This is a genomic window from Streptosporangium sp. NPDC023615, assembly GCF_040640155.1.
Taxonomy (GTDB): Bacteria; Actinomycetota; Actinomycetes; order Streptosporangiales; family Streptosporangiaceae; genus Streptosporangium.
In genome coordinates, this window is record NZ_JBFABE010000027.1 from 1 (window position 1) to 57671 (window position 57671).

Genomic DNA, 57671 nt, shown 5'->3' on the forward strand with positions numbered 1-57671 from the left:
CGCCGCCCTGGTCGAGGGTGGAGGCGAAGACGAAGTCCGACCAGGCCCACAGGAAGGCGAACAGCGACACGGTGATGAGCGAGTTGCGCGAGACCGGTAGCACGACGGACCAGAAGGTACGCAGGTGGCCGGCACCGTCCACCCTGGCGGCCTGGAGCAGTTCGCCGGGGATGCCTGACATGAACGCGGTCAGCACGAGCACCGCGAACGGCACCGCGAGGGTGGAGTCGGCCACGATCAGTCCCGGCACGGTGTTGAGCACCCCGGCGGACAGGAAGATGGCGTAGAAGCCCATCGCCATGATGATGGAGGGGATCATCTGCGCGACCAGCAGCACGAAGCTCAGCGCCGTCCCGCCCCGGGGGCGGAGCCGGGACAGTGAGAACGCGGCCGGGGCGGCCAGCAGGAGGGTCAGCGCCACCGTGCCCAGTCCGACGACCAGGCTGACCCCCAGGTAGGGAAGCTGTCGCTCCAGGACCGCCCGGTAGCCGTCCAGCGTGCCGTCGAGAGGGAAGAAGGCGGGCGGGCTCTTCCGCATGTCGCCGTCCCGGGTGAACGAGACGTTGATCATCCAGTAGACCGGGAACAGCATGATCGCGGTCAGTGCCACCCCGATGACGGTCTTCCACCAGGGCCGCCTCATGAGTCCGCCTGCCTGCGCTGCACGCGGATGTAGACCAGCCCGAAGACCAGGGCCATGACGATGAGCAGGTTGCCCACCGCGGCGCCCGGGCCGAACGAGGGCACCAGGTTGCCGAACCCCAGCCGGTAGGACCAGGTGGCGAAGGTGGTGGAGGCGCCGCTCGGCCCTCCCTTGGTCATGATCCAGATGATGTCGAACACCTTCAGTGTGTAGACCAGCCCGAGCAGCAGCGTGATCGCCGACACCGGGCGCAGCAGCGGGAAGGTCACGCGCCGGAAGCGCTGCCAGCCGGTCGCCCCGTCCAGCGCGGCCGCCTCGTGGATCTGCGTCGGGATCGCCTGCAGCCCGCTGTAGAGCACGACCAGGTTGAACGGGATGCCGATCCAGATGTTGGCGATCGTCACCGACCACAGCGACCAGTCCGGCGAGGTCAGCCAGTTCACCGGCCCCACCCCGGCCCAGGACAGCGCCGCGTTGACCACGCCGGAGTCGCTGTTGAGCATCCACGACCAGGTCGAGGCCGACACGATCAGCGGCAGCAGCCACGGCACCAGGAACAGCGCCCGCAACGTGGCCGACAGCCGGAAGTTCTTCGCGAAGAACAGCGCCAGCGCCAGCCCGATCGTGAACTGGAAGACCAGCGACACCACGGTGAAGACGACCGTGTGCCACAGCGCGGGCCCGAAGGCCGGATCGCCCAGCACCTCGGCGTAGTTGGCGAACCCGATGAAGGGCGCGTCCCCCCGCACGAACGAGCGCACCGTGTAGTCGCGCAGGCTCAGCTCGACGTTGCGGAACAGCGGGTAGGCGTAGAAGAGCAGCAGATACACCACGACCGGCGCGAGGAACGCCCACGCCGCCCACTGCCCCGACCGGGCCTGTGCCGCCTTCACGCCCCCCGTCCTCCCCGTCGGCCGCGCCGCGCGCGCCCGCGGGCCCCGCACCGGGGGCGGAGCGTCGGCCGCTCGTTCCCCGGTACGGGCGCCGTGCCGCGCCTGGGTGAGGCGATTCATCGTCCCCCGCCTACTGCGTGGCGCTCGCGGCCGCGGCCTGTGCCGCGGCGAGTGCCTCCTGCGGCGTTGTCGACCCGCTCAGCGCTGCCTGCACCGCACCCCACATCCGCTCGGAGATCTTGGGGTACTTGGTGCCGAGGTCGTCGCTGGTACGGCCCTTGGCCGCCTTGACCGCGTCCACCCAGACGGTCAGCTCCCCGTCGGCGGCGACCTGCTTGGCCTGCACCGCCTCGGTGGCGGCGATGTAGGACAGCGTGGTGTCGGTGGCCAGGGCGTTGTCGGTGCTGGTGAGGCAGGCCACCAGTTTCTGGGACGCGGTGTAGCGGGCGGTGTCGGACTGCACCGGCATGGTGACGAACTCACCGCCGGTCGGTGCGGGCGCGGTGCCGCCGTCCTTGCCCGGGATGGCGATGATGCCGTACTCGAAGCCGGCCTTCTCGGCGTTGGCGAGCTGCCAGGTGCCGTTCTCGGAGAAGGCGAAGTCGCCGGTGGCGAACTCCTGCCAGCTCGTCGTCTGGGTGTTGTTGATCACCGAGTTGGGGGCGTAGCCCTTCTTCACCCAGTCGGTCCACAGACTCAGCGCGGCCACGCCCTCGGCGGAGTCGAGCGTGGTGAGCCGCGCGCCCGAGCCCCAGAACCAGGGCAGGAACTGGAAGCTGCCCTCCTCGGTGCCGATCGCCGAGAAGGTGATGCCCTTCTTGCCGGAGGCCTTCACCTTCTCCAGCGCCGCCGTCAGCGACGCCCAGTCCTTCACCTCGGCCACGTCCACCCCGGCCTTGTCCAGCACCTCCTTGTTGTAGTACAGGGCCAGGGTGTTGGCGCCGATCGGGATGCCGTAGGTCTTGCCGCCGGTCTGCCCGGCCGCCAGCAGGTTGGGCGCCACCGCCGAGGTGTCGGCCCCGGTCTCCTCGGTCGTGGTGAGCACCCCGGCGTCGGCCAGCGTCGAGACCACCGGGTTGTCCACGATCAGCACGTCCGGGGAGTTGCCCTGCTGGGCCGCCAGCAGGGCCTTGTTGGTCAGGTCGGTGGTGTCGTATCCGGTCCGCTCGACCTTCACCCCGGCCTGGGTGCCGCACGTGCCCAGCAACTTCACCCAGTCGGAACCGTTGTCGAACTGCGGGTAGGGGTCCCATACGGTGTAGGTGGCGTTCCCGGCGGAGGACGGCCTGGCGCCGGTGTCACCGCCGGACGACGAGCACGAGGCCGCGCCGGTCGCGACGACGGCGACGGCCAGGGTGACGCGTACGCCCCGCCGCCGGTGGATGGAAGTTGCCATGTCGGTCATTTCCTCTCGAAGATCAGGTGAGCTCGATGTAGTCCAGCTCGGCGTAACCGGTACCGCCCGCGAAGTACGGCGAGCCCTTGGCCAGGCGGATCACGTTGTGGCCCGCACGCAGGGAGACGGTCGTGGAGACCGTGGCCCCGAACTGCCCCCACCCCGCGGTCGGCGGGTAGCTGACCGTGCTCCAGGCGCCGCCGTTGCAGGCCAGGCCCTGGGTCGCGGTGGCGCCGGTGCCGTTGGCGTAACCGATGGTCATCGTGTACGGGCGGGCCGCCGGCACGTCGACCACGAAGTCGACGTAGCTGTCCGTGCGCGGCGTGCCGGAGTTGTCGATGCGGCCGACGTAGGCACCGGCCGACGCGCCCGCGCCGGCCAGCCGCTCGGCGCGGAACACCGAGGCGTTCTCGGCCTCGTACCGTTGCTGGTAGGACGGTACCCCGCCGACCGGCTCGACGGTCAGCTGGTAGGCGCTGGTGGCCGACATGTTCGGCACCGGCACGCCGATCCGGCCGCCGCTGACCGTCTGGGTGGTGGTGGAGATCGTGGTCGGCGCCGTCACCGCGGTGAACCTGCCGCTGGACGGGGTCGAGCGCAGCGTGACCCGGACGCTGGAACCGAGCGCGGCCAGCCCGGTGACGTTGACGGTGTTGGTGCCCGACTCGTTGCCGAACACCACGTTGACGATCTTCCGGGTGGGGTCGTAGGAGGCGAAGCCGTCCAGTCCGGTCTGGGTGCCCGGGGTGGTCGTGACCATGTTGCCGGCCATGTCGCCGTACCACTTGTACAGCCACCACGTGCCGGTCGGCCGGTCGTTGCCGACGACCAGGCCGTTCATGGTGCCGTACTCGTACCAGAAGGCGCGGTGCGCCGACTCGACCCCGGCCCGCTCGAACTTGGCCACGTAGCTGGCGACCCGGCCGGGCACGTCCACCTCGGCCGGGGCGGCGTACTCGTTGATGGAGACGCGGCGCGGGCTGATGCCCAGCGACGCCTCCAGCGCCCGGTAGTCGGCGATGTGCGCGGCGATGCCGGCCGGGTCCTGCAGCTCGTGCCAGCAGACGATGTCGGGCAGCGTACCGGTGTTCTTGGCGTTGGTCAGGAACGACTGCATCCAGGAGCGGTTGTAGACGGCGGTGCTCGGGCCGACGATCGGGGTGAGCGGGTCCAGGGCGCGGACCGCCCGGTGGGTACGCGTCCAGCCGTCGTTGAAGTTGCCCGCGGCCGCGGTGTTCCAGGTGTAGTCGGGCTCGTTCCACAGCTCCCAGCCGATCACGTTGGTGACCGTGGTCGCCGACAGGCGGGCGTTGACCATGGTGGTGACCTTGGCCAGCCAGTCGTTCCAGCCCACCCACCGGTAGGGGAAGTCGGGGTAGATGTCGGGCATGCGGATGAACTCGCCCGCGCCGACCCGGGTGGCCTGCGGCGCGACCAGCAGCGAGTCGCCGCCCGGGGGCTGGCCGTTGGGCCGGTGGACCGAGCCGGGAGCGGGCTGGGTCAGCGAGTTGACCTTGATCGGCAGCAGCGTGGAGTCGGCCGGCCTGCCGTTCTCCGCCAGGCCGTACAGCCCGCCGGAGGCGACGTGCGTGACCGGGCGGAACGGCCGGGCGACGTCGACGGTCAGGGTGGCGCCCGCGGCCTGGGCCGGCGCCGTCAGCCCGCCGGTGAACAGTGAGACGGTCAGCAGGAGGGCGGAGGTCCGCTTCGTTCGGGGGGTGAACACGTCCTTACCTCACTCTGTGTGGAGGGGGTGGGGGGTGGGACTCGGTCATCGCGTGTCGGCCACCGGGATCCAGACCCGCATCGGGCCCTCGCTCCGGTTGCCCCACAGGAAGTACGGCACGGCGGTGAGCGTCAGCGGGGACGCCGGCGGCTCCGCCCCGCGCCGGTCTGCGTACAGCGGCGCGTCCGTGACGGCCGGCGCCGACCCGGACGCGGTGATCACGATCGGTACGCCGGCGGTCTCGGGGTTCCCGGTGCTCTCGACGGCCCGGAGCGTGCCGTCCCGGTGCAGGCGCACGTCCTCCAGGACGACGTCCGGCGGCAGGTCGTGCTGCTCCAGGCAGTAGACCAGCGGCCCGCGGGCCAGGGCGACGCAGCCGCGCACCGCGTCCACGCGCGGGTGGGCGCGCACCTGCCTGACCGGCATGTCCAGGTCGAGGACGACGCTCGTGCCGTCCCCCCACGCCCTGGTCAGGCGCAGGTAGCCGTCCTCGGCGGGGACCCGCACCGGCTCGCCGTCGACCAGCACGTCGTAGGAGGCGCACCAGGACGGGACGCGCAGCGCGAGCGTCCACGGCTCGGCCGTCCCCGCGGCCCCGGCGTTCACGGTGAGCTCGACGCGGCCCCGCCAGGGGTAGGCGGTGCGCATCGTCACCCTGGCCGCGCCGGTGTCGATCGTCGCCGCGGTGTACAGGTGGATCTGCAGCCCGCGCGCGTCGCCGGTGGCCAGGTAACCGGGCAGGGAGGCCATCAGGCGGGCGATGTTGGGCGGGCAGCAGGCGCAGGAGTACCACGGCAGGCGGTGCCCGGCCGCCTCCTCGCCCGCGTTCACGTGACCGGTGCGCACCTGCAGCGGGTTGGAGTAGAAGAAGTGCCTGCCGTCCTGCGAGACGGACGCGGCGATCCCGTTGTACAGGACGCGTTCCATCTCGTCGGCGTAGTGGACGTGGCCGGTGGCGAGCAGCAGGCGCCAGTTGAGGTGGAAGCTCGCGATCGAGGCGCAGGTCTCGGCGTAGGCGCGGTCCGGCGGCAGCTCGTACGGATCCCCGTAGGCCTCGTCGCGATGGCGCGACCCGTGCGCGCCCGTGACGTAGGTGCGGGTGTGGAAGGCGTCCTCCCACAGCCGCTCGGCCGCCTCCAGCAGCTCCCGCTCGTCGGTCTCGACCGCCACGTCCACCATGCCCGCCAGCAGGTACAGCTGCCGTACGGCGTGCCCGGACACCTCCCGTGCCTCGCGCAGCGGTACGTGGTCCTGGTGGTAACGGGGACCGAACCGGCCGTGCTCGAGCAGGCCGCGCCCGCGCAGGTCCAAGAAGCGCCCGGCCAGCTCCAGGTAGGGGCGGTGCCCGGTGAAGCGGTAGAGCTCGGCCAGCGCGGTCTCGACCTCCGGATGCCCGCACACCTCCTGCACGCCGCCCTCCCCGAACCGCTCCACCAGCAGGTCGGCGAGGCGGCGGGCGACCTCGACCAGCCCGGGACCGGCTCCGGCCCGGCCGGCGGCCACGGCGGCCTGGATCAGATGACCCGCGCAGTACAGCTCGTGGCTCCAGACCGGCTTGAGCCACCGCTGGTCCGGCTCGGCGACCGTGAAGTAGGAGTCGAGGTAGCCGTCGGCCTGCTGCGCGCGGGCCAGCAACGCGGCCGTGTCCTCGACGAAGGCCCGCAGCCGGGGGACGACGGTCGCGTCGTGGGCGTCGTGGGCGTCGCGGATGTCGGCGGGGCCGCCGGCGACGGTCGTTCCGACGGCCTCGGCGGCGTTCGCGGTGGTTGCGGTGGCCGTGATGGCGTTCGCGGCGGCCAGCTCCCAGGCCGCCGCCTCGAGGGTCTTGTGGACGTCGGAGTCCGCGAACCACATCCCGGCGAACCGGCCCTCGGCCTCGCCGGCCGCGATGCGCAGGTTGTTCAGGTTGCCGCTGCTCTCCAGCCGCTCGATGCAGTGCGGCAGCGTGTGCTCGGCGTTGCGCCGCCGCCATCGCCCCAGCAGCCCCGTTCCGTCCAGGACGACCTGGACGGTCCTGAGCGGGGAGAGAGCGGCGATCGCGCTGGGGCTGGGGACGGCCGGGCCCGCGAACGACGGGGGAGCGGCCGCGACCAGGGGCTCACGGGAGGGTCCCGGCAAAGTCATATGGGTCTTCCCTCGGAAGATTAGGAAAGTTAGGAAAACGATTGCCTTCACCGTACCAACGGCACATCTCCTACGTCAACGAACGCTAGACTGGAGGGGGAAGGATGCAAGGAAAGTGGGGGAAAGCATGGGGAAAACGGAGCGTCACGCCACCATCGCCGACGTCGCGGCGCTGTCCGGCGTGTCGGTGGGCACGGCCTCCAAAGCCCTCAACGACCGGGGGTCGCTGCGCGAGGAGACCCGCATGCGGGTCAAGGAGGCCGCCCGGCAGCTGAACTTCGAGATCAACGCCGGTGCCCGCAGCCTCCACTCCGGCCGCACGTACACGGTCGGCATGATCACGACCGACACGATCGGCCGGTTCAGCATCCCGGTGCTGATGGGTGCCGAGGACGCGCTCGGCGCCGGCCAGATGTCGGTCTTCCTGTGCGACGGCCGCGACGACCCGATCCGGGAGCAGTACCACGTCAAGACACTGCTCAGCCGTCGCGTGGACGGCATCATCGTCACCGGCAGGCGTACCCAGGCCCGTGCCCCGATCGGATCCGCGCTGCCCGTGCCCGTGGTGTACGCCTTCATCAGCTCGACCGACCCCGACGACTGCTCGGTCGTCCCCGACGAGGCGGGCGGCGCTCACAAGGCCCTCGACCACCTGCTGGCCATCGGCCGTACCCGCATCGCCCACGTCACCGGGCCCGAACACCACCACTCGGCCCAGGTACGGGCCGCGGCCGTCGGCGAGCGGCTGGCCGAGGCGGGGCTGACCCCGGCCGCGCCGCCACTGTTCGGAGCCTGGAGCGAGGCATGGGGGCGGCAGGCGGTCGGCATCCTGCTGGCGGGCGGGACGGAGTTCGACGCGGTGTTCTGCGGCAGCGACCAGATCGCCCGCGGCGTCGCCGAGGCGCTGCGCGCCATCGGCCGGCGTGTCCCCGGCGACGTGGCGCTGGTCGGCTTCGACAACTGGGACGTGATGACCGAGGGCTGTCAGCCGTCGCTGACCAGCGTCGACATGAACCTCGAGGGGCTGGGCCGGGCGGCCGCGGAGATGCTGCTGGCCGCCATCAACGGCTCACCCTCGCCCGGCCGCCACGCGCGCCCCTGCCACCTGGTGGTCCGCGAGTCCACCTCCGTCCCGCTGGTGCCGTCCGCCTCGGCCTGACCGCGCCGCCTGACCGCGCCGCCGGGGCGCGGGCGGTCAGGGCCGGGTGGCGGGCAGACGCGGGCGCATCCCTTCGATCCCGACCCCGTACAGGCCCCTAGTAGGACACCTGCGTCTGCGCGTTCAGCTCCTTGAGCGTGACCTTGGCCGCCGGGTCGGTCAGCGGGTCGTCGATGCGGAGCACGTCCAGGCCGCGGGTGATGTCACTGGAGTAGATGTGGCCGTTGTAGTAGTACGCCGACCAGGAGCCGCCGACCCCCGCCATCGGTCCCCGCTCGAAGAAGCCGATCTCCTTCGGCGCGGTCGCGTCGGTGAAGTCCCAGACGGACACCCCGCCCTGGTACCAGGCCTGCACCATGATGTCCTTGCCCGGCACGGGCAGCAGCGAGCCGTTGTGCGCGACGCAGTTCTCGTCGGACGCCTGCTCCCTGGGGATCTTGAAGTAGCCGCGGAGTTCGAGCCTGCGCTCGGGGCCGAGGTCGTAGATGGCGTTGGCGCCCTTGGTCTTCGGGGTGCCGGAGTCGCACGTCGCGGCCACGCCGCCGCCCAGCTCGTCCCCGAAGACGACCTTGGTGGCGTCGTTGTTGAACGTCGCCGAGTGCCAGATGGCGAAGTTCTCCTCGTCGCTCACGCGCTGGAGCACCTTGGGGGCGGCCCGGTCGGCGATGTCCAGCAGAAACCCGTCGCCGAAGCAGGCGGCGGCGGCCAGGTCCTTCTCCGGGTAGGCCGTGATGTCGTGGCAGCCGCCCAGACCGTCCTCCCCGGGACTGTCGGAGAGCGCCGGCTTGGAGACCACCTTGGCCTTCTCCGGGGTCTCGACCGGCACCTCGACCACGGAGATCTTGTTGTGCGGGGCCGGGCAGGTCGAGGACATGGGCTCGGGGCCGGGGGAGGAGATGTAGAGGTAGACCCGGTCGGCCTTCTCGCCGGGGACGAGGGTGTGGGTGTGCGAGCCGCAGTCGGTGCGGACCGCCGAGACGAACTTCGGGTGGGACTTGTCCTTGATGTTGAAGATCCGGATGCCCTCCCAGCCGTCGGAGTCGGGCTCGCCGCGCTGGGCGTCGCACTCGGGGCCGCCCCGGGCCGAGTCGATCGACAGGAACAGCAGGTCCCCGCTCACCGAGATGTCGTTCTGCTCGCCGGGGCAGAGCACCTGGCTGGCCACCGAGGGACTGGCCGGGTCGGAGATGTCGAAGACGCTGAAACCGTCGAAGTTGCCGACGAACGCGTACTTCCCCTGGAAGGCCAGGTCGGTACCCCAGGCCTGCGGGCCGTTGAGCGGCGCGCTGAGCGGGACATTGGCCAGGTGGGTGACGTTGGCGCTGTGGGTGCCGTCACCGGAGACGCCCGGGGAGGGGGCGCCGGAGTCCTGCCCGGCGGGGCTCGGGCTGCCCACGGAGCCGGCCGCGGTGGACGAGCCGGTCGTGGCAGGTGGAGCCGAGGGGGCCGGATCCGCCCCGCATCCGGCCACCAGAAGTAGCGCTGCCAGTCCCAATGCCGCGGTCGGTCGCACGATGCCCCCATTACGTCGGTCCACTTGCCCCATTATTGAAGCTATGCGGAGGATGCGTGTGCCGAGTCAGGTTATCGCGGTGATCATGCTGGTAGCGGCACTCGCCGGATGCGCGGGGGAGGGGGAGAAGGGCCCGGTCCCGCTCGTCGCCGAGGGCGGTGCCCCCGTGATCGTCCCGGGCGGGCCCGGCGAGGCCGGGCGTACGGCCGGCCCCGGCGAGAGCCTCGGCGCGTCCGAGGCGCGGGTCACCGCGGCCGACGTGAGGTTCGCCGAGGGCATGATCCCCCATCATCGGCAGGCGCTGGAGATGGCCGGGCTGGTGCCGTCCCGGGCCTCCTCGCCCGCCGTGCGCGGGATCGGCGAACGGATCGTCGCGGCCCAGCGCCCCGAGATCGCCGCCATGACCTCGTGGCTCAGGGCGGCCGGACGCCCGCCCGGCGGCCAGGCGGGCGGGGACGGGCACTCCGGGCAGGGAGGTCACGGCGACGTCGTCACGCTGGAGCAGATGAACCGGTTGCGGACGGCCAGGGGGAAGGCCTTCGACACGCTCTTCCTGAACCTCATGATCACCCATCACGAGGCGGCGGTCACGATGGCGGGGCTCCAGCTCCGCGAGGGAACCGACCGGGCCATGCTGGCCACGGCCAAGGACGTCGTCTCCGGTCAGGGCATCGAGATCACCAGGATGCGGCGGCTGCTCGCCTCCCCGTCCTGAGGTCGCGGCACGAGGCGGCGCCGGGTCGGCGCGCGGCCGAGGCCCGGGACCGGCGTACGACCGGCGGCACGCGGGCCTACGGGCGGCAGCGGGCGTACACGGGGCCGGGAGCGGGCACGCCTCGAAGCCGCGGCGAGGCGGTTCAGGAGCTCCAGAGCATGTTGCTCAGCTCGGCGTCGAGATCCATGAAGTCGGTCTCGCGCCCCGCGGGGACCAGTTCGTACGTCCGGTGCAGGAACTCCGTGAGCGGGGCCAGCGGCACCTCGAACAGGGCCTGGCCGAACGGCGACGTGAGGCTGATGTGCAGGGTGCGCTCGCCCTCGGCGCGGGCCGGCCACACCTGCACGTCCCCGTCACCCACCCGCCGCACGATGCCGACCGTCAGCAGTTCGCGAGCGAAGATCCACTCGACCGGCTCGTCGTTCCCCACGTGAAAGGCCATACGGATCGCGTACGGGTCGCCGGCCGTGTAGCCCAGGCCGGCGAGGAGGGGGACGGTGGTACGGTCGGGGACCACAAGCCGAAGGCCTAGCTCGGCAGAGACGGTGGCGCTGTTCATCGTCAGCCAAACCTTTTCGTCGTCGGTCCCCTCTTCGGGGCTTTCACTGCTCTGAACGGCATCGTTCCGCATGAGTCATCACGCGGAACGAAGGAACCTGTAGGAAAGATTCCGCCTCCACGCCCTTCTGTAACACAGATCACAGCGAGACATTTGGGCATCTACCTGGCTAAACATCACCAACAGGGCCGTATTTGCAAGGGTTTTGCGTATCGTTTTGGTCACCGTCGACGCCCTGGCGGGGCGTCTCGGGTGATTCGGGTCGAGCCTGGGTCGTTCGGTGCTTCTGCGGATCAGGACGATGCTATGACACCGTAGCCCTCCGCCGGATGCATCCTCGGACCTTTGCCCCCCGGCCGTGTCGTTTTCAAGATCCTTCTTCTGGTGAACACCGCTTCGCGAGCACTCCCGGATTGCTGTATGGTTTTTCACGTCGGCACCGTGAGGCGCCGCACAGGGCGGGCGATTAGCTCAGCGGGAGAGCGCTTCGTTCACACCGAAGAGGTCACTGGTTCGATCCCAGTATCGCCCACACTAGCAAGGCCCAGGTCAAGACCCCCCGGCGGACGTCCGCCGGGGGGTCTTGCGTTCCCGGGGGCCGCCGTCCGTCCCCGCCCCGGTGTCGCGGTGACCGTCGCCGGGGCGGGCGGGCGACCCTCTGATCCACATCCTGATCCACGTCGTGAGGGACGATGCCGGGACACCGCGAATGTCGGTGGGGGCTGCCATCCTGGAAGCGTGAGAGCCCACGCGGTAAGCCCCCTGTTCATCGGGCGCACGACCGAGCTCGCCGTCCTGGAGCGCGCTCTCGGCAGGGCCCGTGCCGGATCGGCCTCGACGGTGTTCGTGGGCGGTGAGGCCGGGGTGGGCAAGACCCGGCTCGTCCGCGAGTTCGCCCGGCGCTCGGGCGAGGCGATGGTCCTCATCGGCGGCTGCCTGGAGCTCGGCACCGAGGGCCTGCCCTTCGCGCCCTTCACCGCGGTGCTCCGCTCGCTCGCCCGCGACCTGGGGCACGACGGGGTCGCCGCGCTGCTGCCGGGCGGGACGGCCCGGGGGCTGGCCAGGCTGCTGCCGGAGTTCGGCGAGCCGGAGAGGGAGGGCGCCGAGGCGCGCGCCCGGCTCTTCGAGCACGTCCTGGGACTGCTGGAGGGGCTCGCCGAGCTCCGGCCCACGGTGCTGGTCATCGAGGACGCCCACTGGGCCGACCGCTCCACCCGCGACCTGCTGTCGTTCCTGGTCCGCTACCAGCGGGCCGACGCCCGGCTGCTGACCCTGGTCACCTACCGGATCGACGAGATCCACCGCACGCATCCGCTGCGCCCGCTGCTGGCCGAGCTGGGCCGGGTCGACTGGGTCACCCGCCTGGAGCTGGGCAGGTTGAGCCGCCGGGAGGTGGACGAGCAGGCCGCGAGCATCCTGGGAGCCGAGCAGGGGGCCGTCCCCGAGACCGACATGGACCTGGTCTACGCGCGCAGCGAGGGCAATCCCCTCTTCGTCGAGGCGCTGCTCAGCGGGGACGGGAGCGAGGCCCTGCCGGAGTCGCTGCGCGACCTGCTGCTGGCCAGCGTCGAGCGCCTGCCCGAGGAGACCCGGGAACTGCTGCGGCTGGCCTCCGCCGGAGGGGCGAGGGTCGAGCACGCGATGCTCGCGGCGGTCGCCGGCACGGGCGAGGCCGAGCTCTCCCGCCTGCTGAGACCGGCCGTGGCGGGCAACGTCCTGGTGGTGGAGGGCGAGGCGTACGCGTTCAGGCACGCGCTGATCCACGAGGCCGTCCACCACGACCTGCTGCCCGGTGAGCGCATCCGCCTGCACACCCGTTTCGCCGAGGCGCTGGAGAACGACCCCGGTCTCCTGCCGGCTCCGCGCGGGGCCATCGCGCTGGCCCACCACTGGCACGCCGCGCGCGACCACCGGTGGGCGCTGATGAGCGCCTGGCGCGCGGCCGCGGCGTCCAGGAGGGCCGCCGCCTACGACGAGCAGCTGAGGATGCTGGAGAGGGTGCTGGAGCTGTGGGAGACGGTGCCCGACGCCGCCGAGCGGATCGGGGCCGACCACCTCGAGGTGCTCCGGCGGGCCGTCACCGTGGCCCACCTGGCCGGGGAGTTCGAGCGGGGCCTCTCGCTGGCCAAGGCGGCGCTGGGCGAGATCGACACCGAGGCCGACCCGATCCGCGCGGCCCGGCTGCTGCGGCAGCGAGGGCTGGTCAGGTACGACCTCGGGCGGACCGGTTCCCGCGACGATCTGCGCGCCGCCGTCGCGCTGGTCCCGGCGGAGCCGCCGACGCCCCTGCGCGCCCAGGTCGTGGAGAACCTGGCGCGGGTGCTCAGCTACTCGAAGCACTGGGCCGAGAAGGAGGCCCTGGCCGAGGAGGCGATGCGCATCGCCCGCCAGGTGGGCGACATCGACACCGAGGCCCACGCGCTCGTCACCCTCACCTGGGGCAGGTGCCGCTACTCGCGGATGGAGAGCCAGGCCGAGGCCTTCGCGCGGGCGCGGGAGCTCGCCGGGCGGGCCAGCACCTACGCGGCGCTGATGCGCGTGGTCATCTCCGAGTCGGACGCCTTCGAGGGCGCCGGCTGGCACGAGCGGGCCGCCGAGGTCGCCCGCCAGGGCATGGCGGACGCCGAGGCGTACGGCCTGGCGCGCACCTCGGGCGCCTTTCTGGCGATCAACCTGGCCGAGCCGCTGGTCTCCCTGGGGCGCTGGGACGAGGCGCTGGAGGTGGTCGAGCACGCCCTGGAGGTGGCCCCGCCCGCGCCGTTCCGCGCGGCCCTGCAGGGGATGGTCACCGACATCGCCCTGGCCCGCGGTGACCTGGACCGGGCCGGTGCGCTCATCGCGGCCGCTCGGGCGGTATTCCGCCACGGGGCGCACAAGGATCAGGCGGTCCTGCCCAACCTGCGCAGGGAGATCGAGCTGCTGGCCGCCCGCGGCCGGGGCGACGAGGCGGCGGCGCTCGTCGAGCGGACCCTGGACCGGCACGACCTGACCGCCTCGCCCCGCTACGCGTGGCCCCTTCTGCTGACCTCCCTCCGGGTGACCGGGGCGGCAGGGGTGGTCGGAGCGGCGGGGGTGACCGGGGTGGCGGGGGTGGCCGGGGCGCACGAGGGGGTCGGGTCCCGGTTGCGGAGGCTGGCGGAGAAGCTCGCCGTGGAGGGCGACCTCCAGCGGGCCTGCGCCCTGCACTTCGCCGCCGAGGCGGCCCGTCTCGACGGTGTACGGGATCTGGAGGCGTGGCACGCGGTGGCCTCGGCGTGGGCCGCGCTGCGCCAGCCCCATTCCGAGGCCGGTGCCCTGCTCGGTGCCGCCGAGATCGCCGCGGCGGTGGGCGAGCGCGGCGCGGCGGCCCGGAGCCTGTCCAGGGCGGCCGGGCTCGCGGCCGGGCTGGGCGCGACGCCGCTGCTCACGGCGATCGACGCGCTGGCCAGGCGGGCACGGATCGCGATCCCCGAGGAGCCGGGGGCGGCGGGGGCGGTCCCGGTCGCCCACGGGGCGGGGTTCGGGCTCACCGCGCGCGAGCAGGAGGTGCTGGGCCTGGTGGCGGCCGGCCGTAGCAACCGGGAGATAGCGAGCGAGCTGTTCATCTCGGCGAAGACCGTCAGCGTGCACGTCTCCAACATCCTCGCCAAGCTGGGTGCCGCCTCCCGTGGCGAGGCGGCGGCCACGGCGCACCGGCTGGGCCTGGTCGAGCGGTAGGCGCCGCCGCTCCCGGCTCGTCGTCCCCGGTTCCCGGGGTGTCCCTGCTTCCCGTGGTGTCCCTGCTTCCCGTGGTGGCCCGGGCTCCTGAGGCGGCCCCGGCTCGCGGAGTCGTCCCCGGTTCTCGGAGCCGGCCCCGAATCCCGCGAAGGCCCCCGGTTCCCGGGGGCCTTCGCCGTATGCCCGATCACCTGGCGTGCCGTTCCGCCACGGGGCCGCGGGCCCGGGGACGGGCGGGTCGGCGAGGTCGCGCACGCCACCCCGTAACCCGGTAAGCGGCCCGTCCCGGACCGTTGACGCGCCCGTAGCACGTATGTAACATTTGGCCAGCGCAATGCAAAAATATTGCAAACTGATGTTAAATCTTCTCCATCGCTCGCAACTTTTGTCAGCGTTGCGCTGCGCACCGCTCGTCCCGCCGACCGTCCCCCGCAGGCACCCCCGGCGTACACGGCGACCAGCACCCCCCGGCGACGAACGAGGCAAGGCTCGCGGAAGGCTCGCGGATCGATCCCACGGCTCGCGCGGCCGACCCGCCCGCCGGATCCCGCATCCCCGGGGATCCGCGCCTCGTGAACGGCACCCCGACCGGTGCCCGCCCCGTCGCGTGACGGAGGCCACGGCCTCCCGTCGTCCCGTCGTTCCAGACGAGAGATAGAGGAACGCAATGAGAAAGCAGTACCTGGCGCTGAGGCTGGTGGCGGCGATGGCCGCGACCAGCCTGCTCGCCCTGGCCGGTGCGGTCACACCGGCCACGGCGGCCGCCGCCCCCAACCTGGCGGCGGGCAAGGCGGCCTCGGCCGGCGGCTCCAACGCCCCGTACGTGGCCGGCAACGTCAACGACGGAAACGCCTCCACCTACTGGGAGAGCCCCAACAACGCCTTCCCGCAGTGGGTCCAGGTGGACCTCGGGGCGGCGGCCACCGTGAACAGGGTCGTGCTGAAGCTGCCGCCGGCGACGGACTGGGCCACCAGGACCCAGACCCTGTCGGTGCAGGGCAGCACGAACGGCTCGTCCTTCTCCACCCTCGCCGCCTCCGCGGGCCGTACCTTCAACCCGGCGACCGGCAACACGGTGACGATCGACTTCGCCGCGGCCGGCACCCGGTACGTGCGGCTGAACATCACCGCCAACACCGGATGGCCGGCCGGGCAGCTCTCCGAGCTCGAGATCTACGGGCCGGAGGGCGGCGGCGGTGACACCACGGCGCCGACCGCGCCGGGGAACCTGGCCTACACCCAGCCCGCCGCCGGGCAGATCAGGCTGACCTGGAACGCCTCCACCGACGCCGTCGGCGTGACCGGCTACGAGGTGTACGCGGGCAACGCCCTGCGCGCCAGCGTGGCGGGCAACGTGCTGACCTACACCGACAGCCAGCCGGCCGGCGCGACCGTGTCCTACCACGTCAGGGCCAGGGACGCCGCGGGCAACCTGTCGGCAAACAGCAACACGGTGACCCGTACCGGCTCCACCCCGGGCGGCACCAACCTGGCCCTGGGCAAGCCGATCAGCGCCTCCTCCTCGACCTTCACGTTCGTGGCCGCCAACGCCAACGACAACAACACCGCCACCTACTGGGAGGGCGGCGGGTACCCGGCCACCCTCACGGTGAACCTGGGCTCGAACGCCACCCTCGGCTCGGTCGTGGTGAAGCTCAACCCCGACAGCGCCTGGGCCACCCGCACCCAGACCGTCGAGGTCCTCGGCCGCGGCCAGGGCGCGAGCGGGTACACCACCCTGTCACCGGCGGCGCAGTACACCTTCAACCCGGCCACGGCCAACACCGTGACGATCCCCGTCTCCGGCACCGCCGCCGACGTCCAGCTGAAGATCACCTCCAACTCCGGCGCCCCGTCCGGGCAGGTCGCGGAGTTCCAGGTCCTCGGCACCCCGGCGCCGAACCCGGACCTGACGATCACCGGCCTGACCGCGTCCCCGGCGAGCCCGGTCGAGACCGACTCCGTCACGCTCTCGGCGACGGTCAGGAACGGCGGCACCGCCGCCTCCGGCGCGACCAACGTCAACTTCTACCTCGGCACCGTCAAGGTCGGCACCGCCGCGGTCGGCGCGCTGGCCGCGGGGGCCTCCGTCACGGTCTCGGCGAGCGCCGGCCCCCGCGACGCGGGCAGCTACCCGCTGAGCGCCAAGGTCGACGAGGGCGGGAGCGTCAACGAGCAGAACGAGTCCAACAACACCTTCTCGGCCTCCTCCCCGCTCGTCGTCAGGCCCGTCGACACCGCCGACCTGGTCGCGACGACGAGCTGGACCCCGGGCAACCCGTCGGCGGGCAACGTCGTCACCTTCTCCGTGGCGATCAAGAACCAGGGCACCGCGGCCTCGGCGGGCGGCGCCCACGGCATCACGCTGACCGTGCTCAACGAGTCCGGCACGGTCGTGCGGACGCTGACCGGCTCCCACACCGGCGTGATCGCCGCGGGCGCCACCGCGGGCACGGTCACCCTCGGCACCTGGACGGCCGGCAACGGCAGGTACACCGTCAGGACGGTCCTGGCCGACGACGCCAACGAGCTCCCGGTCAAGCGCGCCAACAACACCTCCACCCGGCCGTTCTTCGTCGGCCGGGGCGCCGACATGCCCTACGACATGCTGGAGGCCGAGGACGCCGTGGTCGGCGGCGGGGCGGCCGTGGTCGGCCCGAACCGCACCATCGGCGACGTGGCCGGCGAGGCGTCGGGCCGCAGGGCGGTGACGCTGAACACCACCGGCAGCTACGTCGAGTTCACCACCAAGGCCAGCACCAACACCCTGGTCACCCGCTTCTCCATCCCCGACGCCCCGGGCGGCGGCGGCATCGACTCCACGCTGAACGTCTACGTCAACAACACCTTCCTCAAGGCGATCAACCTGACGTCCAGGTACGCCTGGCTGTACGGCGCCGAGGCCTCCCCCGGCAACTCGCCCGGCGCGGGCCCGGCGCGTCACATCTACGACGAGGCCAATCTCATGCTCGGGACGACCGTCCCGGCGGGCAGCAGGATCAGGCTGCAGAAGGACCCGGCCAACACCACCACGTACGCGATCGACTTCATCAACACCGAGCAGGTCGCGCCGGTCGCCAACCCCGACCCCGCCCGCTACGCCGTCCCGGCCGGGTTCACCCACCAGGACGTGCAGAACGCGCTGGACAGGGTCCGGATGGACACCACCGGCACCCTGGTCGGCGTCTACCTGCCGGCGGGCACCTACCAGACCGCCAGCAAGTTCCAGGTCTACGGCAAGCCGGTCAAGGTGGTCGGCGCGGGCCCCTGGTACACCCAGTTCCGCGCTCCCTCGAACCAGGACAACACCGACATCGGGTTCCGTGCCGAGGGCAGCGCGAACGGCTCGTCGTTCGCGAACTTCGCCTACTTCGGCAACTACACCTCGCGCATCGACGGCCCCGGCAAGGTGTTCGACTTCGCAGGCGTCGCTGACGTGGTGATCGACAACATCTGGAACGAGCACATGGTCTGCCTCTACTGGGGCGCCAACACCGACCGGGTGACGATCAAGAACTCGCGGATCCGCAACATGTTCGCCGACGGCATCAACATGACCAACGGCAGCACCGACAACCTGGTCAGCAACAACGAGGCCCGGGCGACCGGCGACGACAGCTTCGCGCTGTTCTCGGCCATCGACGCCGGCGGGGCCGACATGAAGGGCAACGTCTACGAGAACCTGACCTCCATCCTGACCTGGCGGGCCGCGGGCGTCGCGGTCTACGGCGGGTACGACAACGTCTTCCGCAACATCTACATCGCCGACACGCTGGTCTACTCGGGCATCACGATCAGCTCGCTGGACTTCGGCTACCCGATGAACGGTTTCGGCGCCAGCCCGCCGACCCGGTTCGAGAACATCTCGATCGTCCGCGCCGGCGGTCACTTCTGGGGCCAGCAGGTCTTCCCGGCGATCTGGGTGTTCTCCGCCTCCAAGGTCTTCCAGGGCATCCGCGTCAGCAACGTGGACATCGTGGACCCGACCTACGGCGGCATCATGTTCCAGACGAACTACGTCGGCAACCAGCCGCAGAACCCGATCAAGGACACGATCTTCACGAACGTCTCGATCACCGGGGCCCGCAAGAGCGGCGACGCCTTCGACGCCAAGTCCGGCTGGGCCATCTGGGCCAACGAGCTGCCCGAGCCCAACCAGGGGCCGGCGGTCGGCTCGGTGACCTTCAACAACCTCCAGATGAGCAACAACTTCCAGAACATCAGGAACACCACGTCCACCTTCACGATCAACGTCAACCCGTGACGGCCGCGGACCGGTGACCCGCGGGCGACCGCGGGACCGGTGACGACCCGGCGCCGCCGGGAGGCCACGCCTCCCGGCGGCGCCGCGCGTCCCCGCCCCCGCGCCGATCCCGCCCGGCGTCGCACGTCCTCGCCCGGCCGCGCGGCACGTCCCGCGATCTCCGCCCGGCGGCGTCCGATCCCGGCCTCCGCGGCCTGTCGACCTCGGGTTCCCCGTCGCCCGGGGGAGGATCCCTCGTACACTGATCCGATGATCTCCCCCGAGAACGGCCCCGAGGTGAGCGACGCCTCCAGGGTCCTGCAGCGCGTCTTCGGCTACGACTCGTTCCGGGCCGGGCAGCAGGAGATCATCGACCACGTGGTGGCCGGTGGCGACGCATTGGTGCTCATGCCGACCGGCGGCGGCAAGTCGCTGTGCTACCAGATCCCGGCGCTGGTCAGGAAGGGCGTCGGGGTGGTGATCTCACCGCTCATCGCGCTCATGCAGGACCAGGTGGACGCCCTCACCGCGCTCGGCGTACGGGCCGGCTTCCTCAACTCCACCCAGGACCTCGACGAGCGCCGCCGGGTGGAGTCGGCCTTCCTCGCGGGCGAGCTGGACCTGCTCTACCTGGCCCCGGAGCGACTGAGGGTCGACGCGACGCTGCGGCTGCTGGACAGCGGGGTGATCTCGCTGTTCGCCATCGACGAGGCGCACTGCGTGGCCCAGTGGGGGCACGACTTCAGGCCGGACTACCTGGCGCTGTCGGCGCTGCACGAGCGCTGGCCCGACGTGCCGCGCATCGCGCTGACCGCGACCGCCACCAGGGCCACCCACGCCGAGATCGCCTCCCGGCTCGACCTGGAGCGGGCCCGTCACTTCGTGGCGAGCTTCGACCGCCCCAACATCCAGTACCGCATCGTGCCCAAGAACGAGCCCAAGCGGCAGCTCCTGCAGCTGCTGCGGGCCGAGCACCCCGGGGACGCGGGCATCGTCTACTGCCTGTCCCGCAACTCGGTCGAGAAGATCGCCGAGTTCCTGGTGGCGAACGGCATCCCGGCGCTGCCGTACCACGCCGGGCTCGACGCCCGCGTCCGGGCCGCCAACCAGGCGCGGTTCCTGCGCGAGGACGGCCTCGTGATGGTCGCCACGATCGCGTTCGGCATGGGCATCGACAAGCCCGACGTGCGGTTCGTCGCCCACCTGGACCTGCCCAAGTCCATCGAGGGCTACTACCAGGAGACCGGCCGGGCCGGACGCGACGGCCTGCCCTCGACCGCCTGGCTCGCCTACGGCCTGCAGGACGTCGTCCAGCAGCGCAAGATGATCGACACCTCCGAGGGCGACGACGTCCACCGCCGCCGCCTGGGCACCCACCTGGACGCCATGCTCGCGCTCTGCGAGGCGGTCGAGTGCCGCCGCTCGCGACTGCTGGCCTACTTCGGCCAGGAGGGCACGGCCTGCGGCAACTGCGACACCTGCCTGTCGCCGCCCGAGGCGTGGGACGGCACGATCGCCGCGCAGAAGGTCCTGTCGGCGGTGTTCCGCCTCATGCGCGAGCGCCGCCAGAAGTTCGGTGCGGGCCAGATCATCGACATCCTGCTCGGAAAGAAGACGGCCAAGGTCATCCAGCACGACCACGACGGCCTGACGGTGTTCGGCATCGGCACGGAGCTGAGCGAGGCCGAATGGCGCGGCGTGGTGCGCCAGTTGCTGGCCCAGGGACTGCTGGCCGTCGAGGGCGACTACGGCACGCTGGTGCTGACCGAGGCGAGCGCCGAGGTGCTGGGCCGCCGCCGCCAGGTCCCGCTCCGGCGCGAGCCCGAGCGGCCGGCGCGGGCCGCGAAGGCCGCGAAGGCGGCCAGGACCGTCACCGGACGCCAGGCCGAGGCGGTCGAGCTGTCCGAGGAGGCGGCCGGCGTGTTCGAGCTGCTCCGCGCCTGGCGCGGCGCCACCGCCAAGGAGCAGGGCGTGCCCGCGTACGTGATCTTCCACGACGCGACCCTGCGTGAGATCGCCACTCGGATGCCCACGTCCCTGGAGGAGCTCGGCGAGATCAGCGGGATCGGGGAGAACAAGCTCGCCAAGTACGGCGACCAGGTGCTGGAGACCCTCGCCGGCGCCGGAGGGGGAGCAGGCGACGCCGGTCCCGGCCAGGACGCCTGGGAGGGCGGGTTCGGCCGGGAGCCTCAGGAGGACGACGACGATCCGGAGACGTTCGCCTGAGGTAGAATCAGGGCAATCCGGGTCTCGCGGCCCGAGCGGTGCGCAGTTGGGAGCCTGGAAGCGGACGTCCGCCTCCGGGCTTCTCGCGTTGACGGACGGATTCCCGCGGCTGGGGACTCCCGGAAGAGGACGGTCGTTGGCTGACAGAAGGAACGATCCGGTGGTGGTCGTCGGGCTCGGCCGTTTCGGCGGCTCCCTGGCGATGGAGCTGTGCCGCAGGGGAACCGAGGTGCTCGCCATCGACAACCGTCCCAAGGTGGTGCAGAGCATGGCGACCAAGCTCACCCACGTGGTCGTGGCCGACTCCACCGACATCGAGGCGCTGCGGCAGATCGGGGTGCCCGACTTCTACCGGGCGGTCGTCGCCATCGGCACCGACCTGGAGGCCAGCATCCTGACCACGTCCCTGCTCGTCGAGCTGGAGATCGAGGACGTCTGGGCCAAGGCGACCAGCCGCGATCACGGCCGCATCCTGGAGCGGGTCGGGGCCCACCACGTGATCCTGCCCGAGCACGACATGGGGGAGCGGCTGGCCCACCTGCTCAACGGGCGGATGCTCGACTACATGGAGATCGACGGCGACTACGCGCTGGTCAAGACCCGCCCTCCCCGCGAGTACATCGGCGTTCCCCTGGGCGAGTCCAACCTTCGCCGCAAGTACGGGGTGACCGTGGTCTGCGTGAAGGGCGAGCACGAGGAGTTCACCTACGCCGACGCCGGGACCGTGCTGGGCTACGGGGACGTGATCGTGATCGCGGGCCGGATCGAGAAGGTCGAGCGGTTCACCGAGCTCCCCTGACGCCTCCGGCGCCGTCCGCGCTCCCCGCCGTCCCCGGGCCGCGCGTCACCCCGGCGTCGTGTGGCCGGGTGGTGTGTGATCGCCGCGCCCGATCTACACTGGGCGGACCCAACTAGAATGGAGTTCGGTAGCGATGCGATTCGGACTGATGCTCAGCGAGCCCAAGGGTCCCGACGTCTTCGGAGGACTGCGGGAGCGCATCGCCCGCGCGGCGGGTGACGGATTCTCCTCCATGTGGATGTCGCACATCTTCGGCCTCGACGCCCTGACCGCGCTGGCCGTGGCCGGAAGCCAGGTGCCCGGCATCGAGCTGGGGACCGCCGTCGTCCCGACCTACCCGCGCCATCCCGCGGCCCTCGCCCAGCAGGCCCTCTCCGCCAACGCCGCCCTCGACGGCCGGCTCGCGCTCGGCATCGGGCTCTCGCACCAGATCGTGATCGAGGGCCTGTACGGCTACAGCTTCGACAAGCCCGCCCGTCACATGCGCGAGTACCTGTCCATCCTGATGCCGCTCGTCCGGGGCGAGAGCGCCGACTTCGAGGGCGAGACCCTGACCGGCAAGCTCGCGCTGAGCACGCCCGGCCCGAACGACATGCCCGTGCTCATCGCCGCGCTGGCCCCCAGGATGCTGAAGCTGGCCGGTGAGGTGGCCGACGGCACCGTGCTGTGGATGACCGGGCCCAAGACCGTGGCCGAGCACGTGGCGCCCGCCGTCACCGAGGCGGCCCGGGCGGCGGGACGGCCGGCGCCGAGGATCGTGTGCGCGCTGCCCGTCTGCGTCACCGACGACGTCGACGCGGCCAGGGCGCTGGCCGCCGAGCGGTTCGAGGTCTACGGCCAGTTGCCGTCGTACCGGGCGGTGCTCGACCGGGAGGGCGCGGCCGGACCCGCCGACGTGGCGATCGTCGGCGACGAGGACGCGGTGTCGGCGCAGATCGAGACGCTCGCCAAGGCCGGGGTCACCGACTTCGTGGCCGCCGAGTACTCCTCCGGCGACCGCAGGACACGGGACTTCCTCAAGGGCCTGCTGTGACGCGCGGGTTCCCGGCGGTCCCGTCCTGACACGGCGACCCGCCGGGAACCCGCCGTGACGTGACGGTCCCGTTCGGAGACCGGTCTCACCCAAGGGCCTGTCCGTTCGGAGGCCGGTCTCGCTCAAGGGCCTGTCCGTTCAGAGGCCGAAGGCGCTCAGGGCGGCCCAGGCCGTCCCGGCGCCGACGACCGCCCCCGCGACCACCTGCGCGGGCGTGTGATGGGTCAGCCGGACCCGCGCCCAGCAGATCGCCGCCACCACCAGCGCGCCCACGACCAGGGTGGGCACGGCGGGCAGCACCCGGGCGAGCACCACCACGGTGCCCGCCGACACGGCCGCGTGGAAGGAGATCTTCCACCTGAGGGTGATCGGGACCGCCACCGCGAGCGCGGCCAGCATCGCCGTCACCGTCGCCACCAGGAGCCGGGGCGCGCCCAGCAGGACCAGCAGCACCAGCGCGACGACCACCGCGGCGACCGCCACCAGCAGCGGCCCGGTCCGGCTCGCCCGGTCGACCAGGTGGTGGGAGTCGAGCCGCCCGGAGCGGACCCCGGCCAGGATCACCGCGGCCGGGACGCCGCCGCACAGGACCGAGGCCAGCAGTCCCCAGGCCGCGCCGGCCGGGCCGTCGGCCATCAGCCCCACCAGCGGGGGCAGTGCGATCACCAGCACCTGCGGCGCGAACAGCCCGGTCATCACCCGGGCCGCCGTGTCCACGCTCCCGCCACCCCCGGCGTTCCCGGCGTTCCCGGCGGCCTGCCGACCGGTCATCCGCGCCCTCCCGGCGTTCCGTGCGACGTCGCGATGATCAGTCGTTGGCGTGCAGGACGCTGTTGAGCTCCACGCCCGTGCCCTGGCGGGGGACGGCCTCGACCGCGCCCGAGGTGGAGTTGCGCCGGAACAGCAGCCCCGAGGCGCCGGAGAGCTCGGCGGCCTTGACCGCCCGCCCCTCGGGCAGGGTCACCTTGGTCCCGGCGGTCACGTACAGGCCCGCCTCCACGACGCAGTCGTCGCCCAGGGAGATGCCGACGCCGCTGTTGGCGCCCAGCAGGCAGCGCCGCCCGATGGAGATGACCTGCTTGCCGCCACCGGACAGGGTGCCCATGATCGAGGCACCGCCGCCCACGTCCGAGCCGTCGCCCACGACGACGCCCGCCGAGATGCGGCCCTCGACCATGGAACCGCCGAGCGTCCCGGCGTTGTAGTTGACGAACCCCTCGTGCATCACGGTCGTGCCGCTCGCCAGGTGCGCGCCGAGACGGACCCGGTCGGCCTCGGCGATCCGGACGCCGCCGGGCACCACGTAGTCGACCATGCGGGGGAACTTGTCCACGCCGTAGACGGTCACCTGGCCCCGGGCGCGCAGCCGGAGCCGCACCTCCTCGAAGCCCTCCACCGCGCACGGGCCGTGGTTGGTCCACACGACGTTGCTCAGCAGGCCGAAGAGCCCGTCCAGGTTCTGGCCGTGCGGCCGGACGAGGCGGGCCGAGAGCAGGTGCAGGCGCAGGTAGACGTCGTGCGCGTCGGCGGGGGCCTCCGACAGGTCGGCGATGCCGGTCCGTACCGCGACCACCTCCACGCCGCGGTCCTCGTCGGGGCCCAGCAGGGCGGCGACCCCCGAGCCGAGCTCCCGGGCGGCCTCCTGCCCGGTCAGCCGCGCGGTGCCGGGGGAGGGGGGCTCACCCAGTTGCGGGGACGGGAACCACGTGTCGAGCACGGTCCCGCCGGAGGTGATGGTCGCGATGCCGGCCGCGTGCGCGCCGGAGGTCTGGGCTGCTGCGTTCACACCGGCCAAGCCTAGCCAGAGCGGCCACGCCGGCGGTACGCCGGAGGGCCACCGGGGATCGCGGGGGCGGCGCGGCCCGGGGAGCACCGGCGCGGCACCCGGGGGGCCGGCGCGGTACCGGGGGGACGCGAGGGCGAGGCGTGTCGCGAAGCCCGGGGAGGAGCACGCAAAGGCGTCCCCGGCACCGGTAGCATCGACTCCCTACAGCTTTCGTCACATCCGACGACGTCTTCCCGGGAGTAACCGTGTCCGCCGTGCCAGAACTTCAGATCACCCTCGCCGGAACCGCGCGTGTGGTGGCGGAGGGCACGACGTACGGCGAGGCGCTGGAGGCGGACGGGCGCACCGTGGTCGCCGCCCGCGCCAACGGCGAGCTCAAGGATCTCGCCGCCCGGGTGGCCGGCGGCGACGTGATCGAGCCGGTCGAGGCGGGAAGTCCCGACGGGCGCGCCATCGTCCGCCACTCCACCGCGCACGTCATGGCCCAGGCCGTCCAGGAGATCTTCCCCGAGGCCAGGCTGGGCATCGGCCCGCCGGTGGAGAACGGCTTCTACTACGACTTCGACGTCAAGGACCCGTTCACCCCCGAGGACCTCAAGCGCATCGAGAAGCGCATGCGCGAGATCGTCAAGCAGGGGCAGCTCTTCTCCCGCAGGCCCGTCTCCGACGAGGAGGCCGCCGCCGAGCTCGCCGCCGAGCCGTACAAGCTGGAGCTGATCGGCCTCAAGGGCGGCGCGGCCGACGAGGAGAGCGTCGAGGTGGGCGGCGCGGAGCTGACCATCTACGACAACCTCGACGCGAAGAGCGGCGAGCTGCGCTGGAAGGACCTGTGCCGCGGCCCGCACGTGCCGACCACCCGTTCCATCCCGGCGTTCAAGCTCATGCGCTCCGGCGGAGCCTACTGGCGCGGCAGCGAGAAGAACCCGCAGCTCCAGCGGATCTACGGCACCGCCTGGGAGTCGCGCGAGAAGCAGGACGAGTACCTCCACCTCCTGGAGGAGGCCGAGAAGCGCGACCACCGCAAGCTGGGCGCCGAGCTCGACCTGTTCTCCTTCCCCGACGAGCTGGGCTCGGGCCTGCCGGTCTTCCACCCCAAGGGCGGCGTGATCCGCCGCGCCATGGAGGACTACTCGCGCGCCCGCCACGAGGAGGCCGGGTACTCCTTCGTCAACACCCCGCACATCACCAAGCAGAAGCTGTACGAGACCTCCGGCCACCTGGAGTGGTACGCCGACGGCATGTTCCCTCCCATGGAGCTGGAGGGTGCCAAGTACTACCTCAAGCCGATGAACTGCCCGATGCACAACCTGATCTTCAAGGCGCGCGGGCGTTCCTACCGTGAGCTGCCGCTGCGGCTGTTCGAGTTCGGCACGGTCTACCGCTACGAGAAGTCCGGCGTGGTGCACGGCCTGACCCGGGTGCGCGGCCTCACCCAGGACGACGCGCACATCTACTGCACCCGCGAGCAGATGCGCGACGAGCTGACGTCGCTGCTGCGCTTCGTGCTCGACCTGCTCCGCGACTACGGCCTGGACGACTTCTACCTGGAGCTGTCGACCAAGGACCCGGTCAAGTTCGTCGGGAGCGACGAGGACTGGGAGGAGGCGACCGCGACCCTGCGCGAGGTCGCCGAGGCCGAGAGGCTGGAGCTGGTCCTCGACGAGGGCGGCGCGGCCTTCTACGGCCCCAAGATCTCCGTCCAGGCCCGGGACGCGATCGGCAGGACCTGGCAGATGTCGACGATCCAGCTCGACTTCAACCTGCCGCAGCGCTTCGACCTGGAGTTCCAGGCGGCCGACGGCTCCCGGCAGCAGCCCGTGATGATCCACCGGGCGCTGTTCGGCTCCATCGAGCGCTTCTTCGGCGTCCTGGTCGAGCACTACGCGGGCGCGTTCCCCCCCTGGCTGGCACCGGTCCAGGTGGTCGGCATCCCGATCGCCGAGGCCCACGTGTCCTATCTCCAGGAGCTCGCGGAGAAGGCGCGGGCCCTGGGCGTCAGGATCGAGGTGGACGCCTCCGACGACCGGATGCAGAAGAAGATCCGCAACGCGCAGAAGTCCAAGGTCCCCTTCATGCTGCTGGCCGGCGACGAGGACATCGCGGCCGGCGCGGTCTCCTTCCGCTTCCGCAACGGCGAGCAGAAGAACGGGGTGCCGGTCGACGAGGCGCTCGCGGAGATCGTCGACGCGATCGAGCGCCGCGCCCAGGTCTGACACCCCCACTGCCGAGGCGTGGGGGACCCGGCCGGACCCGGTGGCACACCTCCGGGTCCGGTGGAGGTCCGCGGGGGTCCGGTGAAGCATCACCGGGTCCGGTGAGAGCCCGCCGGGGCCCGGTGAAACACCCGGCCCGCCGAACACCCGGGCCAACCACTTCCGGGCCCCTTACGGCTCGCCGGGAAGGCGGTCCCGTGTCCGGCTAGTCGCCCTGGGCGGGGCCGGCCGGTGCGGTGCGGCCGGTCTCACCGGGCAGGCGGACGTCGTCCACGTTGACGTTGACCTCGACGACCCGCATGCCCAGCATCCGGCTGATGGTCCGGGCCACGTTGGTCTTGACCTCGTTGGCCACGTCCATCACCACGTGCCCGTACTCGGTCACGATCGTCACGTCCACCGCGGCCGTCCGGTCCTGGACGTGCGCGCTGACGCCTCGCGGACCGCGCCCGGCCCCGGCGGAGCCCGCCCGGAGACGTGCCGGCTCGGCCGCCCGGGCGGCGTCGTCGCGGAGTTCGGCCACGCCCGCCACCTCGAGCGCGGCGAGGGCCGCCACCTTCTCCACCACCTCGTCGGCAACCTTGATCCGGCCCTTCACCACGGCTCCGGCCGAGGGGGAGGGCGAGTGAGAGGGCGCCGGCGGGGTCGCGGAGACCGCCGGGACCGGCTGCGGCGTGGGCTCCGGCTCGCCGAGCGCGTCCCCGGCCCGGGCGGCGGAGAGCGGGCCGTCCGGCCGGTCCGCCGAGGACGGGTACGGGGACGGCGCCGAGGACGAGGACGGCACCGGGAGGGACCCCGGCGGGGAGACCGGGGAGGAGCCCTCCTCGACCACGGTCAGCAGGGGCTGGGCCGCGAAGGGCTCGGACTCCTTCCGGGAGGACCCCGGCCCGTCCGGGGAGAAGCCGTCCGGGGAGGACCCGTCCGGGGAGGACCCGTCCGAGGAAGGCTCCTCCCGGGAGGGCGCGGGCTCGCCCGGGGAGGGGACGGGCTCGCTCAGGGACGGCAGCGGCGGCTCCACGGCGGACAGGGACAGGCTCAGGGAGAACGGGCGGGCGGGTCTGCCGCTCGCCTCGGAGGGAGACGCGGTCTCCTCGGTCGGTCCCTCGACGGAGACGTCGGTCATGGGGGCTCCTTGGCTGTCGTTGGTCGTGCAGGGGGATTCTGCCGGAAATCCGCCGTATTCGTCCGGCGATACGAGTGACATGCGCGGAGCGGTCCCCGGTGGGACGGGACGGGACGGCGGGCGGGGCGGTGGCCGGTATCGCCGGGGACGTCGGGGCGGGGAGGCGCGAGCCGGGCGGGATCGGCGTGGCAATATGCTGACGGCCATGAGCAACGAGCCGGAGGCGCAGCACGGGGCGGGGACACCGGACGCGTTCCAGAGACTCTGGACTCCTCACCGGATGGCCTACATCAAGGGAGCCAGCAAACCGACCGGCTCCGGCCCCGAGGACGGCTGCCCGTTCTGCGAGATCCCCCGGATGAGCGACGAGGACGGGCTGATCGTGGCCCGGGGCGAGTCGGTCTTCGCGCTGCTCAACCTCTACCCGTACAACTCCGGCCACCTGATGGTCTGCCCCTACCGGCACGTCCCGGACTACACGGACCTGGACGGGCCCGAGACCGCCGAGCTGGCCGACTTCACCCGGCGGGCCCTGGTCGCCCTGCGCAAGGCCAGCGGCGCGCAGGGCTTCAACGTGGGCATGAACCTGGGCGGCGTGGCGGGCGCCGGCATCGCCGCCCACCTGCACCAGCACGTGGTGCCCCGGTGGGGCGGGGACACCAACTTCATGCCCGTGGTCGGCCAGACCAAGGTCCTTCCTCAGTTGCTGCGCGACACCAGGGAACTGCTCGCCGACTCCTGGCCCGCCTCCGCGTAGGGGCGGACGCCGTTCTGCAGGGCCCTGATGCCCACCGCGAGCGTCAACGGCACCGCGAGCGCCAGCGCCATGGACAGCACCGCGGCGCCCGAGTCGTTGACCAGCATGCCGACCACCCCGCTGACCAGCGTGCCGACCAGCCCGGCCCGCAGCGCCGCCGAGTGCGTGAACGCCGCGGGCAGCACCCCGGCGGTCGCCTGCTCGGGCCGCAGCAGCGCGTACACCAGGAAGGCCACCGCGGCGATCACGACCGGCATCAGGTTGGGGCTGAGCAGCGTGCCGATCATGGCGCCGAACTTGCGGCCGACGACCTCCAGGGCCTCGCCGGTGAAGATCTGGCCGACGAAGCGTCCCAGGTGGGTGCGCGAGCCAGGCGGGCGCAGGTAGTCCAGGTAGGCGATGGCCATCACGGTGACGCCGCCCGCAACGCAGAACGCGCCCAGCTTGACGATCGAGATCCGGCTGCCCGCGATCAGCAGCGCGGTCACCGCGATGCCCGGCACGAACGCGATCACGCCGCCGAAGTCGCTGCCCACCCCGGGCCAGCCGCCCAGGATCATCGCGAAGCCGCCCAGGCCCGCCACCACGGCGACCGCCGCGCGCGTGCGGCCCCGGCGCGTCAGCCGGTGCGCGATCGTGGCCGCCAGCAGCAGCACCGAGGTGGCGAAGAGCGCGAAGGGGATGTTGCCCAGCCCGTAGTAGCGGGCCCCGACCACCGCGCTGTAGCCCATCACGCTGTTGAGCTGCAAGGTCGTCCCGGTCAGCAGGTCGCCCGCGAGCACCGCCGCGGTCGTCCCCGTCACCACCGCCAGGGGGCCGAGCGGGACGCGCCGCCAGGGGCCGGCCAGCGCCAGCGCGGTCAGCAGCAGCGCCGAGACGGCGATCCCTCCGGCCAGCGCCGCGAGCGGGGTCCCCGCCCGATGCCAGCCCACGAGGTTGACCAGGTACGTCGAGACCGGCAGCGAGGCCAGCGCCACCGCGGCCGTCCGGATGCCGGTCAGGCCGCGCCCGCGGCGCAGCAGCAGGAAGGCGGTCAGGTAGAACGCGACCTGGAGCACGGCGACCGTGGTGAAGAACACCCCGCCCGCCTGCCGGATCGTCTGCCCGGCCACGTCGGCCCGCTCCAGCTCCCACCGCGCCGCCTCGACGCCGCCCGTGCGCCGCTCGCTCGCCTGCCAGGGCACCCCGACGACCTCCTGCGGGGTCGCCACACCGGCCAGGGAGAGCACGGTCGCGGTGATGTCCGGCAGGATCGTGGTGTCGTCGCGGTGGGTGGAGGCCGCTCCCAGGAAGCGGCCGGACGCCTGCCCGCCGCTCATCATGGCGACCCGCAGGTGCGGGTCGCCGGCGTGGTCGGACAGGCCCGCCAGCAGCACGCTCGTGTCCTGGGGCAGCGCGTCCAGCACCGCCCCGGCCCTGGTGTCGGCCAGCCGCAGCCCCGCCGTCCGCTGCTCGGCCGTGAGCGGCTCGGCGTCCGCGGACAGCCGTCCGCCGGTCACGTACGGCCTGATCAGGTCGTCGATGTCGACGGCGGTCACCCGGCACCTGCTCAGCATCGCGGAATCGGCCCGCTCGGGGGAGGGGGCGTACACGTCGACCCGGCCCGACCGGTCGGCCAGGGCCAGCGCGGCGCCGGGGCCGATCGCCAGCGCGCACTGCCCGGCGGCGCGCAGGGCCTCGCCGAGGACGCCCGCGTTGCGCTGCCGGGCGACGTCGTGCAGGTAGGAGTAGTCGGGGATGACCGCGCCCGCGCCGGCGGGCTCGGGCACCGGCGGCAGCCCGCAGCCGTAGCCGACCGCCGACCTCACCCCGGCCGAGACCGTCAGCCACCCGTCGTAGGGGCAGGCGGTCCGGCCCACCGTGCGCACCGACAGCGAGCCGACGGCGCTGCGGCCGGCCAGCCGCCACAGGTTCGGGGTGGCGGTGGGGCTGAGATCGCTCCACCGCAGGCCGGGAATGCCGATCAGCACCACCCGTCCGTCCGCCTGCGTGGTGGTGGCATGCGCGGCACCCGGCCACAGCAAACCCAATACCACCGCAAACGCGACAAGCGTCCGCTTCACGAACGACCTCCCCTTCAGCTTCGGCCAAGGCTGGCACCGTAGGGGAAGATCGCGCCTGGGTCCAGCCGGGCTCAGGTCCCGCTCGGCGCGCTCTCGTTCTGCAGCCGGTCCAGCGCGGTGACGAGGTAGGTGCCCCCACCCGGGGCGGTGAAGGTCTGGCGGTCCCCGGCCGCCGCCGGGACGATCGCGACCAGGTTGCGGGCGTCGGCGGTGGCGCACTCGCCGGGCCTGCCGGAGGCGATCCGGTAGACCGCGTAGGAACGCGCGTCCGCCTGCCCCCTCCAGGTGAGCGAGGTGCCCTGGAGGCGTACGTCGGAGGGCTTGGCCGGTGTCTGCCCGCCACGGTCCTTCATCAGCGGCAGCAGGGCCGGGCGCGCGTAGTGGTTCTTCACGAGGCGGTCCAGCACCCCCAGCGGGTTGGTGGAGAGCTGCTTGGCGCTGAAGTAGACGTCGCCGGAGACCTGCGGGTACTCGCGGTTGCGGAGCAGGTGGGAGGGCAGCTCGCCGGGCCTGGTCCAGGCAGGGGTGTCGGTGGTGCCGACGCGGTACAGGGCCTGGCCGATGTAGAGCTGCACGCCGGTGCCCTTGACCTCGTTCGCCCACCAGGGCATCAGCACGTCGTAGTCGGCGACCGCGAAGGCCCGGGGCCAGTACAGCTGCGGTATGACGTAGTCGACCGTGCCCTTGCGGATCCAGTGCCTGGCGTCGGCGTAGATCGCGTCGTAGGCGGACATGCCGCCGGTGGCCGAACCGGTCGGGTCCTGGGCCTTGTTGCGCCAGATCCCGAACGGGCTGACGCCGAACTTCACGCTGTTCCTGGTCGCGTGCACGGCCTTGTCGACCTGCGCGATCAGCGTGTTGACGTTGGAGCGGCGCCAGGCGGCCAGCTTCTTGCCCTTGCCGTACTTGGCGAAGGCGGCGCGGTCGTCGAACGTGGCGCCCGCGACGGGGTAGGGGTAGAAGTAGTCGTCGAAGTGGACCCCGTCGACGTCGTAGCGGCTCACCACGTCCGTGACGACCTTGGTGACGTGCTCGCGGACCGAGGGCAGGCCGGGGTTGTAGTAGGCCAGGCCGTTGTACTTGACGATCCAGCCCGGGTGCCGCCGGGCGGGGTGGCCGGCGGGCAGCGCGCCCAGGTTCCCGTCGGAGGAGGCCCGGTAGGGGTTGAACCAGGCGTGGAACTCCATGCCGCGCCGGTGGGCCTCGGCGACGAGGAAGGGGAGCGGGTCCCAGCCCGGGTCCTTGCCCGCGACGCCGCTCAGGTACTGCGACCACGGCTCCAGCGACGATCGGTACAGCGCGTCGGAGGCGGGGCGGATCTGGACGAACACCGCGTTGAACCGCCGTTTGGCCGCGTTGTCGAGGATCTTGACGTACTCGGCCTGCTGGCGGGCGACCGACAGGCCGGTCCGCGAGGGCCAGTCGATGTTCTTGACCGTGGCGATCCAGATTCCGCGCAACTGGCGCTTGGGGTATCTGGGGTCCACGTCGCAGCGCGCCGAGGCGGCGGTCGTCGCGCCGTCCGTGCCGCCCGCGCCCGTGGTGTCCTTCGCACCGGCGGTGCCGTCGGCGCCGTCGGCGCCGGTGCGGGCCGGCGCGCGCTCGGCGGCCTTGGGCCGGCCGGGCGGGGTGTCGGGGCCGAAGGTGTAGGCGGCGCCGGTGGTCAGAACGGCGAGTGCGGTAGCGGCCAGCAGAGGGCGTCCGTTTCGCATGATTCCTCAGTCTGGCATCCGGGCCGGTGTGCTCCGGCCAGAAAAAAGAAATCGTTTCGTGATGTCTCCGTTACGGAAGTTCCCGGTGTGAGGCGTGTGCCCGGCGGGGCGCGTTCCCGGCCGCCCTCCGGTCGCCTCGCGGCCGTCCTCGACCCTCTCCTGACCGGCCGCCTACCTCCTCCCGGCCCCGCCTTGACCGACTCCTTACCCGCCTCCGGGCGGGTCCGGCGGGTGCGGCGGGTTACGGGCGGGTCCCCGGCCGGGCCTCGGCGACTCCCGGCCGGTCCCCGTCGTTCGTCGTGGCCTCCCGTCGGCCCTCACCGGTCGCCGGTCCTCGCCGGTCCTCGGCGGTCGTAGCCGGTCGCGGCCGGCAGCGGCGGGGCACACGCCTCGCCGCCGCCTCAGCCGGTGACCTTCTCCACCAGGTGCGACGGGAGCGGCTCGTAGCGCAGGAAGACCCGGCGGAACGTGCCCGTACCGTGTGACATCGACCTCAGGTCGATCGAGTAGCGGGTGATCTCCAGTTCGGGCACCTCGGCCCTGACCAGGGTGCGGCCCACGCCCACCGGCTCGGTGCCGAGCACCCGGCCCCGGCGCGAGGACAGGTCGGACATCACCGCGCCCACGTGCTCGTCGGCGACCAGCACGGAGACCTCGTCGACCGGTTCCAGCAGCAGGGTGGGCACCTTGGCCGCGGCCTCCTTGAGCGCGAGCGCCCCGGCGATCTGGAAGGCCATGTCGGAGGAGTCGACCGAGTGGGCCTTGCCGTCGTAGAGGGTCACCCGCACGTCCACCATGGGATAGCCCGCGACCACCCCGCGCTGCATCTGGGTGCGCACGCCCTTCTCCACCGAGGGGATGAACTGGCGCGGCACCACCCCGCCGACGATCTTGTCCACGAACTCGAAACCCCCGCCGGACGGCAGGGGCTCGACCTCCAGGTGACAGACGGCGAACTGGCCGTGGCCGCCGGTCTGCTTGACGTTGCGGCCCAGGGCCTGGCAACTGCCGCCGAAGGTCTCCCGCAGCGGCACCCGCAGCTCGATCTTCTCCACCTCGACGCCGTGGCGCCTGCTCAGCCGGTCCAGCAGCACGTCGGCGTGGGCCTCGCCCATGCACCACAGGACGAGCTGGCGGGTCTCGGGGTTGTTCTCCAGCCGCAGCGTCGGATCCTCGGCGACCAGCCGCTGCAGCGCCTGGCCCAGCTTGTCGTCGTCGGCCTTGGAGCGGGGCTGGATCGCCACCGGCAGCAGGGGCTCCGGCATCGTCCAGGCCGTCATCAGCAGCGGGTTCTCCTTGTCGGAGAGGGTGTCGCCGGTCTCGGCGCGCGAGAGCTTGGCGACCGCGGCGATGTCCCCGGCCACGCACCTGCCGGTGGTGCGCTGGAGCTTGCCCAGCGGCGAGGACAGGGCGCCGATGCGCTCGTCCACGTCGTGGTCCTCGTGCCCGCGGTCGGCCAGGCCGTGCCCGGAGACGTGCACGGTCATGTCGGGGCGGAGCGTGCCGGAGAAGACCCGGACCAGGCTGATCCGGCCCACGTACGGGTCGCTGGTGGTCTTGACGATCTCGGCGACCAGCGGGCCCTCGGGATCGCAGGCCAGGCCGGTGACGGGTGCGCCGTCGATCGTGCGGACCTCGGGCAGCGGGTGTTCGAGCGGTGAGGGGAACCCCTGGGTGACGAGCTCCAGGATCTCCGCCGCGCCCACCCCCGCCCCGGCGACCAGCACCGGGTGGAAACCGCCGCGCGCGACCGCCTTCTCCAGGTCCTCGATGAGGGCCTTGGTCTCGATCTCCTCGCCGGACAGGTAGCGGTCCATCAGGGACTCGTCCTCGCTCTCCTGGATGACGCCCTCGATCAGGGCGCCCCGGTAGAGCTCGATCTGGTCGGCGTAGGCGGGGCCCGGCGCGTTCTCGGTGCGGGTGCCGGTGGCGTAGTTGTAGAACTTCTGGGTCAGCAGCCCGATCAGGCCGTTCAGCCGGCCGTTGGTCACCACCGGCAGGTAGAGCGGGGAGACGCCCTCGCCGAACGCCTCCTGGCAGGCCGCCAGGGCCGCCTCGAAGTCGGCCCGCTGGTGGTCCATCTTGGTGATCACCACCGCACGCGGCATCCCGACCGCGGCGCACTCCTCCCAGAGCATCCTGGTCAGGCCGTCCACGCCGTCGGTGGCCGGGACGACGAACAGCGCCGCGTCGGCCGCGCGCAGCCCGGCGCGCAGGTCGCCGACGAAGTCGGCGTAGCCGGGCGTGTCCAGAAGGTTGATCTTGATGCTGTCGTGCACCACCGGGGACAGGGTGAGGTTCACCGAGCGCTGCTGGCGCACCTCGACCTCGTCGAAGTCGCTCACGGTGGTGCCGTCCTCGACCCGGCCGGGGCGCGAGACGGTCCGCGTCGCCTCCAGCAGGGTCTCGACCAGCGTGGTCTTCCCGGCGCCGGAATGGCCGACCAGTACGACATTTCTAATCATGTCCGGCTGATCGGCCGCGGGTGCCCTCCCCGCGGCTCCCGCTGCTCCGCCGGTCGTTCTCTCCGCCACATCGCCTCCCGCGTCGTTGCCGAGGAGCACGGCCCGATGGGACCACACCCCGGGGGTCCGCCGCCGTGCCCGTACGCCGGCGTACGTCGACGGACACGGTCTGTTCACCAAATACCCATGTGGCGAATATCACAAGAGGGGTAAGGCGATCCTCTTGCGAGATGAAGATCGAATCGCTAAAAGAACCCCCGAAAAGGTGGGCGCGCACGGCGCGCCACCCGATCGCCGCCCGCCCGTCACCTCGTGGTCGTCGCGCGCCCGCAGGCCGGTTGGCCTACGATCGGAGCGCGATGTTGAAACTTCTGCGCCCCGCCGTCACCCGAGTCCTGACCCCGCTGGGCCGGACGCTCGTCCGCCATGGGGTCAGCCCCAACGCGGTCACCGCCGCGGGCACGCTGGGAACGGTCGCCGCGGCCCTGTTCTTCTACCCCAGGGGCCAGCTGTTCGCCGGCACGCTGGTGATCACCTTCTTCGTGTTCGCCGACCTCCTGGACGGCGTGATGGCCAGGATGACGGGCCCCGGGAGCGTCTGGGGCGCCTTCCTCGACTCCACCCTCGACCGGATCGGCGACGCCGGCATCTTCTCCGCGCTCGCCTGCTGGTTCGTCGTGAGCGACCAGCCCGTGCTGGCCGGGGTGGCGCTGTTCTGCCTCGTGGCGGGCGCGGTGGTCTCCTACATCAAGGCCAGGGCCGAGGCGCTGGGCATGACGTGCGACGTCGGTCTCGCCGAGCGGCCGGAACGCCTGGTGGTGGGCCTGGTCTCGGCAGGCCTCGGCGGCCTCGGCGTGCCGTACGTGCTGCCCGCGGGGCTCTGGCTGCTCGCCGTGGCCAGTGCGGTCACCGTGGTCCAGCGCCTGCTGAACGTGCGCCGCCAGGCCGTCTCAGCCTCGCCCCGCACCCTTCGCTGATCGGAAAGATGGATGACCGACACGCCCTCCCCCCAGGATCGTCTCGTCGCGGCCGCGTTCGGCGCCGGCTGGACGGTCGTCCCCCGCCTGCCGGAGCGGCTCACCGCCGCGGCCTTCCGCGCCGCGGCCGACCTGCTCTGGAGGCGCCGCGGCAAGTCCGTGCTCAGGCTGGAGGCCAACCTCGCCAGGGTCAAGGGCACCTCGCCCGGCGACCCGGCGGTCCGCGAGCTCAGCCGCGCCGGCATGCGCTCCTACTTCCGCTACTTCCACGAGGTGTTCCGGCTGCCGTCGATGTCCATCGAGGAGATCGTCTCCCGGATGAGCGTGGCCGGGGCCGAGCCGGTCTACGAGCACCTCGCCGCGGGCCGGGGGGTGGTCCTGGCCCTGCCGCACACGGGCAACTGGGACCAGGCCGGCGCCTGGTTCGCCGGGACGGGCCACCCGTTCACCACGGTCGCCGAGCGGCTCAGGCCCGAGTCGCTGTTCCACCGCTACACGGCCTTCCGGGAGGGCCTGGGCATGGAGGTGCTCCCGCTCACCGGCGGTGACGGCCACACCTTCGGCACCCTGGCGCAGCGCCTGCGCGCCGGCCTGCCGGTGGCGCTGCCCGCCGAACGGGACCTGACCGCCAAGGGGGTCCAGGTGCAGTTCTTCGGCTCGGCCACCCGGATGCCCGCCGGTCCCGGCCTGCTGGCCGTGCACACCGGGGTGCCGCTCATCCCGGCCCTGCCCTACTTCACCGAGTCCGGCTGGGGGCTGCAGTTCTACGACGAGATCGCGATCCCGGCCGAGGGCGACAGGAAGGAGAGGGTGGCCGTGGCGATGCAGAGCCTGGCCACCGTCTTCGAGAAGGGCATCGCCGAGCACCCCGAGGACTGGCACATGCTGCAGCGCCTCTGGCTCGAGGACCTGGAGCCCAGGGCATGAGGATCGGTATCGTCTGCCCCTACACCTGGGACGTGCCCGGCGGCGTGCAGGTGCACATCCGCGACCTGGCCGAGGCGCTCATGGCCGACGGCCACCACGTCTCGGTGATCTCCCCGGCGGCGGACAACGCGCCGCTGCCCCCGTACGTCACCTCGGCCGGCCGCGCGATCCCGGTGCCCTTCAACGGGTCGGTGGCCAGGATGTCGTTCGGGTTCCTGTCGGCGAACCGGGTGCGGCGCTGGGTGCGCGAGGGCCGGTTCGACGTGCTGCACGTGCACGAGCCGGCCATCCCCTCGCTGGGGCTGCTCGCCTGCTGGGTGGCCAGGGGGCCGATCGTGGCGACCTTCCACGCCTCGTACGGCAACTCCCGCTCCTTCGCGGCCGGGGTGCCGCTCATCATGAGCGCGCTGGAGAAGATCACCGGCAGGATCGCGGTCTCCGACGCGGCCAGGAAGACCCTGGTCGAGTTCATGGGCGGCGACGCCGTGCTCATCCCCAACGGGGTGGCGGTCGGCCGCTACGCCGAGGGCGAGCCGCTGCCCGGCTGGGACGAGGGCGAGGTGATCGGCTTCCTGGGCCGGATGGACGAGCCGCGCAAGGGCCTGCCGGTGCTGCTGGAGGCGTTCGCCCTGCTGGCCGCCGAACGGCCGGCGCTGCGCCTGCTGCTGGCCGGGCCCGGCGACGCCGCCGAGGTGCTGGAGCGGGTCCCGGCCGCCTTCCACGACCGGATCGGCCTGCTCGGCATGGTCAGCGAGGAGGACAAGGTCCGCGCCTACCACACGGTGGACGTCTTCTGCGCGCCCAACCTGGGCGGGGAGAGCTTCGGCATCGTGCTGACCGAGGCCATGTCGGCGGGGGCGGCGATCCTGGCGAGCGACATCCCGGCCTTCGCCAAGGTGCTCGACGGGGGCCGGGCCGGGGCGCTGTTCACCACGGGCGACGCGGCGTCGCTGGCCCGCGAGGCCGCGGCCCTGCTGGACGACCCCGCGCGGCGGGCCACGCTCTCGGGGGAGGCCCGGCGGGCGGTGCGCAAGTACGACTGGTCGACGGTCGCCCGCGACGTGCTGCGGGTCTACGAGACCGTCGCGAGCACGGCGAGCACGGCCGGGGTCGAGGAGGACGACGAAGGCGACCAGGGCGACCAGGGTGACCGGGCCGACCGGGCCGACCGGGTCGCGGCGGCCGGCGGGGCGGACGGGTCCGAGGCGGCGGACGGGATCGGCGGGATCGTCGGGGGCGGGAGCACCGGGAGCACCGGGAGCACCGGGAGCACCGGGAGCGCCGCCCTGGTCGGCACGGCGGCCGAAGGGGACGGCCGGGTGTGACGACGACGATCCTGGTGGTGGGCGCGCTCGTCGTGCTCCTCGCCGTCTACGTCTCCTGGCGGGCCGGCCGGCTGGACCGGCTGCACATCCGGCTGGAGCTGGCCCGCGAGTCGCTGGACGCCGCGCTGGTGCGGCGCACGGCCGTCAGCCTGGAGCTGGCGGCCTCCCGGATGCTGGACCCGGCGACCAGCCTGGTGCTGGCCGCCGCCGCCCACGAGGCCCGCACCGCCGGTCCCGAGGAGCGCGAGCACGCCGAGAGCGACCTGTCGCGCACCCTGCGGGCCGTCGTGGACCAGGAGCGCTTCCGGGACCGGCTGGCCGGCACCCGGGCCGGGTCCGACTTGCTGGAGGAGCTGGGCGCCGCGGTGGCGAAGGTGCTCTACGCCCGCCGGTTCTACAACAACGCGGTGGGCGTGACCCGTACGGCGCAGCGCCGCTGGCTGGCCCGCACGCTGCGGCTGGCCGGGCACACCGCCTATCCGGAATTCTTCGAGATCGACGACGCGCCCCCCACCGCCCTCGCCGCCGAATAGCCCATATATGCCGATTAAGGAGCGCATGAACCGGAGTATCTGACAAGTCGGACACCGGTAGGCTCTTGGCGTTCGTGCCGAGTGGCCTAGCTGGAGGAGACGCGTCGTGCGGGTGCCCCGGATGATCACCGCCGTGGTGGCGGGAGTCGCGCTGCTGGCGCCGGCCGCCGCCTGCTCGTCCGACGATCCGGCCCCGGCGGGCAACGCCCAGGGCGCGACCGGTGAACCCAGCGCGACCCCGACCCCCGAGCCCGGGCCGACGCACCCCTTCACCGGCATGCCGGGCGCGGCCCGCAGGCCGGTGGTCGCGGTGAAGATCGAGAACACCGCGGCGGGCAAGCCGCAGCTCGGCCTGAAGAGCGCGGACATCGTCTACGTCGAGCAGGTCGAGGCGGGCCTGACCCGGCTGATGGCGATCTTCTCCTCGAAGCTCCCGGCCAAGGTCGGCCCGGTCCGCAGCGCCCGGATCTCCGACCTGCACATCGTCCCGCAGTTCGGCAGGCCCGCCTTCGCCTACTCGGGCGCGCAGACCAAGATGCTCCCCTTCATCGCCGAGGCGCCGCTGTTCGACGTCTCCGACAGCAGCCAGCCGGGCGCCTACTTCCGCCAGCCCGGGCGCTTCGCCCCCTACAACCTCTTCGCCGAGACCAAGCGGCTGCTGGCCGGGGCGCCCAAGGCGACCAAGGCCAAGGACATCGGGTTCACCTTCGGGGACGCCCCGGAAGGGGGCACGCCGCGCAAGGCCTACACCGTGCGCTACCCGGCGGCGCGCTTCGGGTTCGTCTGGTCCCAGGCCGCGGGCAGATGGCTGATCTGGCAGGACGGCAAGAAGAACGTCGCCGCCGAGGGCGGCCAGCTCGGCGCCCCCACGATCGTCGTCCAGTACACCAGGACCGAGCGCTCGCAGTTCCACGACAAGAACCAGAGCTACACCCCGCTGGTGCACACCACCGGCAAGGGCAGGGCCGTCGTGCTCCGCGACGGCCGGGCGTTCAAGGCCCGCTGGTCACGGCCCTCGGAGAAGGACGGCACGGTCTTCACCACCGAGGCCGGGGATCCGATGAACTTCGCCCCCGGTCAGGTGTGGGTCGTGCTGGCCTCCGCCAAGCCCGTCATCCCCTGACCCGCGCCCCTTACATGGTGTCCAACGGGACGCGTCGAGAGTGACAAGGTGGCGTGTGAGGGGAGAGCCCGCCCTGCGCCTACGATGGAGACGACAGCGGCCGTCCCCCGGGACGGCCCGTGACCCGCAGCCAGACGTCGTGAGGTAGAGCCCGTGTCCAGCAGCACGCCCGAAGTCAGCGAGACCACCGTCACCGGAACCGCCCGGGTCAAGCGCGGCATGGCAGAGATGCTCAAGGGCGGCGTCATCATGGACGTCGTGAACGCCGAGCAGGCCAAGATCGCCGAGGACGCCGGCGCCGTCGCCGTCATGGCCCTCGAGCGGGTGCCCGCCGACATCCGTGCCCAGGGCGGCGTCTCCCGGATGAGCGACCCCGACATGATCGACGGCATCATCGCCGCCGTCTCGATCCCGGTCATGGCCAAGGCGCGCATCGGCCACTTCGTCGAGGCCCAGGTCCTGCAGTCGCTCGGCGTCGACTACATCGACGAGTCCGAGGTGCTCACCCCGGCCGACTACGCCAACCACATCGACAAGTGGCGGTTCACCGTGCCCTTCGTCTGCGGCGCGACCAACCTGGGCGAGGCGCTGCGCCGCATCACCGAGGGCGCGGCGATGATCCGCTCCAAGGGTGAGGCGGGCACCGGCGACGTCTCCAACGCCACCATGCACATGCGCAAGATCCGCGGCGAGATCAAGCGGCTCTCCTCGCTGCCCGAGGACGAGCTGTTCGTCGCGGCCAAGGAGCTCCAGGCCCCGTACGAGCTGGTCGCCGAGGTCGCCAGGGCCGGCAAGCTGCCGGTGGTGCTGTTCACCGCCGGGGGCATCGCCACCCCGGCCGACGCCGCGATGATGATGCAGCTCGGCGCCGAGGGCGTGTTCGTCGGTTCGGGCATCTTCAAGTCCGGCAACCCGGCCGAGCGGGCCTCCGCGATCGTCAAGGCCACCACCTTCCACGACGACCCCGACGTCATCGCCAAGGTCTCCCGCGGCCTGGGCGAGGCCATGGTGGGGATCAACGTCGACGAGATCCCGGCCCCGCACCGGCTGGCCGAGCGCGGCTGGTAGGCGGGCCAGGCACGAGCCGGTCGCGTGCCCGCCGGCCCCCGGCGGACACGCGAACAGCGCCGGAGCCGGCCCGGCGGCCGTGGGCACGCCCCGGGCCGTTCCCTCCGCGTCCGGCGGGAAGAAGTTGTTTTGGGATGATCCGGGTGGTGGTCATACCCTGAAGAGGCACCCACCCGCTCGGGAAGGACCACCGGTGACCAACGCCCCCACGATCGGCGTGTTCGCGCTCCAAGGCGACGTGCGCGAGCACATGCGCGCCCTGGAGGCGGTGGGCGCCCGCGCGGTCGCGGTGCGGCGCCCCGGGGAGCTGGAGGCGGTCGACGGCCTCGTCGTCCCGGGCGGGGAGTCCACCACGATGTGGAAGCTCGCCGAGACCTTCGAGCTGCTCGAGCCGCTCCGCATGCGGATCAAGGCCGGCATGCCCGCCTACGGCTCCTGCGCCGGGATGATCATGTTGGCCGACCGGATCGAGGACGGGATCGAGGGCCAGCAGACGATCGGCGGCATCGACATGGTCGTCCGCCGCAACGCCTTCGGCCGCCAGGTCGACTCCTTCGAGGCCGACGTCGACTTCGCCGGCCGGGGGGAGATGCGGGCGGTCTTCATCCGCGCCCCCTGGGTGGAATCCGTGGGTTCGGAGGTCGAAGTGCTGGCGCTGGCCGAACCTGGGGATAGGATCGTCGCGGTCCGTCAGGGACCGCTGCTCGCCACGTCCTTCCACCCGGAGATCACCGGGGATGTCGGCGTGCATTCATATTTCGCTGAGATGGTGAGGGAGCTCTAGGCGATGTCCGGCCACTCCAAATGGGCGACGACGAAGCACAAGAAGGCCGCGCTCGACTCCAAGCGCGGCAAGCTGTTCGCCAAGCTCATCAAGAACATCGAGGTGGCGGCACGGACGGGCGGCCCCGACCCCGACGGTAACCCGACGCTCTACGACGCCATCACCAAGGCGCGCAAGAACTCGGTGCCGATCGACAACATCGAGCGCGCCCGCAAGCGCGGCGGCGGCCTGGAGGCCGGCGGCGCCGACTGGCAGACGATCATGTACGAGGGGTACGCCCCCGGTGGCGTCGCGGTGCTGATCGAGTGCCTGACCGACAACCGCAACCGCGCGGCCTCCGAGGTCCGCGTCGCGCTGACCCGCAACGGCGGCTCGCTGGCCGACCCCGGCTCGGTGTCCTACATGTTCAACCGCAAGGGCGTCGTGCTCGTCCCCAAGGGTGAGCTGGGCGAGGACGACGTGCTGTCGGCGGTGCTCGACGCCGGCGCCGAGGAGGTCAACGACCTGGGCGACCAGTTCGAGGTGGTCTCCGAGGCCACCGACCTCGTCCCGGTCCGCAAGGCCCTGCAGGACGCCGGGATCGACTACGACTCGGCCGAGTCCGGTTTCATGCCGACGTTGAACGTCCCCCTCGACGAGGACGGCGCCCGCAAGGTCTTCAGGCTGATCGACGCCCTGGAGGACAGCGACGACGTCCAGAACGTCTGGGCCAACTTCGACGTCTCCGACGAGGTCATGGAGAAGCTGGACGCCTGACGGCCCCCTCACGGTGATTTTCGGTTGATCTTATATTGTCTGCGATGTTTGTCCTTCTGGTCAGGGGCATATCACGCGAACGATGGGCAATCCTGATCTGATTTTCGCCGTGGCGGGTGTCGCCGCCCTGCTCGCGGCCACGCTGCCGCAGCTCCTGAACCGACGTCCCTTCTCCCTCCCGCTGGCATGCCTGCTGTGCGGCGTACTGCTGTACGTCCTGCCGCTGGACCTTCCCGACGCCGACCCGATCGCCCACCGGGCCCTGGTCGAGCACGCCACCGAGATCTGCGTGCTGATCTCCCTGATGGGCGCCGGGCTGGCCATCAACCGTCCCTTCGGCCGGCGCTCCTGGTCCTCGACCTGGCGCCTGCTGGGCTGGACGCTCCCGCTGACCGTCATCGGCGTGGCCGCCGCCGCGTACGGCCTGCTCGGCTGGCCGCTGGCGGCGGCGCTGCTGCTGGGCGCCGTGCTCGCGCCGACCGACCCGGTGCTCGCCTCCGACGTGCAGGTCGGCGAGCCCGTCGACTCGGAGAAGGCCGAGGAGGCCGAGGAGGCCGAGAACCCTGGCAAGCCGGGGAACTCCGGGAAGCCGGAGGAGCCGGAGGAGCCGGAGAGGCCCGTCGGCTCGGAGAAGGCCGAGGAGCCGGGGGACGACGAGGAGTCGGGGGGCGACGAGGAGTCGGGGAAGGACGACGTCGCGCAGAAGGACGACGACGAGGTCCGCTTCACCCTCACCTCCGAGGCCGGTCTCAACGACGGCCTGGCCTTCCCCCTGGTGTACGCCGCGATCGCGCTGGCCGTCAGCGGGGGCGCCGGCTGGCTGGGCGAGTGGGCGCTGGTGGACGTGCTCTACCGGTGCGGCGCCGGCGTGGTGGGCGGCCTGCTGATGGGCAAGCTGCTGGGACGGCTCTTCTTCCGTGCCCGCGCCTCCGACCTCCGCCTGGCCGAGCACCGCGACGGGTTCGTGGCGCTGGCCGCGACGTTCCTGGCCTACGGCCTGACCGAGCTGGTGCACGGGTACGGCTTCATCGCGGTGTTCGTGACCGCCTGCACGATCAGGGCCGCCGAACGTCACCACGGCTACAACGGGGTGCTGCACGGCTTCATCGAGCAGATCGAGCGGCTGTTCACGGCCTGGCTGATCGTCCTGCTCGGCGGCTTCATCGCGCTCGGCGGGCTGAACGCGCTCACCTGGCGGGGCGCCGCCGTCGGCCTGCTGCTGATCCTGGTGATCCGCCCGCTGACCGGCTGGCTGGCCGAGCTGGGCGGCAGGGCCGGGCCGCGCGAGCGCATCGCGACCGCGTTCTTCGGCATCCGGGGCATCGGCTCGCTGTTCTACCTCGCCTACGCCCTCGGCCAGGCCGACTTCGGCGTACCGGCCGAGGAGCTCTGGGCGGTGGTCGCCTTCACCGTGGTGGCCTCCCTGGTCGTGCACGGCATCTCGGCCACGCCGGTGATGAACCGCCTGGACCGGCTCCGCGACCGGGTCGGCCGCGCCCGGGACGTCGACCCCGCCACCCAGCACCTCTGACCGGCCCGCGCGGTGCCCCCACGCGGGCGCACCGCGCGGTGCCCGGCACCCACGGGTCCCCCGTGACTCCCCTGACTCCCCGGACGTCCCGGGACGTGATCTTCCCCGCGTCACCCCGTACGGGATCGATCCCGATGACACCCCGGCGGGGCCGCGAGAGCCGTGCGCGGCGGGCCTCCAGGCGGTAGAGTCTGCCACCGAACAGGTGTTCGGCGAGCGGAGGCGTGTCGGTGCGGGTGCCCGAGCTGCGGGTGATGGGGGTCGATCCCGGGCTTACCCGATGCGGGCTCGGCGCGGTCGAGGGGCGCCCCGGGGCGCCGCTGAGCCTGGTCAAGGTCGGGGTGGTCCGCACGCCCGCCGACGACGAGATCGGCGCCCGGCTGGTGGCGATCGAGGCCGGCATCGAGCGGTGGCTCGACGAGCTCAGGCCCGACGCGGTGGCCGTGGAGCGGGTCTTCGCGCAGCACAACCTCAGGACCGTGATGGGCACCGCGCAGGCCTCGGCGGTGGCCATCCTGTGCGCCTCCCGCAGGGGGCTGCCGGTGGCGCTGCACACGCCCTCCGAGGTCAAGGCCGCGATCACCGGCAGCGGCACGGCCGACAAGCGGCAGGTCGGCACGATGGTCACCCGCCTGCTCCGGCTGGACGCCATGCCCAAGCCCGCCGACGCCGCCGACGCGCTCGCCCTGGCGATCTGCCACGTCTGGCGGGGCGGTGCCCAGAACAGGCTGGCCCAGGCCGCGGAGAGGGCCGCCGGCAGGATCGCGGACGCCTCGGGGGAAGCGGACGCCCCTGGGGGAACGACCGCCGCCGCCTACTTCCGCGGCCGGGGCCGGGCCGGATACTCGAGAGGAACCACGAAGTGATCGCCTCGGTGCGGGGACAGGTGACCGCGATCGCGCCCGACGGGGCGGTCGTCGAGGTCGGGGGCGTCGGCGTCCGGGTGTACTGCACCCCGGCGACGCTGGCGGCGCTGCGGCAGGGCGAGGAGGCCAGGCTGGCCACCTCGCTGGTGGTCCGCGAGGAGTCGCTGACGCTCTTCGGGTTCGCCACCGACGACGAGCGCGGCATCTTCGAGATGCTCCAGGCGGCCAGCGGGGTCGGCCCCAAGGTCGCGCTGGCGATGCTGGCGGTGCACACGCCCAACGCGCTCCGGGTGGCCGTGGCCGCCGCCGACGTCAAGGCGCTGACCAGGGTGCCCGGGGTGGGACCCAAGGGCGCCCAGCGGATCATCGTCGACCTCAAGGACAAGCTCGGCACCCCCGAGGAGGCCGTCACCGCCGCCCTCAACGGCGACGCCCCGGTGCCCGCCTGGCGCGACCAGGTCCACTCCGGCCTGGTCGGGCTCGGCTACTCGGCCCGTGACGCCGACGAGGCCGTCGCCGCGGTCGCGCCCCAGGCCGACACCGCGCTGGCCGAGGGCCGCACCCCGCAGGTCGCGGCGCTGCTCAAGGCCGCCCTGCGGATGCTGAGCGTGCGATGAGGGTCCTGCGGGCGACGAGGGAAGGCGGGCGGGCGTGAGCGAGCGGGATCTGGTGTCGCCGGACGCCGAGGGCGACGAGCAGAACATCGAGGCGGCGCTGCGGCCCAAGCGGCTGGACGAGTTCATCGGCCAGGCGCGGGTGCGCGAGCAGCTCTCACTGGTGCTGCAGAGCGCGCTGCGGCGCAACCGGCCGCCGGACCACGTGCTGATGAGCGGCGGCCCCGGGCTCGGCAAGACGACCCTCTCCATGATCATCGCGACCGAGCTCTCGGTGCCGCTCCGGATCACCTCGGGGCCCGCCCTGGAGCGGGCCGGCGACCTCGCGGCGATCCTGTCGACCCTCTCGGAGGGCGAGGTCCTGTTCATCGACGAGATCCACCGGATGGCCAGGCCCGCCGAGGAGATGCTCTACCTCGCCATGGAGGACTTCCGCGTCGACATCGTGGTGGGCAAGGGGCCCGGGGCGACCGCCATCCCCCTGGAGATCGCCCCGTTCACCCTGGTCGGGGCCACCACCCGGGCCGGCATGCTGCCCGCGCCGCTGCGCGACCGCTTCGGCTTCGTCGCGCACATGGACTTCTACGGGGTCGCCGAGCTGGAGCAGGTGCTGCACCGCTCCTCCCGCCTGCTGGGCGTCACCCTGCCCGGCGACGCGGCCCACGAGATCGCCGGGCGCTCGCGCGGCACGCCCCGTATCGCCAACCGCCTGCTGCGCCGGGTCCGCGACTTCGCCGAGGTGCGCGCCGGCGGCGTGGTGACCAGGGACGTCGCCTCGGCCGCGCTCAACCTCTACGAGGTCGACGCCGAAGGGCTCGACCGGCTGGACCGGGCGGTGCTCGGGGCGCTGCTGCGCAGGTTCGGCGGCGGACCGGTGGGGCTGTCGACGCTGGCGGTGGCGGTGGGGGAGGAGCCGGAGACGGTGGAGGTGGTGGCCGAGCCGTTCCTGGTGCGCCAGGGACTGCTGGCCCGCACCCCCCGCGGCCGGGTCGCGACCGCCGCCGCCTGGACCCATCTGGGGCTGACCCCGCCGCCGGACGCCTTCGGCGCCTCGTTCCTCGTGGACCTGGGAGACCAGCCGGGAAAGATATAGCGTGGGAACCGTGGGGAACACGCACGGAATCGATCACAGGTCGATGACGACGGTATCGAAACGGGAACTTCCCTGCGCGCCGGAACGTCTCCTCGTTGCCGCGCTCCTAACAGCTCGCCTAAACTCCTAGGCTTGGTCGGCTGTGTAGGCTGACGTGCTGAGTGGCGTGGCCGTACAAGACGTCCGGCTTCAGCCGGCCATTCTCAAGAGAGGGAGCGGCCCCGTGGGCGACAGCTATTCGAGTTTGATCATGATCGCTCTCATGGTCGTGGTGTTCTACTTCCTGCTCATCCGCCCGCAGCGCAAGCGGCAGCAGGAGCAGGCCGCGATGCAGAACAGCCTCACGCCGGGCACCGGCGTGATGACCACGACGGGCCTGTTCGCGACCGTGGTGGCCATCGACGCCGACGACGTGATCCTGGAGATCGCCCCCGGCGTCGAGACCCGCTGGGTCAAGGCGGCGATCGGCCGCGTCCTGGTCCCCGTCGACGACGCCGAGGACGACCTCAAGGCCGTCGACATCACCGACACCACCGGCACCACCGGCACGCTCGGCACCGCCGACCCGGCCGACCCGGTCGTCCAGGACGTGCCGAGGACCGCCGGGCAGCGCGGCGAGGACCAGGACTCGACGAGCAGGAAACCGTGAGCAGCATCCCCACCCGTCCCCTATAGCCGAAAGAACTGACGACCAGTGGCCCGACCGACCAGCAGCCAGAGCAGACCGGGGCGCATGCTCCTGCTCCTCCTGGCGATCATTCTCGCCATGGGCGGGGTGATGCTCCTCAACAAGGCGTACACCCCCGAGTACGGCCTCGACCTCGCCGGCGGCACGACAGTGACGCTGCAGCCCGTCACGGCCACCGGAGGCCCTCCCACCGACGAGAGCCTCAACCTCGCCGTGAACATCATCCGGGACCGGGTGAACGGCACCGGCATCTCCGACGCCGAGGTCGCCAAGGCCGGTGACAACATCCTCATCTCCGTCCCCGGCGTGGGTCAGGAGGAGGTCGTCAAGCTGGTCGGCACCACCGCGGAGCTGAGGTTCCGCCAGGTGCTGGCGGTCGGGTCCGGTTCCCCCGCGCCCCCGGGACAGCTGTCCACCCAGGCGCCGACCCCGTCCCCGTCGCCCACGACGTCGGGCAAGGGCGACAAGAAGGCCGAGCCCGGCGGGTCCGCGACCCCGAAGCCGGACGCGACCGCCGCCCCCGACACCGGGGCCACACCGGCCGGTCGTGCCCTGTCGTCGGCGCTGACCCGGGCGGGCTCCGCCGCCACCCCGGCCCCCGCCGCCCCCCCCTCGGCCGAGCCCGGCCGTGACGGGGCGTCGGCCAGGCCGGACGCGAGCGCCACCCCGGGAGCCAGTGCCGCGCCCACCGCCCCGCCGAGCACCATGCCCACCGCGCCCACCGCGCCCGCCGACCCGGCGGCCGGCATGGACACCACCGGCATCGACCCGGCGGCCCTCAAGCAGTTCGAGACGCTCGACTGCTCCAAGGACGCCGGCAAGGGCGCCCAGGACGCCCCGGACAAGCAGTACGTCGGCTGCAGCGCCGACGGCGCCGCCAAGTACATCCTGGAGAAGGCGGCCGTCACCGGCACCTCGATCGACACCGCCTCCTCGGGTGTCGAGCAGACCACCGGTGAGTGGCTCGTCCAGCTCTCCTTCAAGGGCCAGGGCCCCGACCAGTGGTCGAAGGTCACCACCACCGCCTTCAACTCGCAGGCCCCGCGCAACCAGGTCGCCATGGTCCTCGACGGCGTGGTCATCTCCGCCCCCGTCATCCAGGAGCCCATCACCGGCGGCCGGGCGCAGATCTCCGGCAGCTTCACCCAGGTGACCGCCGACGAACTGGCCAACCAGCTCAAGTACGGCGCGCTCCCGCTGAAGTTCAAGCAGGGCGCCATCGAGGAGGTCTCCTCCATCCTGGGCGCCGACCAGCTGCGCGGCGGCCTCATCGCGGGCGCGATCGGCCTGCTGCTGGTCGTGGTCTACTCGATGCTCTACTACCGCGGCCTGGGCGTCGTCTCGGTGCTGAGCCTGCTGGTCGCGTCGATCGTGACCTACCAGGCCGTGGTGCTGCTCGGCACGTTCGCGGGCTTCCGCCTCTCGCTGCCGCACATCATCGGCCTCATCGTGTCGATCGGTATCACCGCGGACTCGTTCATCGTCTACTTCGAACGCATCCGTGACGAGATGAAGGAGGGCCGGCGCTCGCTGCGCACGGCCATCGAGGTCGCCTGGGTCCGTGCCCGGCGCACGATCCTCATCGCCGACGCGGTCATGTTCATCGCCGCCCTGGTGCTGTACTTCCTGGCGGTCGGCGGCGTGGCCGGGTTCGCCTTCGCGATGGGCCTGACCACCCTCATCGACATCGCGGTGGTGTTCATGTTCACCAAGCCGTTCATCGCGCTGCTGGCGAGGCTGAAGTTCTTCGCCAGGGGCCACAGGCTCTCCGGTCTCGACGCCGAGCGCATGAGCGAGACCGCCGTCGCACCCAAGACCGTTCCGCAGGAGGCATGATGTCCGGCATCGCGCGCCGGCTGTACCGGGGCGAGGTCAACGTCGACTTCGTCGGCCGCCAGAAGCTCTGGTACAGCCTCTCCGGCCTCCTGCTGGTGGTCTCCATCGCGGGTCTGGTCTTCAACGGCCTCAACCTGGGCGTGGAGTTCAAGGGCGGGTCGGTCTTCTCGTTCAAGGCCCCGGCCGCCACCATCGAGCAGGTGCGCGGCACCTTCGCCGAGGCCGGCGCCCACCAGGTCATCGCCCAGACGACCAACAACGGCTGGCGGGTCACCACCGAGACCCTCCCGGCCGAGCGGGTCACCGCGGCGCAGAAGGCGGTGGCGAACGAGTTCGGGATCAGGCAGAACGACGTCACCCTGCAGGTGATCGGCGGCTCCTGGGGTGGCCAGGTGGCCAACAAGGCCGTCATCGGACTGATCGTCTTCATGCTGGCGATCATCCTGTACCTGACGATGGCCTTCGAGTGGAAGATGGCGCTGGCCGCGGTCGTGGCCCTGCTGCACGACCTGGTGATCACCGCCGGTGTCTACGCCTGGTCCGGGTTCGAGGTCACCCCGTCCACCGTGCTGGGCTTCCTGACGATCCTGGGTTACTCGCTCTACGACGCCGTCGTCGTGTTCGACATGATCAAGGAGGTCACCGCCAAGCTCGGCACGACCTCCAAGATGACCTACACCGAGGCCGCCAACAACGCGCTGAACCACACGCTGATCCGGTCGCTGAACACCACCCTGGTGGCGATCCTGCCGGTCGCGGCGATCCTGTTCATCGGCACCACGTTGTTCGGCGCCGGCACGCTGAAGGACCTGTCGCTCTCGCTGTTCGTCGGCATGCTCGTCGGCACCTACTCCTCGCTCTGCGTGGCGACGCCGCTGCTGGTCACGCTGAAGGAGCGCGAGCCGCGCTACCAGGCGATCGCCCGCAGGCTCTCCTCGCACGCCGGCTCCGGGGTGAAGGCGGCCACGCGCCAGCCGGTCACCGCGGGAGCCGGGGGCGGTGGGGGCGGCGGAGGTACCGCCACGGCCGCCGGCGGCGGCGGGGCCACCCGCGCGAGCACGCCGTCCGGCGACAAACGCAAGAAGAGGTAGCTCCGGGCAGTCCGCGCCTCCGCTCCCCGCGCAGGGAGCGGAGGCGTTCGTCTTCCCGGACCGACCCGGCCTCTTCCCCGCCGTCCTCGCCCCCGACGCGCCTTCCGTCACCTCCGCCGTCGCCGTCACCCTCGGCGCCGCCCTCGCCGCCCTCGCCGCCCCTCGCCCAAGGAGAGTCCCCATGACCGAACTGAGCAGCCTCATCCTCGGCCGCATCCGTGACGTGCCCGACTACCCGAAACCCGGGGTGCTGTTCAAGGACATCACCCCGCTGCTCGCCGACCCGGCCGTGTTCGCCGCGGTGATCGAGGAACTGGCCGGGATGTACGAGGTGGACAAGATCGCGGGAATCGAGGCCAGGGGCTTCATCCTGGCCGCCCCGGCCGCCCTGCGGGCGGGCGTGGGGTTCGTCCCGGTACGCAAGAAAGGCAAACTGCCCTCTGAGACGCACGAGGAGTCCTACGATCTGGAGTACGGCTCCGCCGTCATCGAGGTCCACCGGGACGCGTTCGCCCCCGGGGAGCGGGTCCTGATCGTCGACGACGTGCTCGCCACCGGCGGCACGGCACGGGCGGCGGTGGAGCTGGTCCGCAGGGCGGGCGCCGAGGTCGTCGCCCTCGCCGTGCTCATGGAGCTGGCCTTCCTCGAGGGACGCGAGCGCCTGACCGACGTCGAGGTGCGCTCCCTCGTCGTCGTCTGATCGACCCCGCGGACGAATGCACACAACTCGGTCTGGATACACTGAAGGATCTGGACTCGAACGTAGGGAGTCTGAGTGCCCCGTGATGTGGTCGTCCCCGACACGACCGCCGGCGGCGGTGGTCCCGAGACGGCCGCCCCCGCAGGCGACGCCGGTTCCACCATGTCCGGAACCGCCGAGGAGAAGCCGGCGGTAAGGCGAAGGCTCGCGCGTCTTGGGGGACAATGGGGTGGCGGCATGAATCCGGTCCTGGAGCCGCTGTTCCGGACGGTCCGCGCGACCCATCCGAAGGCGGATCTGCGGCTCATCGAGCGCGCCTACGACGTGGCCGCCCACCACCACCGCGACCAGAAGCGCAAGAGCGGCGACCCGTACATCACCCACCCGCTGGCGGTGGCGACGATCCTCGCCGAGCTCGGGACCGACGACGAGACGCTCTGCGCCGCGCTGCTGCACGACACCGTCGAGGACACCGCCTACGGCCTGGACGAGCTGCGCTCGGACTTCGGCGACAACATCGCCCTGCTGGTCGACGGCGTCACCAAGCTCGACAAGGTCAAGTTCGGTGACGCGGCCGAGGCCGAGACCGTGCGCAAGATGGTCGTGGCGATGTCCCGTGACATCCGGGTGCTGGTGATCAAGCTCGCCGACCGGCTGCACAACATGCGCACCATGCGCTACCTGCCCGAGCACAAGCGGCACCAGAAGTCCCGCGAGACGCTGGAGATCTTCGCGCCGCTCGCCCACCGGCTGGGCATGAACACCATCAAGTGGGAGCTGGAGGACCTCGCGTTCGCCATGCTCTACCCCAAGCGCTACGACGAGATCGCCCGCATGGTGTCCGAGCGCGCCCCGCGCCGGGACCTGTTCCTGCAGGAGGTCATCGAGAAGGTCTCCGGGGACCTGCGGGACGCGAAGATCCGCGCGACCGTCAAGGGCCGCCCCAAGCACTACTACTCCGTCTACCAGAAGATGATCGCCAGGGACGTCGCCTTCGACGACATCTACGACCTGGTGGGCATCCGGGTCCTGGTCGACACGGTCCGCGACTGCTACGCGGCGCTGGGAACGATTCACGCGCGGTGGAACCCGGTGCCCGGCCGGTTCAAGGACTACATCGCGATGCCCAAGTTCAACATGTACCAGTCGCTGCACACCACGGTCATCGGCCCCGAGGGCAAGCCGGTCGAGCTGCAGATCCGCACCAACGGCATGCACCACAGGGCCGAGTACGGCGTGGCCGCGCACTGGAAGTACAAGGAGGACACGACCACCTCCGGTCCCGCCGGGGCGAAGCTGAAGCCCGCCAGCGACATGGCCTGGCTGCGCCAGCTCCTCGACTGGCAGAAGGAGACCGCCGACCCGGGGGAGTTCCTGGAGTCGCTCCGGTTCGACCTGTCGGTCTCCGAGGTCTACGTCTTCACGCCCCGGGGCCAGGTGATCGCGCTGCCGGAGGGCGCGACGCCGGTCGACTTCGCCTACGCCGTGCACACCGAGGTCGGCCACCGCTGCATCGGCGCCCGGGTCAACGGCCGCCTGGTGCCCCTGGAGTCGAGGCTGGGCAACGGCGACACCGTGGAGATCTTCACCTCCAAGTCGCCGGACGCCGGGCCGTCACGCGACTGGCTGAAGTTCGTCAAGTCCGGCCGGGCCCGCAACAAGATCCGCCAGTGGTTCTCCAAGGAGCGCCGCGAGACCGCGATCGAGGCGGGCAAGGAGGCGATCGGCCGCGCCATGCGCAAGCAGGGTCTGCCGCTGCAGCGCCTGATGTCGGGAGAGTCCCTCCTGGCCCTCGCCAGGGACCTGCGCTACCCGGACGTCTCGGCGCTGTACGCGGCCGTCGGGGAGAGCCACATCGCCGCTCAGACGGTCGTGCAGAAGCTCGTGACGTCCTTCGGGGGAGTGGAGGGCGCCGAGGAGGACATCGCCGAGACCTCCGTGCCCACCAAGCTGCGCGGCCGTCCGCGCGGCAGCGGCGGAGCCGGGGTGGTCGTCGCGGGCGACTCCGACGTCTGGGTACGCCTGTCGCGGTGCTGCACCCCGGTCCCGGGCGACGAGATCGTGGGTTTCGTCACCCGCGGGCACGGCGTCTCGGTACACCGCACCAACTGCCCGAACATGGACCAGCTCACCTCCGAGCCCGACCGCCTGGTCGAGGTCGCCTGGTCCGCCGCGGACGACTCGGTCTTCCTGGTGGCCCTCCAGGTCGAGGCGCTGGACCGGCCCCGCCTGCTCTCCGACGTGACCCGCACGCTCTCCGACCAGCACGTCAACATCCTGTCCGCGTCGGTGACGACGTCCAGGGACAGGGTGGCGATCAGCAGGTTCACCTTCGAGATGGGCGACCCCAAGCACCTGGGGCACGTGCTGAAGGCGGTCCGCAACATCCAGGGCGTCTACGACGTCTACCGGGTCAGCGGCGCCGGCTCCTGAGGGCCCCCGGGCCCGGTCCACCCTCCACGCCTCCTGGGCCCCCGGCAGGCCCCTTCGGCGCCACGTCCGGGCGGACGTGGCGCCGAGGGGTCAGGAGGACACCGGGACGGTCAGGAGAACTCGGCGAGCGTGCGCTCGGCCTCCTCCAGCCAGGAACGGCGGGCGGTCAGCGCCTCCTCGGCGTCCTTGACGTCCTTGTCCTTGCCGGCCTCCCTGGCCTTGGCCAGGCGGGTCTCCAGCTGGGCGATGGACTTGCGCAACTGGTCGACGGTGGTCTGGGCGCGGGCGCGTGCCTCGGGGTTGGAGCGCTTCCACTCCGCCTCCTCGGCCTTGCGGACCGCTTCGTCGATCTTGCGCAGGCCGCCCTCCAGGCGGTCGCGCTGCTCGCGCGGGACCGCGCCGGCCGCCTCCCAGCGCTCCAGGAGGGCACGCAGGGCACCGCGGGCCGCCCGGGCGTCGGTGACCGGGAGGATCTTCTCCGCCTCGGTCAGCAGCTGCTCCTTGACCTCCGCGTTGGCGGCCAGCGAGGCGTCGCGCTCGGCGAAGACGGCCGAGCGCGCCTGGAAGAACCGGTCCTGGGCACCCTTGAAGCGGCCCCAGAGCTCGTCCTCCACCTCACGGGAGGCCCGGCCCGCGTTCTTCCACTGCTGCATCAGCTCGCGGTAGGCCGACGCGGTGGTGCCCCAGTCGGTGGACGAGGCCAGCTCCTCGGCCTCGGCGACGATGCGCTCCTTGGCCGAGCGCACCCCCTCGCGCTGCTCGTCCAGCCCGGCGAAGTAGGCCTTGCGCCGCTTGGCGAAGGCCGTGCGGGCCGCCGACAGGCGCTTCCACAGGGCGGCCTCGGTCACCCGGTCGATGCGCTCGGCGGCCTTCCACTCCTCGATCAGCTGGCGCAGCCGCTCACCCCCCGTCTTCCAGTGGGTGGTGTCCTCGGCGATGCGCTCGGCCTCGGCGACGATCCGCTCCTTGATGCCCTTGGCCTCGGCCCTGGCCACGTCACGGGCGGCCTTGACCTCCTCCCGGCGCTGGGCGACCAGCTCGGTGAGGGCGCCCAGGCGGGTCAGCAGCGCGTCCAGGTCGCCGACGGCGTGCGCGTCGGTGATCGCCTCACGGAGCTTGACGATGGTCGCCTCGGCCTGGGCGGGCGGCAGGTCGGTGCCGCGGACCCGCTGCTCCAGCAGGGCCACCTGACCGGCCAGCTCGTCGAACTTGCGATGGAAGTAGGCAAGGGCCTCCTCCGGTTCGCCGGCCTGCCAGGACCCGACGGCCCGTTCGCCCTCGGCCGTACGTACGTAGACGGTGCCGTCGTCGTCTACCCGGCCCCACGGGTCGGTGCTCACCGTGTCCTCCCGCACTTTCATCAGCCTTTCGGGACTTGTCGCCCCTTGTATGTATTACGTCAGCTCTAGCTGGACATTGTCACGTCTTTGATTTCGACGGTCTCCTTCGGTGCTCCGGTGCCGTCGCCTCCCGGGGTGATGAACCCGGCCTTGTTCACCTTGTCGAGGATCTCCAGACCCTTGGTGACCGTACCGAACGGTGTGTAGTCCGGCGTCAGCGGGGCGTTGCCGTAGACGATGAAGAACTGGCTGCCGTTGGTGTCGGGGCCGCTGTTGGCCATGGCCACGACGCCGCGGGTGTACTTGGCCCCCTCGAGGTTCTCGTTGACGAAGCGGTAGCCGGGACCGCCCTGGCCGTCGGTGGGGTTCTTGCCGTCGGCCTTGGCCAGCGGGTCGCCGCACTGCAGCATGGGGAACTGGTCGGAGCCCAGCCGGTGGCACTTGGAGCCGTTGAAGTAGTTCTTCTTCGCCAGGAAGGCGAAGGAGTTGACCGTGCAGGGCGTCTTCTCCGCCGACACCTCGATGACGATGTCGCCCAGGTTGGTCTTGAGGGTCATCTTCTTCGGGCTCTTGTCGACCTTCGCCGGGGGCAGGCCCACGTCCTTGACCGCGCCGCCGGGGGAGGCGGCGTAGCCACAGGTGCCCGCCGCCGGGTCGAACTTCGTCGGCTGCGCCCCGGTCTCCCCGGCCGCCTCCGACGCCGACGAGCTCGGCGACGGTGCCGGCTCGGAGGTGGCGGTCGCCGTCGTGTCGGAGCCTCCGAGCAGGGTGGTGGCGGCGATCACGCCTCCCACGACGACCACGGCGGCCACGGTGGTACCGATGATCGCGTTGCGCTTCGACTTGGCCTCGCGTTCGAGACGCCGCTGCATCTGCCGCTCGTAGTGCTCGCGCGCCAACTGCTTCTGACGGTCCTTGCCGCTCACCGCTTCGCCCTCCCGAGTGCCGAGTAGTACTTAATGAGGTGGGCGAATCGTATCGGCCAATGGGTAATGGTTCGCAGCCCGCCGACCCGCACCGGTACCCTTCGGTTACATTCCCATCCGCATTCTTGACGAGATCAGCTGAGGCAGATGCTCATCGCCGGCTTTCCCGCAGGGTCCTTCCAGACCAACTGCTACGTCGTCGCTCCCGCCGCGGGAGAGGAGTGCGTGGTCGTCGATCCCGGTCAGAACGCCGTCGGCGACCTCGACGACCTGCTGCGCGAGCATCGGCTCAAGCCGGTCGCGGTGCTGGTCACCCACGGGCACATCGATCACATGTGGTCGGTCGCCCCGGTCTGCGGCGCGCGTGACGTCCCCGCGTGGATCCACCCGGAGGACCGCGACCTGCTCTCCGACCCGGGCAAGGGACTGTCGCTGTCGGCGAAGCAGCAGATGTTCGGCGGGCTCACCTTCACCGAGCCCGACGACGTGCGCGAGCTCGCCGACGGCGAGGTGCTGCGGCTGGCGGGCCTGGAGCTCACCGTCGACCACGCCCCGGGCCATACCCGGGGGTCGGTGACGTTCAGGTTGCCCGCCACCGAGGAGATCCCGGACGTGATGTTCTCGGGCGACCTGCTGTTCGCCGGCTCCATCGGCCGCACAGACCTTCCGGGCGGCGACTACCCGACCATCCTGCGCAGCCTGGCGGCCAAGTGCCTGCCGCTGCCGGCGGAGACGGTCGTGCTGCCCGGCCACGGACCACAGACCACGATCGGCCAAGAGCGTGCCGGCAATCCCTACCTCGCGGAGGCGGAGAGGGCCGCGGGAGCCGATCCCGCGGACGTACGGCACGACGGCGGCCCCGGCAGGGGACTTTAGACAATGACTTTGCAGGCGCCCAAGGGCACCTTCGACTGGCTTCCGCCGCGCTCCGAACGGGCGCTGGCGGTGCGTGAGGCACTGACCGCGCCCGCCCGCCGGGCGGGGTACGGCTACATCGAGACCCCGGTCTTCGAGGACACCGCGCTCTTCGTCCGCGGGGTCGGCGAGTCCACCGACATCGTCTCCAAGGAGATGTACACCTTCGAGGACAAGGGCGGCCGCTCCATCACCCTGCGCCCGGAGGGCACCGCCTCGGTGGTGCGGGCGGTGCTCCAGCACGGCCTGCACAACGGGCAGCTCCCGGTCAAACTGTGGTACTCGGGCAGCCAGTTCCGCTACGAGCGGGCCCAGAAGGGCCGCTACCGCCACTTCTCGCAGGTCGGCGCCGAGGCGCTGGGCTCGGAGGACCCGGCGCTGGACGCCGAGCTGATCCTGCTGGCCGTCGACGGCTACGCCGCGCTGGGCCTCACCGGCGTCCGGCTGCTGGTCAACACGCTGGGCGACGCCGTGTGCCGCCCCGTCTACCGGGCCGCCCTCCAGGAGTTCCTGCGCGGCCTCGACCTCGACGAGCCCACCCGGCAGCGCATCGAGCTCAACCCGCTGCGCGTGCTCGACGACAAGCGCCCCGAGGTGCAGGCCCAGCTCAAGGAGGCGCCGCTGGTCGTCGACCACCTGTGCGAGGCGTGCGAGGCCTACCACGAGGAGGTCCGCTCCCTGCTGAGCGCCTCCGGCGTCGCCTACACCGACGACCCCCGGCTGGTCCGCGGCCTGGACTACTACACGCGCACCACGTTCGAGTTCGTCCACGACGGGCTCGGCTCCCAGTCCGCGGTGGGCGGCGGGGGACGCTACGACGGGCTGAGCGAGATGCTCGGGGGCCCGCCCCTGCCCAGCGTCGGCTGGGCGCTCGGCGTCGACCGCACGGTCCTGGCCATGGAGGCCGAGGGCCTGTTCGGGGCCGAGGGCACCGAGGCGCGCGTCCAGGTGTACGGTGTGCCGCTGGGCGAGCAGGCGCGCCGCCGGATGTTCCTCCTCGTCGCCGAGCTGCGCCGGGCCGGCCTTGCCGCCGACATGTCGTTCGGCGGCAAGGGTGTCAAGGGCGCCATGAAGGGCGCGGACCGCTCCGGGGCGAGCCACGCGGTGATCCTCGGCGAGCGGGACATCGCCGCGGGGGTCGCCCAGGTCAAGGACCTGGCCAGCGGGGACCAGGCCGCCGTGCCGCTCGACGAGATCGTCACCACGTTGAAGGAGAGACTGGACAAATGATCCGCACGCACGAAGCGGGATCGCTGCGCGAGGAGCACGCCGGGCAGCAGGTGACGCTCGCCGGGTGGGTG

Annotated in this window: 43 protein-coding genes, 1 tRNA gene and 1 pseudogene (1 of these 45 running past the window's edge); 30 read left to right on the top strand and 15 right to left on the bottom strand. The window is 71.9% G+C overall.

The genetic code is table 11. The features are described 5' to 3' along the window. From AB0G16_RS20030 to AB0G16_RS20050, 5 genes are all read right to left on the bottom strand, one after another. Window positions 1-643, bottom strand: a 643-nt coding sequence (locus AB0G16_RS20030; protein WP_362806674.1) for a carbohydrate ABC transporter permease, incomplete at its 3' end; no start/stop codon positions are given. Continuing rightward, window positions 640-1536, bottom strand: coding sequence for a sugar ABC transporter permease (locus AB0G16_RS20035; RefSeq protein WP_362806677.1), 897 nt, complete (start codon window positions 1534-1536; stop codon window positions 640-642). The genes AB0G16_RS20030 and AB0G16_RS20035, both read right to left, overlap by 4 nt. A gap of 130 nt (window positions 1537-1666) precedes the next feature. Next, complete coding sequence (locus tag AB0G16_RS20040) at window positions 1667-2932, bottom strand: sugar ABC transporter substrate-binding protein (RefSeq protein ID WP_362806680.1); 1266 nt, start codon at window positions 2930-2932, stop codon at window positions 1667-1669. A 22-nt stretch (window positions 2933-2954) separates the two neighbouring features. After that, window positions 2955-4658, bottom strand: a complete 1704-nt coding sequence (locus AB0G16_RS20045; protein ID WP_362806683.1) for a hypothetical protein — start codon at window positions 4656-4658, stop codon at window positions 2955-2957. Window positions 4659-4703: 45 nt separating this feature from the next. Then, window positions 4704-6782: a beta-L-arabinofuranosidase domain-containing protein gene (locus tag AB0G16_RS20050; protein ID WP_362806685.1), complete on the bottom strand. Its 2079-nt coding sequence runs from the start codon at window positions 6780-6782 to the stop codon at window positions 4704-4706. Window positions 6783-6909: 127 nt separating this feature from the next. Between AB0G16_RS20050 and AB0G16_RS20055 the strand changes: the two genes are divergently transcribed. Further along, the gene (locus AB0G16_RS20055) at window positions 6910-7941 is read left to right on the top strand and encodes a LacI family DNA-binding transcriptional regulator (protein ID WP_362806688.1); all 1032 of its coding nucleotides are present in this window, start codon (window positions 6910-6912) and stop codon (window positions 7939-7941) included. A 97-nt stretch (window positions 7942-8038) separates the two neighbouring features. Here the strand turns inward: AB0G16_RS20055 and AB0G16_RS20060 are convergent, their stop codons facing one another. Beyond that, window positions 8039-9454 carry a hypothetical protein gene (locus AB0G16_RS20060; protein WP_362806691.1) on the bottom strand — a complete coding sequence of 472 codons (1416 nt, stop codon included), beginning with the start codon at window positions 9452-9454 and terminating at the stop codon, window positions 8039-8041. A gap of 52 nt (window positions 9455-9506) precedes the next feature. On the opposite strand from AB0G16_RS20060, the gene AB0G16_RS20065 reads away from it, so the two are divergent. After that, on the top strand, window positions 9507-10169 hold the full coding sequence (locus AB0G16_RS20065; protein WP_362806859.1) for a DUF305 domain-containing protein: 663 nt from the start codon (window positions 9507-9509) through the stop codon (window positions 10167-10169). A gap of 142 nt (window positions 10170-10311) precedes the next feature. Here the strand turns inward: AB0G16_RS20065 and AB0G16_RS20070 are convergent, their stop codons facing one another. Beyond that, the gene (locus tag AB0G16_RS20070; protein ID WP_344903725.1) at window positions 10312-10728 is read right to left on the bottom strand and encodes an SsgA family sporulation/cell division regulator; all 417 of its coding nucleotides are present in this window, start codon (window positions 10726-10728) and stop codon (window positions 10312-10314) included. 460 nt (window positions 10729-11188) lie between these two features. Between AB0G16_RS20070 and AB0G16_RS20075 the strand changes: the two genes are divergently transcribed. From AB0G16_RS20075 to AB0G16_RS20100, 6 genes are all read left to right on the top strand, one after another. Beyond that, a tRNA-Val gene (locus AB0G16_RS20075) sits at window positions 11189-11260 on the top strand. A gap of 206 nt (window positions 11261-11466) precedes the next feature. Continuing rightward, window positions 11467-14424 (top strand): AAA family ATPase, encoded by a 2958-nt coding sequence (locus AB0G16_RS20080; RefSeq protein ID WP_362806695.1) that lies wholly within the window; start codon window positions 11467-11469, stop codon window positions 14422-14424. Between the two features lie 667 nt (window positions 14425-15091). Further along, window positions 15092-18688 (top strand): discoidin domain-containing protein, encoded by a 3597-nt coding sequence (locus AB0G16_RS20085; RefSeq protein WP_362806698.1) that lies wholly within the window; start codon window positions 15092-15094, stop codon window positions 18686-18688. Between the two features lie 249 nt (window positions 18689-18937). Then, window positions 18938-20893, top strand: coding sequence for a DNA helicase RecQ (gene recQ, locus AB0G16_RS20090; protein WP_362806701.1), 1956 nt, complete (start codon window positions 18938-18940; stop codon window positions 20891-20893). 136 nt (window positions 20894-21029) lie between these two features. Next, complete coding sequence (locus AB0G16_RS20095) at window positions 21030-21692, top strand: TrkA family potassium uptake protein (protein ID WP_362806704.1); 663 nt, start codon at window positions 21030-21032, stop codon at window positions 21690-21692. Window positions 21693-21825: 133 nt separating this feature from the next. Next, window positions 21826-22725, top strand: coding sequence for a TIGR03564 family F420-dependent LLM class oxidoreductase (locus AB0G16_RS20100; protein WP_362806707.1), 900 nt, complete (start codon window positions 21826-21828; stop codon window positions 22723-22725). Window positions 22726-22863: 138 nt separating this feature from the next. On the opposite strand, the gene AB0G16_RS20105 is transcribed toward AB0G16_RS20100, so the two are convergent. Together AB0G16_RS20105 and dapD are read right to left on the bottom strand one after the other, a co-directional pair. Next, window positions 22864-23496 carry a hypothetical protein gene (locus tag AB0G16_RS20105; protein ID WP_362806710.1) on the bottom strand — a complete coding sequence of 211 codons (633 nt, stop codon included), beginning with the start codon at window positions 23494-23496 and terminating at the stop codon, window positions 22864-22866. A gap of 37 nt (window positions 23497-23533) precedes the next feature. Further along, on the bottom strand, window positions 23534-24511 hold the full coding sequence (dapD, locus tag AB0G16_RS20110) for a 2,3,4,5-tetrahydropyridine-2,6-dicarboxylate N-succinyltransferase (protein ID WP_362806713.1): 978 nt from the start codon (window positions 24509-24511) through the stop codon (window positions 23534-23536). A gap of 245 nt (window positions 24512-24756) precedes the next feature. On the opposite strand from dapD, the gene thrS reads away from it, so the two are divergent. Continuing rightward, the gene (gene thrS / locus AB0G16_RS20115; protein ID WP_362806716.1) at window positions 24757-26724 is read left to right on the top strand and encodes a threonine--tRNA ligase; all 1968 of its coding nucleotides are present in this window, start codon (window positions 24757-24759) and stop codon (window positions 26722-26724) included. 205 nt (window positions 26725-26929) lie between these two features. On the opposite strand, the gene AB0G16_RS20120 is transcribed toward thrS, so the two are convergent. Then, entirely contained in the window at window positions 26930-27847 is a 918-nt protein-coding gene (locus tag AB0G16_RS20120) for an Asp23/Gls24 family envelope stress response protein (RefSeq protein ID WP_362806719.1), read from the bottom strand. Between the two features lie 205 nt (window positions 27848-28052). Here AB0G16_RS20120 and AB0G16_RS20125 point away from each other — a divergent pair, with 205 nt between their 5' ends. Beyond that, complete coding sequence (locus AB0G16_RS20125) at window positions 28053-28604, top strand: HIT domain-containing protein (RefSeq protein WP_362806721.1); 552 nt, start codon at window positions 28053-28055, stop codon at window positions 28602-28604. Here AB0G16_RS20125 and AB0G16_RS20130 read toward each other — a convergent pair. The 3 genes from AB0G16_RS20130 to AB0G16_RS20140 form a co-directional block, all read right to left on the bottom strand. Continuing rightward, window positions 28547-30640 (bottom strand): hypothetical protein, encoded by a 2094-nt coding sequence (locus tag AB0G16_RS20130; protein ID WP_362806724.1) that lies wholly within the window; start codon window positions 30638-30640, stop codon window positions 28547-28549. The two genes, AB0G16_RS20125 and AB0G16_RS20130, sit on opposite strands and share 58 nt — an antisense overlap. A 98-nt stretch (window positions 30641-30738) precedes the next feature. Further along, window positions 30739-32379, bottom strand: coding sequence for a family 10 glycosylhydrolase (locus AB0G16_RS20135; RefSeq protein ID WP_362806726.1), 1641 nt, complete (start codon window positions 32377-32379; stop codon window positions 30739-30741). Between the two features lie 401 nt (window positions 32380-32780). Further along, window positions 32781-34913 (bottom strand): elongation factor G-like protein EF-G2, encoded by a 2133-nt coding sequence (locus AB0G16_RS20140; protein ID WP_362806729.1) that lies wholly within the window; start codon window positions 34911-34913, stop codon window positions 32781-32783. A gap of 290 nt (window positions 34914-35203) precedes the next feature. Here AB0G16_RS20140 and pgsA point away from each other — a divergent pair, with 290 nt between their 5' ends. From pgsA to AB0G16_RS20225, 17 genes and pseudogenes are all read left to right on the top strand, one after another. Further along, window positions 35204-35821 carry a phosphatidylinositol phosphate synthase gene (gene pgsA / locus AB0G16_RS20145; RefSeq protein WP_362806731.1) on the top strand — a complete coding sequence of 206 codons (618 nt, stop codon included), beginning with the start codon at window positions 35204-35206 and terminating at the stop codon, window positions 35819-35821. A gap of 12 nt (window positions 35822-35833) precedes the next feature. Then, window positions 35834-36748: a phosphatidylinositol mannoside acyltransferase gene (locus tag AB0G16_RS20150; protein WP_362806734.1), complete on the top strand. Its 915-nt coding sequence runs from the start codon at window positions 35834-35836 to the stop codon at window positions 36746-36748. After that, window positions 36745-37836, top strand: a pseudogene (locus AB0G16_RS20155) (glycosyltransferase family 4 protein); the annotation flags it as partial. The gene AB0G16_RS20150 and the pseudogene AB0G16_RS20155, both read left to right, overlap by 4 nt. Window positions 37837-38069: 233 nt before the next feature. Further along, window positions 38070-38606 (top strand): hypothetical protein, encoded by a 537-nt coding sequence (locus tag AB0G16_RS20160; protein ID WP_362806737.1) that lies wholly within the window; start codon window positions 38070-38072, stop codon window positions 38604-38606. 106 nt (window positions 38607-38712) lie between these two features. Beyond that, a complete protein-coding gene (locus AB0G16_RS20165) occupies window positions 38713-39729 on the top strand; it encodes a DUF3048 domain-containing protein (RefSeq protein WP_362806740.1) in 1017 nt (338 codons plus the stop codon). 153 nt (window positions 39730-39882) lie between these two features. Further along, window positions 39883-40797, top strand: coding sequence for a pyridoxal 5'-phosphate synthase lyase subunit PdxS (pdxS, locus tag AB0G16_RS20170; protein ID WP_362806743.1), 915 nt, complete (start codon window positions 39883-39885; stop codon window positions 40795-40797). A 193-nt stretch (window positions 40798-40990) separates the two neighbouring features. Next, window positions 40991-41581, top strand: coding sequence for a pyridoxal 5'-phosphate synthase glutaminase subunit PdxT (pdxT, locus tag AB0G16_RS20175; RefSeq protein WP_362806746.1), 591 nt, complete (start codon window positions 40991-40993; stop codon window positions 41579-41581). A gap of 3 nt (window positions 41582-41584) precedes the next feature. Next, window positions 41585-42337 (top strand): YebC/PmpR family DNA-binding transcriptional regulator, encoded by a 753-nt coding sequence (locus AB0G16_RS20180; RefSeq protein ID WP_362806749.1) that lies wholly within the window; start codon window positions 41585-41587, stop codon window positions 42335-42337. Window positions 42338-42419: 82 nt separating this feature from the next. Then, on the top strand, window positions 42420-43868 hold the full coding sequence (locus AB0G16_RS20185; RefSeq protein ID WP_362806752.1) for a cation:proton antiporter: 1449 nt from the start codon (window positions 42420-42422) through the stop codon (window positions 43866-43868). A gap of 245 nt (window positions 43869-44113) precedes the next feature. Beyond that, window positions 44114-44734, top strand: a complete 621-nt coding sequence (gene ruvC, locus AB0G16_RS20190) for a crossover junction endodeoxyribonuclease RuvC (RefSeq protein WP_362806861.1) — start codon at window positions 44114-44116, stop codon at window positions 44732-44734. Further along, a complete protein-coding gene (gene ruvA / locus AB0G16_RS20195; protein ID WP_362806755.1) occupies window positions 44731-45351 on the top strand; it encodes a Holliday junction branch migration protein RuvA in 621 nt (206 codons plus the stop codon). The genes ruvC and ruvA overlap by 4 nt, the downstream gene beginning before the upstream one ends. Window positions 45352-45385: 34 nt before the next feature. Next, window positions 45386-46441 carry a Holliday junction branch migration DNA helicase RuvB gene (gene ruvB, locus AB0G16_RS20200; protein WP_362806758.1) on the top strand — a complete coding sequence of 352 codons (1056 nt, stop codon included), beginning with the start codon at window positions 45386-45388 and terminating at the stop codon, window positions 46439-46441. Between the two features lie 223 nt (window positions 46442-46664). Continuing rightward, window positions 46665-47090, top strand: coding sequence for a preprotein translocase subunit YajC (gene yajC / locus AB0G16_RS20205; RefSeq protein ID WP_362806761.1), 426 nt, complete (start codon window positions 46665-46667; stop codon window positions 47088-47090). Between the two features lie 84 nt (window positions 47091-47174). Continuing rightward, window positions 47175-48965, top strand: a complete 1791-nt coding sequence (gene secD / locus AB0G16_RS20210) for a protein translocase subunit SecD (protein WP_362806764.1) — start codon at window positions 47175-47177, stop codon at window positions 48963-48965. After that, a complete protein-coding gene (gene secF, locus AB0G16_RS20215) occupies window positions 48962-50056 on the top strand; it encodes a protein translocase subunit SecF (protein ID WP_362806766.1) in 1095 nt (364 codons plus the stop codon). The genes secD and secF overlap by 4 nt, the downstream gene beginning before the upstream one ends. 181 nt (window positions 50057-50237) lie before the next feature. Beyond that, window positions 50238-50756: an adenine phosphoribosyltransferase gene (locus AB0G16_RS20220; RefSeq protein ID WP_362806769.1), complete on the top strand. Its 519-nt coding sequence runs from the start codon at window positions 50238-50240 to the stop codon at window positions 50754-50756. A gap of 237 nt (window positions 50757-50993) precedes the next feature. After that, on the top strand, window positions 50994-53189 hold the full coding sequence (locus AB0G16_RS20225; protein ID WP_362806772.1) for a bifunctional (p)ppGpp synthetase/guanosine-3',5'-bis(diphosphate) 3'-pyrophosphohydrolase: 2196 nt from the start codon (window positions 50994-50996) through the stop codon (window positions 53187-53189). Between the two features lie 110 nt (window positions 53190-53299). Here the strand turns inward: AB0G16_RS20225 and AB0G16_RS20230 are convergent, their stop codons facing one another. Continuing rightward, the gene (locus AB0G16_RS20230; RefSeq protein ID WP_362806775.1) at window positions 53300-54529 is read right to left on the bottom strand and encodes a DUF349 domain-containing protein; all 1230 of its coding nucleotides are present in this window, start codon (window positions 54527-54529) and stop codon (window positions 53300-53302) included. 65 nt (window positions 54530-54594) lie between these two features. Then, on the bottom strand, window positions 54595-55455 hold the full coding sequence (locus AB0G16_RS20235; protein ID WP_362806777.1) for a peptidylprolyl isomerase: 861 nt from the start codon (window positions 55453-55455) through the stop codon (window positions 54595-54597). A 147-nt stretch (window positions 55456-55602) separates the two neighbouring features. Between AB0G16_RS20235 and AB0G16_RS20240 the strand changes: the two genes are divergently transcribed. The 3 genes in view from AB0G16_RS20240 to aspS are tightly spaced (at most 3 nt apart) and all read left to right on the top strand, a layout consistent with a single transcriptional unit that may run on beyond the window. Beyond that, window positions 55603-56331: an MBL fold metallo-hydrolase gene (locus AB0G16_RS20240; protein ID WP_362806780.1), complete on the top strand. Its 729-nt coding sequence runs from the start codon at window positions 55603-55605 to the stop codon at window positions 56329-56331. Between the two features lie 3 nt (window positions 56332-56334). Further along, the gene (gene hisS / locus AB0G16_RS20245) at window positions 56335-57600 is read left to right on the top strand and encodes a histidine--tRNA ligase (protein WP_362806783.1); all 1266 of its coding nucleotides are present in this window, start codon (window positions 56335-56337) and stop codon (window positions 57598-57600) included. Further along, window positions 57597-57671, top strand: partial view of an aspartate--tRNA ligase gene (gene aspS, locus AB0G16_RS20250; RefSeq protein WP_362806787.1) — the beginning only. It continues 1662 nt past the right edge of the window; the window shows 75 of its 1737 coding nt (coding positions 1-75); it begins with the start codon at window positions 57597-57599; the stop codon falls past the right edge of the window. The genes hisS and aspS overlap by 4 nt, the downstream gene beginning before the upstream one ends.

Bases quoted from the DNA above. Each gene is read 5' to 3' on its own strand.
- AB0G16_RS20040 (WP_362806680.1), bottom strand. From the start codon at position 2,932: ATGGCAACTTCCATCCACCGGCGGCGGGGCGTACGCGTCACCCTGGCC.
- AB0G16_RS20050 (WP_362806685.1), bottom strand. From the start codon at position 6,782: ATGACTTTGCCGGGACCCTCCCGTGAGCCCCTGGTCGCGGCCGCTCCC.
- AB0G16_RS20055 (WP_362806688.1), top strand. From the start codon at position 6,910: ATGGGGAAAACGGAGCGTCACGCCACCATCGCCGACGTCGCGGCGCTG.
- AB0G16_RS20065 (WP_362806859.1), top strand. From the start codon at position 9,507: ATGCGTGTGCCGAGTCAGGTTATCGCGGTGATCATGCTGGTAGCGGCA.
- AB0G16_RS20070 (WP_344903725.1), bottom strand. From the start codon at position 10,728: ATGAACAGCGCCACCGTCTCTGCCGAGCTAGGCCTTCGGCTTGTGGTC.
- AB0G16_RS20085 (WP_362806698.1), top strand. From the start codon at position 15,092: ATGAGAAAGCAGTACCTGGCGCTGAGGCTGGTGGCGGCGATGGCCGCG.
- recQ (WP_362806701.1), top strand. From the start codon at position 18,938: ATGATCTCCCCCGAGAACGGCCCCGAGGTGAGCGACGCCTCCAGGGTC.
- AB0G16_RS20100 (WP_362806707.1), top strand. From the start codon at position 21,826: ATGCGATTCGGACTGATGCTCAGCGAGCCCAAGGGTCCCGACGTCTTC.
- AB0G16_RS20105 (WP_362806710.1), bottom strand. From the start codon at position 23,496: ATGACCGGTCGGCAGGCCGCCGGGAACGCCGGGAACGCCGGGGGTGGC.
- AB0G16_RS20120 (WP_362806719.1), bottom strand. From the start codon at position 27,847: ATGACCGACGTCTCCGTCGAGGGACCGACCGAGGAGACCGCGTCTCCC.
- AB0G16_RS20125 (WP_362806721.1), top strand. From the start codon at position 28,053: ATGAGCAACGAGCCGGAGGCGCAGCACGGGGCGGGGACACCGGACGCG.
- AB0G16_RS20135 (WP_362806726.1), bottom strand. From the start codon at position 32,379: ATGCGAAACGGACGCCCTCTGCTGGCCGCTACCGCACTCGCCGTTCTG.
- pgsA (WP_362806731.1), top strand. From the start codon at position 35,204: ATGTTGAAACTTCTGCGCCCCGCCGTCACCCGAGTCCTGACCCCGCTG.
- AB0G16_RS20150 (WP_362806734.1), top strand. From the start codon at position 35,834: ATGACCGACACGCCCTCCCCCCAGGATCGTCTCGTCGCGGCCGCGTTC.
- AB0G16_RS20180 (WP_362806749.1), top strand. From the start codon at position 41,585: ATGTCCGGCCACTCCAAATGGGCGACGACGAAGCACAAGAAGGCCGCG.
- AB0G16_RS20185 (WP_362806752.1), top strand. From the start codon at position 42,420: ATGGGCAATCCTGATCTGATTTTCGCCGTGGCGGGTGTCGCCGCCCTG.
- secD (WP_362806764.1), top strand. From the start codon at position 47,175: ATGCTCCTGCTCCTCCTGGCGATCATTCTCGCCATGGGCGGGGTGATG.
- secF (WP_362806766.1), top strand. From the start codon at position 48,962: ATGATGTCCGGCATCGCGCGCCGGCTGTACCGGGGCGAGGTCAACGTC.
- AB0G16_RS20220 (WP_362806769.1), top strand. From the start codon at position 50,238: ATGACCGAACTGAGCAGCCTCATCCTCGGCCGCATCCGTGACGTGCCC.
- AB0G16_RS20225 (WP_362806772.1), top strand. From the start codon at position 50,994: ATGAATCCGGTCCTGGAGCCGCTGTTCCGGACGGTCCGCGCGACCCAT.
- AB0G16_RS20240 (WP_362806780.1), top strand. From the start codon at position 55,603: ATGCTCATCGCCGGCTTTCCCGCAGGGTCCTTCCAGACCAACTGCTAC.
- hisS (WP_362806783.1), top strand. From the start codon at position 56,335: ATGACTTTGCAGGCGCCCAAGGGCACCTTCGACTGGCTTCCGCCGCGC.